The following is a 56,350-nucleotide window of genomic DNA, read 5'->3' as shown; positions in this document are numbered from 1 at the left end:
CGACGTCCCGCCCGGCACCTACGACGTGCAGGTCCTGCTCGGCGGCGACGCCGCCTCCAGCGCCAGCATCAGCGGCGAGACACGGCGCTCCCTGCTCCCCGAGACGCCCGCCGCGGCCGGTGAGCGGGTGGCCCGCGGCTTCACCGTCGACGTCCGCACGCCGGAGGGCGAGCCGACGGGCCCGGACGGAACTCCCGGCCTGGACCTGACCCTTGGCGGTTCGGCCCCCGCCCTCGCCGGCATCCGCGTCACGCCGGCATCCCGGCACACCCGCCAGATCTTTCTGATCGGCGACTCCACGGTCTGCGACCAGCCCGCCGCCCCGTACTCCGGCTGGGGACAGCAGCTCCCGCAGTTCCTGCGCAGGGGCCTGTCCGTCGCCAACTACGCCGATTCCGGCGAGAGTACGGTCAGCTACCTGGGGAACCCGCAGCTCTGGGGCACCCTCCATCCGCTCATCCGCCCCGGCGACCTGGTGCTGATCCAGTTGGCGCACAACGACAAGACCACCGACGAGGCGACCTACCGGGCCAACCTGGAGACCCTGGTCGACGGGGTCCGGGAGAAGGGCGGACGGCCCGTCCTGGTGACGCCGATCGTGCGGCGGTGGTTCAATGCCGACGGCACCTTGAACAACAGCACAGCGCTCCTCGTCAATGGTCTCGGCGTGGACCTTCCCGCGGTCATGCGGTCGGTGGCGGCCGCGGAGCGGGTTCCGTTGATCGATCTGACGGCCACGACGAAGGCGCTGGTGGAGTCCCTGGGCATCGAGGGCTCCAAGGCGATCTACCTCTACAACGAGAAGAAGGACGACACCCACACCTCCGTGCACGGCGCCACGGTGTACGCGGGCCTTGTCCGTGACGGACTTCTCGCCCAGCACCTGGTGCCTCAAGGCCTGGTGCGGGCGGGATGAACGCCTGGGGCGTCTCGACCGGAACCGGGACGCCCCAGGTCTCACCTCCCGTGCGCCACGGAGCGCCTCGTTGTTCCACGAGCCCGGTCGTTCCTCGCGATACGGGACTCGAGATCACGACGGCAGACTGACGACTCCCCTCGGACCGGCCGCCTAACCCGCCACGACATCCGCGAGCCGTTCCGCGTAGGCGACGGGGTGCTGGACCACGCCGATGTGCCCGCCCGGGAATTCCAGGAACCGACTTCCCGTGCGGTCGGCGATGAACTCAGCTGTACGGAACAGGAGTTGCCCGCGCGATGCGGAGCCGGCGGCGAGGGTGAGCCGGGCCCCGGAGGCGGCAAGGGCATCGAGGTCGGGTGTGTACGAGGTGAACTGCCGTAGGACATGGGCGAGGAAGAGGGCCATGGGAGTCTTCAACTCCTCCTCCTGCGTGAGCGGTTGGCCTTCGACCGTCTCCTCCGCTTCCTGCTCCGCAAGGACCGCCCCCATCCGGACGGCGGCCGCCTGCAGCCCCGCGGCGCGATACGTTCCGTAAACCTCACCGAATTTGGCCTGCTGCGGCGCTCCGTCCGGCAGCACCGTCACGCACGGCGGCTCGTGTGCGACCACGTGCCGTAGCCGCTCCGGGTGCCGGGCGAGCAGGTCGAGCGCGGCGACACCGCCGGAGCTGGTCCCGAGGACGCACGCCGACTCCCCGTCGGGCAGGACCCGTTCGAGCACCCGGTGCGCCCCGTCGCTCCACTCCTCGACCCGCTGGTCGCCCACCGGCTCCCCGAGCCGACCGTGGGCAAGGCCGAGGGGGTCGTACGTCACGACCGTGAAGCGGCCGGTGAGCGCGTCGGCCAGCGGCTCGAAGCCCATCGGGTGCCCGGCGCCACCTGGGATGATCAGGAGCACGGGCCCCGCGCCTCGTACGTCGTAGTGGAGCTCGGTCATGGTTCTACCGCCCTTCTCGTGGTCAGCCGTTCACACCCGTGTAATGGTTCAGGCTCCAGCGCCACAGGAGGCGGGACGCGAGGTAGGCCAGGACGCCGATCAGAGGTGAGGCGGCTGCCAGCCAGTAGGGGACGCCTGCGTCGTGGCCGTGGCCGGTGAGGACCGCGGCCGGGAAGTAGGCGACGAAGGCGAGAGGGAGGCCGAAGGTGAGGAGGCCGCCGACCGCCCTGGGCAGGACGTTGAGCGGGTAGCTGCCGAAGGTGCCGAGCAGTTCCTCCAGCCAGCGGCCCCAGTAGTCGGCGGCAGGGAAGCGCAGGGACGCGCAGGCCACCGCCGTGAACAGGGCGGCCTCCAGGAGCATCCCGCCGATCAGACAGACGACCAGGTAGGTGATCCGCCCCGCGTTCCAGTCGAGGTGGCTGCGGGAGAGGGCGCCCACCATCAGGCCCAAGGCCACGGTCAGGTCGCCGATCGCGTTGGTGGGGAAGTACTGCAACTGCACCTGGCGGTGCACCGGCATGGGCCGCAGCAGGTAGACGTCGATCAGGCCCTCCTGGATGAACCTGCCGATGCCGTGCATCCGGCCCAGGACCAGGACGAACAGGCCGTGCGCGAGCATCCGTGTCGCCGGGATCAGCAGGACGTCGGAGCTGTCCCAGCCGCCCATCCCGGCGAACCGGGTCAGCAGCACGGTCGCGAACACGATCACCGACACCTGCCAGATCGCGCCGATCGCGATCATCAGCAGGAACTCGGTGCGGTACTCCAGTTGGGAACGGAAGTTGAGACGCGTGACGCGCCAGGCGATCCGGACGGCGTTCATGGGCCTCAGCCTCCCTGGGAGATGACACGGCGGGCCGCTCGCCGCCACAGGAGCCGGGTGAACAGGTGGAGCAGCACGACCCAGGCGGCCTGGATCGCCAACTGAAGGCCTGCGTCGGAGAGTTGGATCCGGCCCACGTACAGCGACAATGGGACGTTGAGCGTCGCCTGGAAGGGCAGGACGGTGCTCAGGGTCCTGAACCAGGCGGGGAAGAACCACAGCGGGGCGTAGACCCCGGACATCAGGTTCTGCGCGAAGATGAGGATGAGCATCGCCGCGGTGTTGCGCACGGTCCAGAAGCACATCTGATCCAGCAGCAGCATGACGTGGTACAGGACCAACTGCCCCAGCAGCAGGCTGAGCACGAACACCCCTGCCACGGCGGCCGACGACGGTGGCTCCACCACGCCGGCCGCGAGGCACACCGCGTAGCCGGCGAGTGCCCAGGCGGCGCCGTAGACCTGCTCGCCGAGGGCGCGCAGGGCGTGGTAGCGGGCGGGCGGCAGCGGGCGCAGGTACCAGTAGACGATGGTGCCGAAGTGCATGTGCTGGATGACCGTGTCGCGGCCCGCGTACTGGTCCAACTCCCGCAGCCGGGAGGCGAGTACGGCCATGACCGCGTACGTGACGGCCTGTTCGCGGCTCATCCCGGCCGAGGTGCCGGCGTGGTCGTACAGGCCGCTCCACAGCGACGCGACCAGCACCACCTGGACGGTCAGCCGGACCAGCACGGCCGTCATCCGGGGCGGGGCGTGCAGCTCCCCGAGCGGGGTGACGCGGGCGGCGCGCCAGGCGTGCAGGACGGCCATCTCAGGCCTCCTCGGCAGCCGGGCCCGCGTGGACGTACGCGGCCCGCATCACGTCCTCCAGGTCCGCCTCGTCGATGGCGATGCCCGTGACCTCGTAGCGCTCGATGACGGCCTTGAGCGCCTGGTGGACGGTGGGGGCGTCGGGTCCGTCCGGTCCGAACACGACCTGCGGGCCCTCCTGCCGCAGCAGCGCGATGCCCGGCGGCGGCACGACCTCGGTGTGCGCGTCGGCGAGGGTGGCCCGCACCTGCCAGGTCGAGCCGTACTTGCGGCGGATCTCGTCGAGCGTGCCGTCGAGGACCAGCCGCCCGTGGTTGATCAGCACCACCCGCTCGGCGAGCCGCTCGACCTCCGTCATGTCGTGCGTGGTCAGCAGGACGGTACGGCCGCGTTCCTCCACCTGGTGCCGCAGGAACTCGCGGACCTGCTCCTTGACCACCACGTCCATGCCGATGGTCGGCTCGTCGAGGAAGACCACCGGCGGGTCGTGCAGCAGCGCGGCGGCCAGGTCGCAGCGCACCCGCTGGCCGAGGGAGAGATGGCGCACCCGGGTGTCCCAGAACGCCGACAGTTCGAGGATGTCGTCGAACTCCTTGAGCCGCGCCGCGTGTTCGGCCTTGGGCACCTCGTAGATGTCCCGCAGGATCGCGAACGACTCCTTCACCGGCAGGTCCCACCACAGCTGGGTGCGCTGTCCGAACACCGCGCCGATGTTACGGGCGTTGCGCTCCCGGTCCTCGTACGGCACCACGCCCGCCACCCGGGCCTCGCCGGAGGTGGGGGTGAGGATGCCGGTGAGCATCTTGATGGTGGTGGACTTGCCGGCGCCGTTCGGGCCGAGCAGGGCGAGGAGTTCGCCCGGCGCCACGTCGAAGGAGATGTCGCAGACGGCGTGCTTGACGGTCTTCTCCGGGTTGACGAGCGATCTGATGGCGCCGGCGAGACCCGGCCGGCGGACGGTGGTGTGGAACGAGCGGGTCAGGGAGCGGACCTCGATGCTGCCGATCACTCGACGTACCTCCTGGGAACCGGATGGCCATGCGGTCGCCACGAGTGAGGGGCGGGCGCGATCACCAAGCCAACACCGAGGGCTCCAGCCGCGCACTCCCTTTTTGCGGATGCGGCGACGGCCCCCGCGGCCGGCTGAACACCGGTCGCGGGGGCCCTGGGGAGTCGAGTCCATCATGTCCGCCGGGCGTACACCATCTTGTTGTCGAGCCCGTCGGGGATGTCCGGGAGCCGCTCCTGCTCCACGGTGAAGCCCTTCCCCTCAAGTACGTCCAGAATGCTGGAGAGTTGGTTTCTGGCCATGTGCACTTCCATGACGATCTGCCGGATGCGTGACCAGTCGTTGTCCTTGATGCCGTGCAGTGCCCGTACCTCGTCGCCCTCGATGTCCATTTTCAGCAGGTCGATTTCGCCGGACACCGAGAGTTCCGCGAGGATCTCCGAGAGGCCCGCCACCGGCGCCTGTACCACCTCGTGCCGGAACACCTCCTCGGCGACGCCGCGCTCCGCGTACGTCGTCATCGTCTCCCTGTCCCTGAGTTTCTCGGCGAGCTGGGTGGTGGAGTTACCGGGCATCGAAGGGAAGTAGTAGAACTGGCGCAGGCCGGTCTCGTCGGACAGGCCCTTCGGGCAGACGGTGACATCTCTCGCGCCGTGCAGTTCCAGGTTCGCGTGCAGGGCACGCAGGGTGTCCGGGATGGGTTCGATCGCCACTACCCGGGCATCGGGGAACTTCTGCTTGGCGAACAGCGTGAAGAGCCCGATGTTGGCGCCGGCGTCGACGATGAGTCCCTTCGGCCGGACCGGTGCCATGTGGCGCAGATACGTGTTGTGCCGGAACAGCTCACGGTAAATGATCTCGGCCTCGACGAACACGGGGTTGGCGACGGCCGGCGTGTAGCAGCGGAATCCGTCCTCGAAATCGACGACGTTCAAGGCACGCATGGTCTCATCCACTCCTTCTTCTCGTTTTCTGGTTTCACTTGGCCGCCTTCTCATGCGGTTCCTCGGCCGCCCTGTCCCCATGAGGCGCGGGATACCGCAGGTTTCTCGCCAGCAGTGCCCCGACCACTCCGCACAGGATCAGCAGGACCAGCGCGACGCGAAGGCTGGTCGCGCCTGCCAGCAGGCCGATCACGGGAGAGGCGAGCAGGAAGCCCGGCCACTGGCCCAGCGTCACCATGGATGTGCCCTCGTCCGCGGCGAGCCCGGGCTGCCGTGCGGCAAGGCGGATCACCGACGGCACCACGCACCCGACCCCGAGTCCCGCGAGGGCGAACCCGACCACCACGGTCGCGCTGACGGGAAACACGACGGCCGTTGCCACACCCACCGCCACGAGCAGCAGTGAGCACTGCAGGAACGTCCGCATGGTCAGGTGTTTCAACACCGTGTCGGACGCTAGGCGGGCGGCGAGAACAGCGACCGTGAAACCGGTGTAGATGCCCGCGGCGACGGCCGCGCCGACTCCCGTGGCGTCCGTCGCGTAGATGGCGGACCACTGCCCGACCGTGCCCTCGATGAAGGAACCGACGAACGCGAGGAGGGCGAGCAGACGCAACTGGGGTGCCCAGCGCCTCCCCAGCCGCTGCCGCAAGGGAACGCCGGCGTCCTCGGCCTGCGGCGCCGGATTCGGCAGCCACGTCGCCGTCACCAGCAACAGAAAACCGAACAAGGCGGTACTGGCGGCGAGTTGTACACCCGGCGAAATCCCGGCACCGGCCGACACCGCGCCGTACACACCGCCGACCAGGACGCCGACGCTGAAGCAGGCGTGGAACAGCGGAACCACCCGTCTGCCGCAGGCCTCCTCGACGTCGACGCCCTGGGCGTTGATCGCCGGGGCGAGGAGGGTCGCGCCGAAGCCCCATGTCACCAGTCCGGCGACCAGCTGGACGACGGCGGCAGCCCCGGCCAGCAACGGGCCGCTGATCAGCATCAGAGCGGCACCGATTCGGGTGAAGGATCGCGTCCGCACCCGGCCGACCAGGATCATCGTCGCGAGGATCGCGACCAGGTCGCCCACGGCCGAGGCGGTGCCGAGCGTTCCCCATGCCGCGTTGTCGACGCCGACGTTCGCCCGTATGTCGGGGATGCGTGACGACCAGGCCGAGTTGGTCAGTCCGAGAGCGGCGAAGACCAGACAGACGGCGATCCGGGGCCGTAGCCCGTCCCGGCCGGTGTCGCGGGTCACAGCATCGCCTCGGGGCGCCTGCGCTCCAGGAGGTGGAGAAGGTCCTTCGTCTGCCGGTTCCACAGCAGGGAGTAGATCTCCCGGTGGTCCTGGTCGAGTTCGCGCAGAACGTCGCCGGACGCCCTGGCGGAGAACTCCTGGGCGAACGAAAGGATCCTGCCCCTGTGTACCGGCGCGAGGTGAGGCACTGTCATGAGGAGGATGAGGACGTCGTGCTGCAGCGCGGCGAGGTCGTAAGCGTCCTTGAGATTCGTGTCCCGGTCCCGCAGGAAGGCGGAGACGGTGCGGACCTGCTTCATCCGGCCGTCCAGATTGCCCAGGTCGAGGGTTCGCTGGGTGATCGACAGCGGGCCCTTGTCGCGTTGACGCCAGAAGTAGACCGTGCCGCTCAGCAGGTCGACGGCGTCGGCGAGAACATGGGAGGAGACCGCGACGAGGCCGTCCTCGTACGGGTGCTCGGGGTAGGCGAGACCGCGGCGCCGCCAGAAGGAGTGGCGGTACACCTTGTTCCAGACGGTCCGGTCCTTGAGCAGAGCGGTCCGGCGCGTGATGTGGGTGCCCCGCAGCGGCTCGTCGAAGACGCCTTCGTGCAGGGGGGACGGCCAGCGGCGGACGCTGTCGAATCGCTGGACGCCGCCGCAGGCGATGTCGGATCCGCTCTCCTCGAGTGCGCCGACGAGCCGGACATAGGCGTCCGCGGTCACCATGTCGTCGGCGTCCACGAAGGCGATGTACTGCCCCCGAGCCTGTTCCGCGCCGCGATTGCGGGCCGCTCCGGGGCCGCGGTTGTCCTGCCGGACCAGTTGGAACCTGGCGTCCTTTCCGGCGTAGTCCTCGGCGATCTCCCGACTCCCGTCGGTCGAACCGTCGTCGATCAACAGTACTTCACAGTCCTCGAACTCCTGCGAGGCCACCGAATTCAGGCAATCGGCCAAGAAGAGTTCCACGTCGTGGAAAGGGATTATCAGGCTTAATTTCGGGTCCACCCGTTCGTCACTCCATCTTTGAAACGGTGGAAATCGCTGCCCGCCAGGACATGGCGGAGCGGACAGGCATTCCGGTTGGTCAGGCTGACACGACCGCTGCGGCTCAGTCAAGGGCGCCTTGCGAGCCTCAGCGCACCGGCCGACGTGCTGGTTCAGGCCACTCGAAAGTCTTTCGAAATTTTCCGTCCCCCACGTAGGGATAGTCGCCCTTGTGTTCCGGTAGGGCTTTTCAATGGCGCCTTGACGGGCTGTCCTGCGTATGTCAGGGTCGATTTTCTGAATCGTTGCAGGCGCACTGATGTGCACTATTACCTGCCCTCCTTCTCTCATCTCGTGCCACAACCCGAGTCGTGACGAAAGGCAGTTGCATGACCGGTTCACCCTCTTTACCCTTCTCTGCTGGTCCCGCGGGCGGCGATGCCGGCCTCACCGTCGCCGTCTGTTCCGTCGGCCGGCCGGTACTGACCAGAGCCCTGTCGGAGCTGGTCGCCGGTGACACCAGTGAGATCACGGAAGTGCTCGTCGTCGACAACACCCCGGAGGGGTCGCTCGAACGGGAGCCGCTGGCGGATCTCCTCGCCCCGCTGCCGCTCCGGATCCTGCGGGGGCCGGGCGGGACCTCGGGAGGCCGCAACCTCGCCATCGAGCAGGCCGCCACGGATGTCGTGCTGTTCTTCGACGACGACTGCCTGCCGTCCCGGTCGTGGGCCCGGGAGATGGCGCGGTACATGGCCTCGGAGCCGGATGTCGCCGCGGCCTTCGGCCGGGTGGAGCCGGTGCCGAGGCCGGGCGGCCGTGTGTGCACCGACAAGGTTCCGCTGCTCGGGTCGTCGGCCTGGGGCGAGGCGGACGGCCCGAACGGGGAGAAGCTCTGGTGCCCCGCGGTGTCGTCGCCGTACTGGCAGGACGGGATCATCACCGCTGATCCGACCGTGCCGTGGGCCGTTGTCGGCTCCTCCAACAACATGGCGCTGCGACGCAGTCTGATGCTGCCGGAGCGTCCAGTCTTCCTTCCGGGCCTCGGACCCGGCACCGGTGCCGGGTCCGGCGAGGACACCGAGTTCGGCTATGCGCTCATGGCGGCCGGACGCACTCTCGCGCACGTGCCGCGGGCCGGGATGCTGCACGACTCGTGGTTGCGGCCCGCGCAGGCCGAATGGACGCACCGGTGCTACCTGCGCGGCACCCTCGAGGCGCTCGGCCACCACGTCATGCTCGGAGACGAACGGGCCTCGGCGTTGCTGGTCGCCTATCTCAGGTACTTCAGGGACGACAACGGCTACGGCTTGGGGGACCTCGGCGAAATCCTGGAATGGGGCTACGGCGACCACGTGGCGGGCCGGCCCAGACAACAGCGACGCAAGTCGGACCTGACGCTGTGAGCCGCTACGTCACCAGGAGGAGAACGACATGAGGTCGGACGACCGTCTGCTGGACGTGCCCGTCGCGCCGTTCGAACTGACAGAACTGCGCGCCGAGAACCAGCGCCTGAACATCAGCGAGTACAGCACCGGGCGGACCGTTCTGAAGAGCCGCCCGCTGGCTTTGTTCGTCGAGCTGACGCAGAACTGCAATCTGCGCTGCCCCATGTGCAGGTTCGGTGAGAAGTACGACCCGGCCCTCAACATGGAGGAGGAGGTCTTCACCCGGCTGACGGAGGAACTGTTCCCGTACGCGCACCTCGTGGACGTCCGGGGCTGGGGCGAGAGCACCATGCTGCCGAGGTTCGGCGAGTTCGTCGCCCGGGCCCTCGCCCACCGAGTGCAGCTCAGGCTGGTCACCAACGCCATGGTGAACAGGCGACCGGTGTGGGACATGATGATGCGGGCGCACGGCATCGTGATGGTCTCCTGCGATGCCGCCACACCGGAACTGTTCGCCAAACTGCGGGCCGGGGGAACCCTCGACCGCCTCACCGGCACGGTCCGGTCCCTCGTCGAGGCCCGGAACCGTCATGACGCGCCTCGCGGCAGCGTGTCCCTCAACACCATCGCCAGCATCGACAACCTCGAAGAACTCCCCGACATCGTGCGGCTCGCCGCGCGCCTGGACGTGGCGTCCGTGGTCGTCCACCCGATCGTCACGGGCCTCGACGACCCGGCTCATCTGCGCAACGATCTCGCACGCACCCAGCAGGCGTACGAGGAAACGGCGGAGGCCGGCCGGGCGGAAGGCGTCCTGGTGCAGATCGGCGCCGCACCGGATCCGTCTCTGGCCCTTCCCGATATGGTCCGTCGCCCCGCGTGCATGCATCCGTGGAGCTATGCCTATGTGCGCTACGACGGCGGCGTCGGGTTCTGCGACCACCTGATCGGCGGGGACGGAGAGTTCACCCTCGGCTCGCTGCGGGACAGCAGCTTCGAGGAGATCTGGAACGGGGAGAAGTGGCAGGCGCTGCGTGCGGCGCACCTGAGCGGTGACATTCCCGACGAGTACCTGCCCTGCCGCTACACCTACGCACACCGGTACATCGACTTCGAGCATCTGGTCCATCCCGATCGGAAGTCGGGGCTGGTGACCAGCGAGACGCACGGGAAGGTCACCCACCGCCGCGATCCCGAGCTCGTACCCTGGGCGCCCTGGAAGATCGAGGAGCTGGGCACTGGGGGGACGGGCGGCGTGCTGATCCCCACCAGCGCGCTCACAGAGGGGCTCCGGGCGGAACGGGGGGCTTGAGCCTCACGGCAGCAGGCCGGGGCCCGGCCTGCTGCCTCAACGCCCCGTTCGGTCAGTCGATCTCCGAGAACACGAAGGAGAACTCGGCCGGTTCGGCGCCCAGTCGGTATTGCGGCAGTACGCCCGGGCCGCAGGAGCCGGTGCCGATGCCGTGCAGGCCGTGGTCGAGGTTGACCCACACCGTGGCGCCCGGAGTGAGATCGGTCAGGTGCGTGGCCGCGTCCAGCTGCTCGGTCGTCCAGCGGCGGGCGGTGAAGAAGAACTCCGGGTCGCCTTCGACGCGCAGCCCGCCGATATCCGCCCAACGCACGTTGGCGCGCGCTCCGTTCTCCTGCGGACGGAGGTACGGCGTCTGCAGCCCGTCCACGGTCGACTCCCAACGAGCGACCAACGAAGCCGACTTGGTGTCCGGATAGCCCTCACCGGGGCCACCGCCGTACCACTTCACCCTGTCGGCCTCACGCAGCCCGAACCGTACGCCGAGGCGGGGCAGCGGGACCGGCCACTCGCCCTCCGGTCCCACGGACACCGTCAGCCTCAGGCGGTTGCCGTCCGAGGTCCACCGGTACGCCGCGGTGAGGCCGAACTCCCAGGCGGCGGGCGCCACGCGGGTCCGTACGGTCAGCGCGTCGTCGCCGATCTCCACGCCGTCGAGCCGGTGCCGCATGCGGTGCAGGCCGTACTTGCGCCACAGCTCGGCGTAGCGCGTGTCGGTCTGCCACTCGGCGCCCTCGTCGTTGTCGGTGGTCGCCCGCCACACGTCCAGGCGCAGACCGTCCACCGTGACCCCGCCGATGGTCTTGAGCGCGCCGGTGCGGACGTCGAAGGAGGCCGGGCCCAGGGTGATGCCACGCTCGCCGAGGACGGGACCGTGGGTCGCCGCAACCACCGGCACGGGTCGCGGGGCCACCGCGAACTGCCCCCATGCCACCGGGTGGCCCTTGGGGGCCCAAGCCGTGTCGGCCGCGAGTGAGGCCCGCACCGTCCAGTGCGTCTCGCTGCCGCCGCTGTCGGCGGGCGGCTCGGGCAGCTTCACATCGCCCGACTCGCCCGGGGCGAGCGCGGGCACCGGCAGGGAGCCCGACTCGACGGTCTCGCCGCCCACTTGGTAGGACCACTCGAACGCGAAGGCGGACAGGTCGGCGAAGTCCTGCTTGTTCGTCACCCGCACGGTGCCGTCGGAGCCGTCGCCCTCGAAGCCGACCGGCTCGACGACCTTCTTGAACTCCAGGAGCCCCGGCGACGGGGTCCGGTCCGGGAACAGGAGTCCGTCGCAGACGAAGTTCCCGTCGTGCAGTTCCTCACCGAAGTCGCCGCCGTAGGCGTAGCCCAGCTCGGGATGGGTGATGCCGTGGTCGATCCACTCCCACACGAAGGCGCCCTGAAGACGCTCGTACCTCTCGAACAGCCGCTGGTAGTCGGCGAGTCCGCCGGGGCCGTTGCCCATGGCGTGCGCGTACTCGCAGAGGATGAAGGGGAGCCGGCGCCGCTTGTGCGTGCCCCCGTCCAGCTGCTGGCCGATCTGCTCGACCTCGGAGTGGGAGGCGTACATCCGTGAGTACACGTCCGTGTCACGGCAGTCGATGTCGCCCTCGTAGTGCACGAGGCGCGAGGTGTCGCGGCGGTGGATCCACTCGGCCATGGCGGTGAGGCCGCGTCCGGTGCCGGCCTCGTTGCCCAGCGACCAGATGACCACCGACGGGTGGTTCTTGTCCCGCTCGACCATGCGGGCGGCGCGGTCGAGCAGGGCCGGGGTCCAGCCGTCGTCGTCGACCGGGTTGTCCCGCCAGGCCTGCTCGGTGAAGCCGTGGGTCTCCAGGTCGCACTCGTCGATGACCCACAGGCCGTACTCGTCGCACAGGTCGAGGAAGGCCGGGTGCGGCGGGTAGTGGGAGGTACGGACGGCGTTGACGTTGTGCCGCTTCATCAGCAGCACGTCCTCACGCATGGTCTCGAGGTCGAGTGCACGGCCCTTCTCGGGGTGCCACTCGTGGCGGTTGACGCCCTTGAAGAGGACCGCCTTTCCGTTGACCTTGATCAGGCCGTCCTCCAGGACGACCGTACGGAAGCCGATGCGCAGCGGTACCCGCTCGCCCTCGGTCACCAGCTCGCCGTCGTACAGCTTCGGTACCTCGGCGGACCATGGCTGGACCGGTGCTGTGACCGCTTCCCCGGTCGCGGCGTCGATGCCCAGGGCGGGTACGGTCACCCGTCCGTCGACGTCGGAGTCCACGCGCAGGGTGCCCTCGCCCGTGACGTGGTCGTAGGAGGCGTGCACGAAGAAGTCGAGGGCGCTGCCCGCCGGGCGGTGCAGCAGCGTCACGTCACGGAAGATGCCGGGCAGCCACCACTGGTCCTGGTCCTCCAGGTAGGAGCCCGCGGACCACTGGTGCACGCGTACGGCGAGCACGTTGCCCCTCGGCTTCAGCAGGTGCCCGACCGCGAACTCGTGCGGGAGCCGGGAGCCCTTGAACTGGCCGATGTCCGTGCCGTTCAGCCAGACGCGGGCGCAGGACTCGACGCCGTCGAACCGGATCACCGCTCCGCCGTCGGCGGGCCAGTCCTCGGGCAGGTCGAAGACGCGCAGGTGGTCCCCGGTCGGGTTCTCCGTCGGGACGTGCGGCGGGTCTACCGGGAAGGGGTAGAGGTGGTTGGTGTAGATGGGCAGGCCGAAGGCGCCGTCGCCCTGGAGGACCCAGTGGCCGGGGACCGTGACCTCGGGCCAGCCGCCGGCGTCGAATCCGGGCTCGGCGAACGACTCGTCCTCGGCGTCGACGGTCGGCGATACGCGCAGCCGCCAACTTCCGTTCAGCGACAGGGACGTGGCGTCCGAGGACGCGTACCAGGCGCGGGGCGGGAGGGCCCCGCTGCCGGGAGAGACGTCCTCGACGTAATCGATGGATGGGGGTCCCCCCGCCCGAGCGGAGCCGAGGGTGGGGGAGGTGCGGGAAGTCATCGGTCTCCAGGTCGTGATGGTGAGGCGGCCGTCAGCCCTTGATGCCGGTCTGTGCGATGCCCTGGACCAGCCAGCGCTGGAGGAACAGGAAGACGAGCACGAGGGGCAGGATGGAAATCGCGGTGGCCATGAAGATCAGGTGGTAGTTGACCGTCTGATTGGTCATGTACGAGGAGAGCGCGACCTGGACGGTCCAGGAACTGGGGTCCTGGCCGATGACCAGCGGCCACAGGAAGGCGTTCCAGCCGTTGATGAACGTGATCGTGGCCATCGCGGCGAAGAAGTTCAGCGAGTTGGGCACGACGATCCTCCAGTACGCCGTCCAGTACCCCAGCCCGTCCACCCGCGCCGCCTCCTCCAGTTCCTTCGGGAACCCGAGGAAGTACTGCCGAAAGAGGAAACAGGTGAAACCGCTGAACAGACCCGGAATGATCAGACCCCGGTAGGTGTCCACCCAGCCGAGGGACGAGACGAGTACGAAGCTGGGCACGAACGTGACGGCCGTGGGCACCATCAGGGTGGCGAGGACCGCGTAGAACACCTTGTTGGCGTGCCGGTAGGGGATACGGGCGAGACCGTATCCGGCCAGCGAACAGACCAGCAGGATGCCGACGGTCATCAGAACCGCGACGACCAGCGAGTTCCACATGGACTGGGCGAAGTCGACGGTCGGGTCGTCGAACAGTTCGGAGATGTTGCCCCACTGCAGGCTCGTGGGGAAGAACTGCCAGTTCTCGCCCGTGATCTCCTGGTCCGTGGACAGGGCGTTGCGGACGATCAGATAGAAGGGGATCAGGAAGAGCAGCGCGGCGACGCCCACGCCGACGTAGAGACCGGTGTTGCCGAGGAGGCCCCCGCGCTTGGTCCGGCGTTCCTCGCCGACCTGCGGTGCTGTGGTGGTCACTTGGACTCCTCCCTCCTTCCGAAGCCCATGAACTTGCCCTGGAGCAGGGTGACGGCGCAGATCAGTACCGTCAGGATGACGGCGCCCGCACTGCCGGAACCGTAGTCCTGGTTCGCGCCGAGAGCCGTCTTGTAGAGGACCATCAGGGGCGTTTGGCCCCAGGTCGCCTTGGACCCGATGATGTTGTAGAACTCGTCGAAGGCCTGGTAGGCGGCGACGAGCAGGAGCAGGATCACCGCGGTCGAGGTGGCCCGCAACTGGGGCAGCGTGATGTAACGGAACGTCTGCCAGCCCGGCTTGGCCCCGTCGATCGCGGCGGCCTCGTACAGCTCTCCCGGGATGTTCTGCAGCGCCGCCAGGAAGAGAATCATGTAGAAACCGGCCTGCAGCCAAAGGCGGACGGTCAGGATGACCAGCCAGTACCACGGCGGGCTCGGGTTGGAGACCCAGGCGACGTTGTCGGCGCCGAACCAGCCGATGACCGTGTTGGCCAGGCCGAAGCGGACGCCGTTGAAGATGGACATCTTCCAGATCAGCGCGGCGGCGACATAGCTGCACGCGGTGGGGAGGAAGAACACCGAGCGGAAGAACGCGCGCATGAACCGCAGCCGGTGCACCATCAGGGCCAGGCCCAGCGAGAGCGCCCAGGTGGTGGGCACGATGAACACGGCGAAGACGGTGAACGTCAGCAGCGAGCCGGTGAAGTCGCTGTTCGTCAGCATCTGCCGGTAGTTGTCGAAGCCGACGAAGTGGCTGGGCGTGACCGTGAAACGGGCGTCGAAGAAGCTGAGCCAGATGCTCCAGCCGATGGGAACGAAGACGAAGATCACCAGGCCGATGAGGAACGGGCCGGTGAAGAGCCAGAAGTTGAGGGTGTTGTTCGCCGTGAGCCCCCGCCGCGGCCGGGCCTTGGAAGGCTTGGCCGCGGCAGGGCGGGCGACCCCCCGGGTGGTGGTGGTCGACATGTCCTTTGTCCGTCCGCCGGTCTATCCGAAGAGCTTCTTGAGCTCGCGGGTGACCGTCTGGTCGGCCTGCGCGAGCGCGGCCTTCGGGTCCCCGCCCTTGCGGACGCTGTTGGCGATGACCGTGTCCAGGGCGCTCCACATCGCCTGGGTCCAGCCTATGTTGTCGAAGTGCCCGTAGGTGTTGAAGAGCTTCACGCCTTCAGCCGGCAGCCCCGACTGGAGCTTCGTGGCCTGCTGGGCGATGGAGGTGCGCGGCGGAATGTGGAAGCCGTAGGAGGTCGCGAAGTCCTCCTGGTACTTCTTCTGGTCGATCCACAGCCACTTCACGTACTCCTTGGCCGCCTCGACGTTCTTGCCCTTGGCGTTGACGAACATCGACCAGCCACCGTTGTAGACGGACAGCTTGCCGGCGCTGCCGACCTTCGGGAAGGGGAAGATGCCGAGGTCGTCGCCGAGCGCCTTCTGCATCGCGGGCATCGCCCACATGCCGCAGAACTGGATCGCGCACAGGCCCTGGTTGAGGGCGGAGGGGTCCCAGAAGTCGGCCGGGGCGTCCAGCAGCAGGCTGCCACTGGTGAACAGCTTGCGCAGCTGGCCGAGGCCGCCGGCGACCGCGTCGGTGTTGAAGCCGACCTCGTTCTTGGCGGTGAGGGTCTCGGCGCCGGCCGACCAGATCAGCGGCGCCTCGATGGCGTGCAGGTCGTTGCCGAGGAAGAGCCCCTTGACCTTGGAGGTGGTGAGCTTGTGGGCGGCCTCGATCAGCTCGTCGAGCGTGGTCGGGACCGCGACGTTCGCCTTCTCCAGCATCGACTTGCGGTAGAAGAAGAACTGCGGGTCGTCGATCATCCGGACGCCGTAGATCTTGCCGTCGACCGTGTGCGAGGCTATGTCCGCGGCGTTGAAGTCGTCCTTGACGGGGGCGATGATGTCCGTCAGGTCCGCCACCTGGCCGCTCTTGACGAGCTGGATCTGCGGGTGGAACTCGAAGACGTCCGGCGCCTGCTTGGTGAGCAGGGCGGCGAAGAGCTTGGTCTCGTAGTCCGAGCCGGTGATCCACTGCGTGCCCACATTGGCCTTGGTGTAGGCCTTCGCGTACCGCTTGACGGCCTGCTCCACGCCGGCCTCGCCGTAGGCGTGGAAGTACTGGGTGAGCTGAGTGCCCGACCCGGACCCGCCGCCACGCCCGTTGTTGCTGCCGCACGCGGCCAGGGTGCCCGCGGCGGCCATGCCCGCGGCGGCCCGGAAGATCGACCGGCGGGAGAAGTTGTTGTTGCTCGTTGCCGACATGCTGACGTCCTTGTCTCGAGTGCGGCTGCGGCTCCACGGCTTCAGCGCTACGTGGCTCAAATTGGCTTGCGGTGCGGGACGTTAACCTTCGGCTAAGCCTTCGGCAAGGGGTTGGACGAAGTCTGCACGAAGCGTTGTACACGGTTCGGGATGCCGAACGGTGGGGTGGAGCAAGGGGGTTGAGGGCCGCCGGGTCAGGGATGCCGGCGGCCCTCGGTCGGCGGGTGGCTAGACCTTGTCCCAGGCCTCGTTGGAGCCACCGTTGCAGCTGTACAGGATCACGTTGCTGCCGTCGGCGGTGGCCTGTCCGCTGACGTCCAGGCATTTGCCCGACGCCTCGCTGAGGATCTGCCCGTTGGCGTTGAGCAGCCAGCGCTGGCTCGGGTCACCGGTGAAGGCGGACGAGGTGGTCAGCCCCGAGGTCCCGGCCGTCAGATAGCCGTTCACGCCCTTCAGCGCGCCCCTGGCGTCGTACGACCAGGACTGCTCCGGGCCGCCCGTGCAGGTGCTGATGGCGGCCCCCGAAGTGCCCGCCGTCAGGCACTTGCCGGACTGCCGACCCGCCAGGGCGCCCGTCACGGCCGTGGCGCCGTGGCCCTTCTGGTCGAAGACGTACGTCGTGATGGAACGGGCCGCGAGCGTGGCCGTGGCCGTTCCCGCGCTCACCGACGGCCTCGCGACCTTCGCCCAGTTCTCCGTGGCCGACGTCCGCACGGCCTGCGCGGCACGCACCGGCGTCCTGCTGTTGAAGTGCAGACTCAGCGGTGTGTCGGTGGAGTTGTGGTTGTTGACCACGATCACCCACTTGCCGTCATGGTCGTAGGAGGACACCTCGACCCCGGCCGGCGCCCCGGTCACGTCGTGGGCCACCGAGCCGGGCCGGACGAACTTGCTGTACTGGCCGAGAGCGTAGTACCGCTTGGTGAAGTACAGGCTCTGGTTGCCGTTGGTCGCGTAGTCCGGGTCGTAGTAGACCAGGCCGTCGTTCCAGCCCACGTCGTTCTTCTCGGTGGGGGAGGTGCCGTATCCGCTGGCGAGCGCCACCCACCACTGGAAGGCCGAGTCGTGGGCGCTCGCGAAGTCCTTGTAGATGATCCTCGACAGCAGCAGGGCGTTGTCGATGGTCGGGTCGTACTCCTGGTTCCAGCCGGTCGTGCCCTTGCCGAAGCAGCAGATCTCGGTGGCCCAGGACTTCTTGCCGACCGTCCGCGCCGTCTCGTAGACGTTGCCCAACTGACCGTCGTCGGGGTTGTTGTAGGTGTGGTGGGCGAGCGCGGACACGTACTGCGCGGTGCCCGGCTGCGAGATCCACTGCGGGAGTTCGGACACGAACTGCGTCGTCTTGCTGGACTCGTCGGCGATGATCGACGTCTTCTGGTTCCGGGCCCGCTGCTCGGCGCCCAACGCCCTTACGATGTCGTCGCGTTGGTCGGGGGTGACCTGCATGCCCTCCTGGCCGCAGTCCCCGAAGTCGTTGTCCGGCTCGTTGAACGGGCTGATGTAGTCCAGCTTCACGCCCTGCCGGGCGAAGTGATGGGTGACGTCGGCGATGTACTTGGCGTAGTCGCCCTCGTTCTGCGGCTTCAACTGGCCGCCGCAGCTCTGCCCGTTGGTCGTCCACTGTGCGGGCGCGCTGTTGACGAAGCCGATCAGGTCCTTGACGCCGTATGTCGCGGCGTACTTGAGGAACGTACGGCCGCCCTTGTCGCGGCTCCAGTCGTAGGAGCCGTCGGCGTTGAGGAAGTCCTCGGCGGCGCGGGCCGGGGTGGTGACCGCGGCGCCGCCACCGCCGATGTTGTAGCGGTAGGAGGACAGGGCCAGGCCCTGCTGCGAGAACAGCAGCCGGGCGACCCGCGCCTGCACCTTCGGGCTGAAGTGCTGCAGGTCGTTGACCCACCAGGCACCGGACGCGCCGATGTCGTCGATGGTCTGGGCGGCGTGGGGGGAGACCTCGGCCACCGTGGGGGTGGCGGCCGAGGCGGTCGGGGCGGATATCAGGGGTCCGGTGACGGCCAGCGCGGCCGCGGCCGTCATCAGGACCGATCTCCTGCGGTGGGGGTGAGACACGTGCATCCCTTCCGTCGTCATGAAGGTGGTGCGGTACGGCTCCTTGCGGGGGTGGTGCGTTTTCCCGCAGTCCTCTGACTCACCGTCTGCAACGCGCCCTCCAGGGCGAACGTCGCGGCGCCCAGGCACACCGGGTCGGTGGGGATCGGGGAGAGGACGATCTCGGTGGCGGCCATCGGACGCGGCAGCGCGTGCCGGACCACGGCCTCGCGCACCTCCGCGACCAGCGGCTCGCCGAGGGCGGTCGCGACCCAGCTGCTGAGCACGACCACCTCGGGGTTGAACAGGTTGACCAGGTCGGCGATGCCGGCGCCGAGGTACTTGACGGTGTCGCGGACCACCTTGACCGCCACCGGGTCGTTGCGCCGCAGCCCGTCGGCCAGGGCCCAGATGGTGGCCGTCTGGTCCTCCGGGCGCAGCAGCGGACTGTCGGCGCTCAGCTCGCGCAGGCTCAGCATGATGCCGGAGGCACCGACGTACGCCTCCACGCAGCCGTGCTTGCCGCAGCGGCACAGCCGGCCGTCAAGGACGATCGTGGTGTGGCCCCACTCGCCGGCGCTGTTGCTCACGCCCCGGTGCAGCCCGCCGCCGAGGATCAGCCCGGCGCCCACGCCGGTGCCGAGGTTGACCACCACGGCGTCCCCGCGCCCGCGCGCCGCCCCGAACCACAACTCGGCGACCGCGGAGGCGCGCAGCGGGTTGTCCAGGTACAGCGGGTAGGCGATGTACTCGGTGAGCAGGTCAAGGAGCGGCACCTCGTGCCAGTCCCAGTTGGGCGCGTACTCCGAGATGCCGGTGGCGCGGTCGACCTGCCCCGGCACGCTGACGCCGACGCCCAGCACCCGCGCGCCCTCGATCCCGGCCTGCGCCACCACCGAGCCGACGGCGGCGGCGACATGGCTGACCACCTGCTCCGGAAGGCTCTCGCCGGGCCGTACGTCCTCCTCGGCCCGGGCCAGCACGTTCAGCGCCAGGTCGAACAGCTCGACGTGGACGTACGTCTCCGCGATGTCGACGCCGATCAACGCGCCCCCCGACGCGTTGACGGCGACGAGGCCCCGGGGGCGGCCGCCCGCCGAGTCCTCGAAACCGACCTCCGTGATCATCCTCAGGTCGAGCAGTTCACCCACCAGGGTGGCGACCGTGGCCAGGCTGAGCCCGGTGGCGGCCGCCAGCTCCTGGCGGGAGGTGGGGGACGCCGCGATGATCTGGCGCAACACCTCGTAGCGGTTCGCGGTGCGGATGTCGCGTGATGTGCGCTTCACCGGGCTGATCCCATTCCCTTCAGCTCATGCCGGGACGACAGCGGCACCGGCGCGGCGCAAGGCTATGGGCTGCGGGGGACTTTCGACAAGGGGTTAGGAAAGGGGGTTTATAAAGTCCTGGCGAAGTCAGTCGCCCAGCACATCCCGCACGAAGGCGTTGGCGAATTTTCCGTCAGGGTCCAGCTCCCGCGCCAGTGCCCGGAAGTCGTCCAGCCGCGGATACCGGTTACGCAACTCCGCCGCCGGTACGGTGAAGACCTTCCCCCAGTGCGGCCGCGCGTCGAAGCCCTCCAGGGCCTCCTCCACCCGCCGCACGACCGGCAGCACGGCCGCCGTGTCCTCGATCCAGGTGAAGTGGAACGCCACCGTGTCCCGTCCGTACGACGGGCTCAGCCACTGCGCGTCCGCGGCCACCGTGCGCACCTCGCAGATCTGCAGCACGGGCGCGACTTCCGCACGGACCGCGTCCAGTGCCCGCAGCGCGTCCAGGGCGTACGGCCGCGGCAGCAGGTACTCCGACTGCAGTTCGGCACCGCTGCTCGGCGTGAACTCGGCCCGGAAGTGCGGCAGTCGCTCGTGCCAGGGACCGGCCACGCCGAACTGCTCGGTGCAGTTGACCGCCGGCATGCCCGGCACCGGGTGCAGTTTCTCGGTCGCGGGCGCCGCCCACGGGAAGTCCGGCAGCGGCTGGTCGGTGCGCCGCTTGCGCCACACCTGTCTGAAACCGGGCTCCCGCCAGTCGGTGAACAGACTCACGCTGTACGCCGACCCGGCCACCGCCTCGAAGTCCAGCCCCGCGAGCGGTAGTTCGGTGAACAGGTGCTGCTCCACCTCGAAGGACGGCTCCAGGTCCAGGGTGAGGGCGGTGACGACACCCAGGGCGCCCAACGAGGTCACGGCCCCGTCGAACCGGTCGTCGCCGCGCCCGATGGTCACCAGCGACCCGTCGGCCGTGACGATCTCCACCGCGCGCACGGGCGCCGCCAGAGACCCGTTGCCGACCCCCGAGCCGTGGGTGCCGGTGGCGACCGAACCGGCCACCGAGATGTGCGGCAGGGACGCCATGTTGGGCAGGGCGAGCCCGTGGGCGTGGACGATGCGGGCCAGCTCCGCGTACCGGACGCCGCCCGAGACGCGTACCGTCCGGGCCGCGGTGTCGACGTCGATCACCGGAGGCAGGTCGGCGACCGTCAGCAGGACGCCCTCGGGGCCCGGCTCCGCGATCTCGTTGAAGGAGTGCCCGCTGCCCAGCACCCGCACCCCGGCGCTCTGGCCCACCAGGGCCCTGATCCCGTCCAGCGAGTAGGGGCGGTGCAGTTCCTTGGCGGTGTAGGTGATGTTGCCCGCCCAGTTGGTGACCGTGTTCGTCATCCCTGTCGTTCCTCCCGGAGAGTGCGCGTGCGTTGACCCTCTCATTTGCCGCCGCCTAGCGTGGATACCGGTTTCCCCGCCGATTTCCGTCATCCATGCCGCCGAGCCGGAGGGCCCTTCCTTGCCCGAGCGTCCCCAGGCGCTGTTCGCCATGACCGCCGAAAACGTTCCCCGGGTGTTTCCGGCTCAGGTGCTGGCCCGGCTGCGGGCGGCCAGGACCTCGATCCAGCGCTGGTCGCCCAGGACCTCACCGATCCCGCGCTCCGCGAGGTCCTCGCCCGCACGGAGATCCTCGTGACCGGCTGGGGCTGCCCCCGCCTGGACACCGCCGCCCTCGACGCGGCCCCGAAACTGCGCGCCGTCCTGCACTCCGCCGGGTCGGTCAAGGGCTTCGTCACGCCCGAGGTCTGGCGGCGCGGCATCGAGGTCTCCTCCGCGGCGGCCGCCAACGCGGTCCCGGTCGCCGAGTTCACCCTCGCGGCGATCCTGCTCGCCGGGAAGGACGCCTTCGCCGCCCGGGAGCGCCTGCGGACCGAACGCGCCTTTCCCGGCTGGGAGTTCGTCCCCGGCATCGGCAACAACGGCCGCCGGGTCGGCGTGGTCGGCGCCTCCCGCACCGGCCGCCGCCTGCTGGACCTGCTGCGCCCCTTCGACCTGCGGGTGAGCCTCACCGACCCCTACGTCGACGAAGCCGGCGCCGCCGCGCTCGGCGTACCGCTGCTGGCGCTCGACGACCTGCTGCGCGGCTCGGACATCGTGACGCTGCACGCCCCCGAGACCGCCGAGACCCGGCACCTGATCGGCCGGCGCGAACTGGCGCTGATGCCCGACGGGGCGGTGCTGATCAACACGGCGCGCGGCGGCCTGGTCGACCACGACGCCCTCGTCGCCGAACTGCGTGCCGGGCGCATGACGGCGGTCCTCGACGTGACCGACCCCGAGCCCCTGCCGGCCGACTCCCCGCTCCACGACCTCCCGGACGCCTTCGTGACCCCGCACCTGGCCGGCTCCCAGGGCAACGAGGTGGCCCGCCTGGGGCTGGCGGTGGCGGAGGAGGCGCAACGGTTCGTGGCGGGGGAGGGGCTGGCGTACCGGGTGGATCCGGAGGCCTTGGAGAGAGAGGCGTAGCCTGCGGCCTCATGGCTCACGACCCGTTGCCCGCCGCCCTGCCCCTGACCGACCTCACCCGGCACCGCCGGCTCCGCGAGCAGGGAAGCCCGGACCGGGCCGACCTCGACGCGATCCTCGACGCCGGGTTCGTCTGCCATCTCGGAGTGGTGGTCGAAGGGCGGCCACTGGTCGTGCCCACCGTCTACGGCCGCGACGAGCGGCAGCTGTACCTGCACGGCTCGGTGGCCAGCCGCAGCCTCGCCGGTGGTACGCCCGTCTGCGTCACCGTCACCCATGTCGACGGCCTGGTCCTGGCCCGCTCGGTCTTCGAGCACGGCGTCAACTACCGCAGCGCGATGATCCACGGCGAGGCCCGCACGGTCACCGACCCGGCGGAGAAGCTGGAGGCCCTGCGCCTGCTCACCGAACACGCGGCGCCGGGCCAGTGGTCGTACGCCCGCCGGCCGAACCGCAAGGAGCTGGCCGCCACCACCCTGCTCGCCCTCTCGCTGGAGGAGGCCTCGGTCAAGATCCGCACGGGCGCGCCGGACGACGGTGACGGACCCGACGCCGAGCTGGGTCTGTGGGCCGGGACCCTGCCGCTGGCCTCGGCCTGGGGCGCGCCCGTACCCGACCCTGTGCTCCCGGCGGAAGCCCCCGTACCAGAACATGTCGCCCGCCGTGCGGGGACCCGGTACGGCTGACGCGCGGGCGAGGGCATACCGTGAGGAGTCGAACGCCTGAGCCGGGAGGAGAGATCGGGATGGGCAGCCGTACCGCGCTGGTCGAGGATCTGATGGAACGGTTCCCGCAGGTACCGCGGGAAGCCGTCTTCAAGGAGGACCTGCTGCGAGGGGGCGTCGCCTTCGACCCGTCCGCTCTCAGCGACAACGAGAGCGGCGAGGTCAAGCCGAAGTCGTACTTCATCTTCTCCTTCGACCACGGCACCCTGCCGGAACTGGGCGAGGCCGCGCTGCGGCGGCCCCCGGAGGAGATCATCCTCACCGGCGGACCGTACGACCTGCGGCGGACCGTGGTGTCGGTGCGGGTCAACCCGTCCTCGCCGTACCGCGTCGCCGCGGACGAGGAAGGCGTTCTCGGGCTCTACCTCGACGGAAAACGCGTCTCCGACGTCGGTGTGCCGCCCATGCCGGAGTACTACCGGCACACCCTCTCCAACGGGAAGTCGGTCATGGAGGTCGCCCCGACCATCCAGTGGGGCTACCTCATCTACCTCACCGTCTTCCGCGTCTGCCAGTACTTCGGCGCCAAGGAGGAGTGCCAGTACTGCGACATCAACCACAACTGGCGCCAGCACAAGGCGGCCGGGCGGCCCTACACCGGGGTGAAGGACGTCGAGGAGGTCCTCGAGGCCCTCGAGATCATCGACCGGTACGACACCCAGAAGACCTCCACCGCGTACACGCTGACCGGTGGAGCCATCACCAAAACGGTTTCCGGGCGCGACGAGGCCGACTTCTACGGTCACTACGCCAAGGCCATCGAGGAGCGTTTCCCGGGCCGCTGGATCGGCAAGGTCGTCGCCCAGGCGCTGCCGCGCGACGACGTGCAGCGGTTCAAGGACTACGGCGTGCAGATCTACCACCCCAACTACGAGGTGTGGGACGAGTATCTGTTCAAGATGTACTGCCCGGGCAAGGAGCGCTACGTCGGCCGTGACGAGTGGCACCGGCGCATCCTCGACTCGGCGGAGGTCTTCGGCGCGCGCAACGTCATCCCCAACTTCGTGGCCGGCGTGGAGATGGCCGAGCCCTTCGGCTTCACCACGGTCGACGAGGCCATCGCCTCCACCACCGAGGGCCTGCGGTTCTTCATGTCGCACGGCATCACGCCCCGCTTCACCACCTGGTGCCCCGAGCCGACCACACCGCTCGGCAAGGCCAACCCCCAGGGCGCGCCGCTGGAGTACCACATCCGGCTGCTGCAGGCCTACCGCCAGACGATGGAGGACTTCGGCCTGTCCTCGCCTCCCGGTTACGGCCCGCCCGGACCGGGTCGCGCGGTCTTCTCGGTGAGTTCGTTCATGGACAGCCTTCCGGCGCAGGAGCCGGCGGACGTGTGACGCGCGGTCAGAGCGACGGTTTCAACAAATCCCCGCCACCATCGATACTTCTCCGCGTTCCTTCCGTATAACTCTCGTAGCAACGAGGAGTGCGCGGGGAGGCGGAACCGGTGTGCGCTGCGAGCGGCTGTACGGCGTCCGCCGGCGGTCGGCGTTGCATGACTGCCGGTAACAGGATTTGAATAGGGCGCTTGTCAGTTGTGGTGACGTTGTGAAAGGCTCGGGCCCCCGCGAGGTTCCCCACAACTCCGTTGCCAATAAGGTGAGTTGACCTCGCTCGTGGATGCAGGAGACCCATGCCCGACCTGCCGACCCCGAAGGACGCCGCGGAGGCCGCGCTGTTCTCCGAGTGCTGGGACGCGGTTCTTTCCTACGCCGATCTGTGCACCGCCGGCGCCGAAGCGGCGACCCAACTGGCCACGGAGGCGTTCGCGCTCGGCATGCGTGAGGCCCGCGTCACCGACGCCGCCACCGCCAGAAGCGCCGGGCGCCGCTCCCGACTCCCCATGATCCCGCTGCTGTTGACCGCCGTACGCACCACCGCGGCAGCCTGGGAGGAGGGCGGTCAGGGGCACGACCTCGATCCCGACCTGCGCTTGTGGCTCAACTCGGACAAGGCCGCCCGTTACACCGGGCCCCCGTTGCAGCGCCCGCTCGCCCTGCGCGGTCTGCGTGACCTCCAGGAGGCGGACGCGGCACTGCTGTGGCTGGCCGAGGTGGAGGCGCTGCCGCTGTCCGTGGTGGCCCGGCGCCTCGGACTCGACCCGGCCCTCGTCGGTGACGAACTCGCCCAGGTGCGCAGCCTGTTCCGCGACCGCTGCCACCGCGCGCACCTGGACACGCCGATGGGTGCCGACTGCCGCAGCTACGCCCGGCTGCTGGACGCGGTCACCCGCTCGCCCGCCGCCGACGTCCCCGCCGACCTCTCGCGCCACCTCGCCACCTGCGTGGACTGCGCCGAGGCCGCCGCCTGTCTGCGCCCGCACGGCGGCGGACTGCCCGCGGCCCTCGCCGGCGGCGTGATCGGCTGGGGCGGCCTCGCCTACCTGGAGCGCCGCAGAAGGGCCGCCGAGGTCCGTCTCGGCGCCGGGCGCCCGGAACCCGCCGACGCCGACCGCGGCGAGCCGGGGGCCGGCGCCCAGCGCGCCCGGGCGGTCCGCAACGGCCTGCTCGTCGCCGCCGTGGTGGTCTCGCTGCTGGCGCTGGCCGTGTCGCTGATGCCCTTCGGCGGCTCCGCCAACGAGGCCGTCTCCAGCGGCGATCCGACCGACAGCAGCCCGGTCGCGGCCCCCGGCCCGTCCCTGCCGGGCCTCACCGGCCGGCCTACGACGGCCTCCCCGACCCTCACCCATGCCCCCACCGCCTCCGCGACGCGGACCGGCGGCGACAAGAACCCCGGCCCCGAACCCCAGGGCACGTCCTCCTCCACGGCCGCCACCGGCTCGCCCGACCCTTCCCCGGCCGCCTGCACCTACTCCTACGACCTGGTCAACCAGTGGCCCGACGGCTTCCAGGCCACCGTCTCCGTCACCACCGTCGAGGCCCTCGGCAACTGGCGCGTCGGCTGGTCCTTCCGGGACGGCCAGAAGGTGACCCAGATGTGGGACGCGAGCTTCGCGCAGAACGACTCCCGGGTCACCGCCACCGCCGCCGACTACAACAAGTCCGTCCGCGCCGACGGCACCCTCACCTTCGGCTTCCTGGCCTCCTGGAGCGGCAGGAACTCCCCGGCGTACGGCATCACGCTCAACGGCCACGCCTGCACGAGAAACAGCTGACGTGCGTCCGCCGCGACGGGCTGCTGTTGCGGCGGCTTCACACGAAGCGAGAAGAGACGAGGAGGTGTCGACCGATGGCTGTCCTTGCGCAGGGTGCTGCCCGCATCCGGTTCGTCAAGTCCACCTCCGTGGCCGTCGGCTGACTCGCTGATCTCACAGATCCCTTGCCGGGGGCCGCCCTTGTGAAGGGTCACCCTTGACTTCCAGCTCTGCCTCTTCCGACTTCTCCGCGCTCACCCCCCACGGCTGGGACGACGCAGGGGCGGACGCGTTCGCCCCGTACGACACCGAAGGACTGCTGCCCGGACGTGTGATCCGGGTCGACCGCGGCCAGTGCGACGTGGTCAGCGCAGGCGGTGTGCTGCGGGCCGACACCGCGTTCCGTCGCGTGAAGCTCGAAGGTGCGATGAACGCGGTCATCGCCGGTGAGGTCAAGGCGCTGGCGGTGTGGAAGACCGACCGCTTCGACCGACGAGGTATGGCCGCCATCGGCAGCGCCCGGGACGAATTCGACCGGCGCAGGGCTGCGAGGGGACAATGACCGGCAGCGGCGGTAACCGAGGCCGCAGGTAAAGGTGCCGCACGCGCGCTGTGCACGGTAAGGGCCTTGGCGACATCGGCCAGGCGCTGTCGCTGCTGGGAGAGGCTCTGCTCCTCGTCGCGGAACTCCTCCTTGGGCGGCAGATCGGCCTCGGAGACGACACCGATCACGCGTCCCTCGCCTTCCAGCACGCGTCCCGTCCGACGGCCACGACCGTCTGCGTCATCACATCGCTCACGTTGTACTGAGTCCGGGTCATGTGGCCAGTCCGGCGTGGCGTGACGCCCCTGGCTCCCCAGCGGTGGAGGTGTCGTCCACCCGGTGCTGCAGCTCCGCGGAGACGTCGACGACCCCGTCCACACCCTGGCACAGGCGTATGACGACCGGGACGAGCGACTTGCGCTCGACGGTGCCCTTCAGCGACACCCGTCCGTCGACGACCCGCACGGTGACCGCGCCGGGCGGGATTCCGAGGGTGCGCAGGAGTACCTCTCCCGAGATCTCCTCCCGGATGGCGCTGTCACTCCGCAGGAAGACCCGGAGCAGATCGGCCCTGCTGATCAGACCGACCAGCCTGTCGGCCTCGTCGACGACCGGCAGCCGTTTGACGTGGTGGCGCTCCATGACCTGGGCGGCCTCCACCACTGTCCACTGCGGCATGGCTGTCACGGCCGGGCTGTTCATCAGTCCCTCTGCGGTGGTGGCCTCGGCCTTCGCACGGTCCGCGGGCTCGGGACGCAGGACCGGCAGCAGGCCCGCCGGATCCAGCTGGGCGGCCTCCTTGCGCAGCAGGTCCGCCTCGGAGACCACACCCACGGCGTGTTCCTCGTCGTCCAGGACCGGTACGGCGGTGATGTCGTGCTCGGCCAGCAGCTTGGCGACTTCCTTGAAGCCGGTGTCCCGGCGCACCTTGATCACCGACGTGGTCATGAGGTCGCTCACCGTCCGGTGCCACATGGCTCCCGCCTCCTCGTGTCGCGTGCGTTCCTCCTTCCACTCTCCGCCCGGCACGGGTGAGCCGCACGGGCCGGACGGTCTCGACGGCACGGCCCAAGCCGGAAGGAGCCCGGGAGCCCGCGGCGTGCGGCACTCGGCGGAACGGGTGAGGCTGGATGGAGAGCGGACAGACGGCGGCGCGGAGATCACCTGGAGGCGCCATGGGCGGTGCGGACGGACGTCGGCCGATCGTCGTGGGTGTCGACCCCGACCCCTCGAAGCGGCTGGCTCTCGCCTGGGCCGCCGACGAGGCGGATCGGCGAGCGCTGCCGCTGCGGCTCGTACACGTCCGGGGAGTGCTCTTCGGTGGATACCGGTCGGGGGAGGCACGGCCGGCCTGGGAGCAGTGGAGCCAGGCGCTGCAGTCCGTCGGGGAACGGGTGCTCAACGAGGCGGTCGCCTTCGTGGAGTCCCGGCGGCCGGCGGTGGAGGTGTCGGCGTCACTGGCGGACGGGGAGCCCGCGTGGGTCCTGCGCGAGGAGGCGCAGAGCGCCTCGATGATCGTGGTGGGCTCCTGGCACCTGAGCACCCGGCGCGAACTGTTCGGCTCCGCCTCGGTGGCGCTCCCGCTCACTGCCCACGCTCCCTGCCCTGTCGCGGTCGTCCCGGAACCGGAGCACGTCATGCAGCAGCCCGCGTACTTCGTGGTCGGCGTCGACGGCAGCCCGCATTCCACGGCGGCGGTGAATGTCGCGTTCGAGGAGGCGGCCCTGCGCGGCGCGGCCCTCAGGGCCATGTATGTGTGGCACCCTCCGCTCCTCGGCGTCCTGGACGAGGGCGCCGCGCTGCGGGAGTGCCGCCGGGTGCTGTCCGAGACGGTCGCGGGCCGCACGGCGACGTACCCGGAAGTGGAGCTGCACCACGAAGTCATCCGCGGCCACCCGGTACGGGTCCTGACCGAAGCCTCGGAACACGCTCTCGGTCTGGTCGTGGGCACTCGCGGGCACGGCGGGTTCACGGGCATGCTGCTCGGCTCGGTGAGCCAGGGAGTGCTCCACCACGCCCGCTGCCCCGTCATCACCGTCCCGGTGTGAGGGCCCGGACGACACCTCACCTGCCCCGGACGGCCCTGGTTTCATCCGCCGGGCCTGCACACGATGACAAGGCACCGCCGATTCCGTGGTGGCGAACCGGCGAGCCCGCCCCCGAAACCCTGGAGCCCGTGATGGAAGCCCCACCCAAGGCCCTCCGGGCGATCCGGTGAGTGACACCGGCGACGAGGATCCGGTCACCTCACAGGTTCGCGTGATGCGCACCGGTGCGGACGCGTCGACCGGCACGCAGAAGAGCGCGGCGGTCGGTGACGCTTCTGCTTCCGATCCGGCTGCTCCGTTTGCGGCGGCCCGATCCGGACGTGGTGATGGGTGCCTGGCTCGACGCGATGGACGAGGACGAGCTCGACGCGCTGCTCGCGGAACCGTCCGATCTGCTGCTGTGCCGGGTCAGCCCGGAGCACAAGGTGAGGGGGGTCATCGCGTTCCAGCGGCGGGGCGAGGTGGCGGCGGTCACCGGGGACGGTGCCGACGACGCCCACACGCCGACGTCGGTGTGGCGATGGGGGCCGGGGGCGCCGACGTGGCCGGCCGTCCGGCTCGGCGGGGCCGTCTACCAGAACATCCGCAAGTTCCTCGTCCATCTCTTCAGCCACAACATCGGCGAGCTGGTCCCTCAGGACGGCGGCCGGGCCCTGGGAGACGTCCTCCTGCCCGAGGGCACGGTCGTCGCCACCATCGTCCGCGACGGACAGCCGACCGTACCGGGCCCGGCGGAGCGGCTGTGCCCGGCGACGAGCTCCTTCTGGTCTCGCACTCGGCGACCGAACAGGAGATCCACGCCGCCTTCCGGTGAGCGCTCACCGTTCTGTCGTCCGAGCCGCCCACCGCCGCCGTACGCCGTCCTCGTGCTCGGCCTGTTCCAACGCAAGGTCGGCGTGGTCGAGCGCCTGCCGCAGGCGGGGGATCCAGTGGCGCCGCAGGGCGCGGACCCGGTGCCGGGTGCTCAGCACCTCCGCGCCCACGAGCTCGGCGGCAGTGCGGGCGGCGGCGTACTCGGCGGCGGCCCGCACGGCACGCGCGTAAGCGGCTTCGGCGTGCACCAGAGCCGTGTTGGCAGGGGCGGCCGCGGTGGACGGACGGGCGGGGACGGACACGGAGGCCGTCGCCGGGTGGCGTACGCCCATGGAGGTGGTCCACTGGACCGTGACCTCGGCGGGAGCGATCCCTGCGGCAGCCGCGTCCAGGGCCTGTTCCCCGCTCAGGAGGAGCCCCCGCAGCAGGTGGCGCTCGGCCTCGGCCAGCAGGTCGCGCCAGGCGCGGGCGGCCGTCGCCTCCGCGCTCACCAGCCGCTCGTGCTCGGAGCGCAGGACGCGGAGCTTCTGTTCCAGGAGGTCGGCTCCGCGCTCGGCGACGTCGAGACTGTGGCGCAGCCGAAGCCGACCCGCCCGACCGGGTGGCGTACGACGAGCCCTGGTCATCGTGACGCCTCCGTATCGGCGGCATCCTTCGCGGCGCGGGCGTCGAGGAGTCGGGCCGGAAGCATGGAGAGCTGACTGCGGGGCAGCGTGAGCAGGGTCCGCCAGCCGCGTTCCAGCGCGTCGTCCAGTGCGCGCGGCTCGTCGCTCCGCTGGTCGGCGAAGTCCCGCAGGAACGCCTCGTCGAAGTCCAGGTAACGGCGGTCGGTCGGGCTCAGCGCAGCCTCGCCGACCAGGTCCGCGAGGTCACGGACCTGCCGGGCGCGGGCCAGGGCGGCCAGCAGCTGGGCCGCGACGTCGAGGTGGTCCTCGCGCGTACGGCCGGGACCGGCGCCCTTGCGCATCAGCCGGGACAGGGAGGACAGCGCGTCCAGAGGCGGATACACGCCCCGCGCGTGCACCGAGGGCGAGAGCACGATCTGCCCCTCGGTGATGTACCCGGTCAGGTCGGGCACGGGATGGGTGATGTCACCCGCGGGCATGGTCAGCACGGGCAGCACGGTGACCGACCCGGGCCGTCCCCGGACACGGCCGCAGCGCTCGTACAGGGAGGCCAGGTCGCTGTAGAGATAGCCGGGGTAGGCGCGGCGGGCGGGGATCTCCCCGCGGGCGGCCGAGACCTCCCGCAGGGCTTCGGCGTACGTCGTCATGTCGGTCATCACCACCAGGACGTGCCGTCCCTCCGCGAAGGCGAGGTGCTCGGCGACGGTGAGCGCGATCCGCGGGGTGAGGATCCGTTCGATCACGGGGTCGTCGGCGGTGTTCAGCAACAGGACCAGCTCCCCGGCCGCGGACCGCTCCTCCAGGGCGTCCCGTACGAAGGAGGCGTCGGCGTGGGTGAGCCCCATGCCCGCGAAGACGACACTGAACGCCTCGCCCGCGACGGTGGCCTGAGCGGCGATCTGGGCCGCCAGCTCCAGGTGCGGCAGCCCGGCCACCGAGAACACCGGCAGCTTCTGACCCCGTACGAGCGTCGTCAGGGTGTCGACGGCACCGACGCCGGTGAGTACCGGCTCGGACGGCGGCTCGCGCCGTACGGGGTTGAGGGGAGCGCCGCCCACCCCGGCGGTGCCGGTGCCGAGGACGGGTGGGCCGCCGTCGAGGGGCTCGCCCCGGCCGTTGCAGACCCGGCCCAGCCAGTCCGTGCCGACCGGGACACGCAGCGGGCTGCCGGAGAAGGCCGCCCGGACGCCCTCCGGGTCCATGCCGGCGGTCCCCTCCAGCACCTGCACGACCGCCAGTTCGCGGTCGGCGTCCAGGACCACGCCGTGGCGGCGCTCACCCGAGGCGAGGGTGATCAGCGCGTACTCGTCCCAGCCGACCCCCGAGACCCCCTGGACGACCGCGAGCGGCCCCCGCAGCTCACGTACCGCCGTGTACTCGAGGCCGTCGGACGGACTCACGACCGCACCTCACGCAGTTTGGCGAGCATGGCGTCCCGCCGAGCCGCCACCCCGACCGCGTCGTGCGGGCCGGTGTCCTCGCGGGCGCGCAGCAGCGGACCGAAGTCGATCTCCTCGACCGAGGCCGCGGGGACCCCGGAGTCCACCAGCGCGCGGCAGCGGTCGGTGACCGCCAGCACGGCTTCCGCCAGGGCTACGGTCTTCTCCGGCCCGCAGTACGCGTCCCGCTCCGACAGCGCGCTCTGTTGCAGCAGGCCCTCCCTGACCAGCCGGCCTGCGAGCACGCCGATCCGTTCCCGCGAGGGCAGGGCGGCGATACCGATCAGGTCCACCAGATCGGCCAGCCGGTCGGCCTCCGCCAGTACCGCCCCCACCCGCTCGCGGCGCCGTTCCCACCCCGGATCCCCGGCCGCCCGGTGCCCGGTCGCCAGCACCGGTACGTCCCGGGAGAAGGACCCCGCCCAGGCAACCGCCGGGTAGTGGCGGGCGTACGCGAGATCGCGGTCGAGGGTCCACAGACAGCGCACGAAGCGCTCGGTGTGCGCGGTCACCGGCTCGGTCAGGTCCCCGCCGGGCGGCGACACCGCTCCGATCACCGTCACCGAACCCCGGTACCCGCCCAGTGTGGTGACGGCGGCGGCCCGCTCGTAGAAGGCCGCGATCGCCGAGGCCAGTCCGGCCGGGTAGCCCTCCTCGGCGGGCAGCGCGCCGGTACGGGAGGCGAACTCGCGCAGCGCCTCGGCCCACCGGGAGGTCGAGTCGGCGATGACCACCACGTCCAGGCCCATGTCACGGAAGTACTCGGCGACCGTGACCCCCGAGTACACGCTTGCCTCGCGGGCCATCATCGGCATGTTGGAGGTGTTGGCGATCGTCACCGTGCGGTCGGCGAGACGTCCGCCCGTCCGCGGATCCTGGAGCTCCGCCAGCTCGGTGATGACATCGGCCATCTCGTTTCCGCGCTCCCCGCAGCCGACGTAGACGATGACGTCCGCATCGCACCACTTGGCGATCTGCTGGAGCAGCATGGTCTTGCCCGTCCCGAACCCGCCCGGCACCGCCACCGTGCTGCCCCGGGCCACGGGGAAGAGCAGGTCGACCACCCGCTGCCCGGTGTTCAGGGCCTCGTGGCTGTCCACGCGTTCTCGCACGGGGCGGGGCCGGCGCACCGGCCACAGGGCACCGGCGGTCACCTCGGTGCCGCCCACGACGGCCGCCACCGCGTCCACCGTCAGCTTCCCGGCATCGGAGATCCGCTCCACTGCACCCCCGCAGCCGGGCGGTACCAGGACCTTCACCCCTGTCGGTCCGGCGTCGCGGATCTCTCCCAGGGCCTGCCCCTCGGAGACTTCCTCGCCCTGCGCCACCGAGGGGGTGAAGGTCCAGGTGTGTTCCCCGGCCGTGGCGGCCCGGGTGCCGGGCATCAGCCAGTCGCCGGCCCCGGACAGGGGACGCAGCAGCCCGTCGAAGATCCCGCCGAGCAGCTCCGGGCCGAGCCGCACCGACAGGGGCCGCCCCTGCGGCGTCGCCGTCTGTCCGGGAGCGAGCCCGCCGGTGTACTCGTACGCCTGTACGGTGACCACGTCGTCGTTGATGGCGACGACCTCCCCGGGCAGCCCGGTGGGGCCGATCGAGACCAGGTCGTACATCGCGGTGCCGCCCGTGTACTCCACCTCGACCAGCGGACCGGTGACGCGCAGGATCCGGCAGGCGGCCGGCCGACGCGTCCTCTCTGACTCCGTCACGGCTCCCACAGGCTCCGTACCTCCCCTCCCATGCGGTCCAGGGCGCGGTCTGCCAGCGCGGTCAGCGACAGGTCGACCCGTCGTCCCGGCGTACAGGCGACCACACCACCGCCGGGGTGCTCGGTCACCTCGGCGGTAGGCCCGAGGAGCACGCGGGCCCGCCGCTCCAGCCGCTTCCGCAGCTCCGCGTATTCGGCGGTCCGGCGCACTTTCCCGACCCGTACGGCGGTGTTGTGGCGCAGTGTCTCGTACGCCTCCCGGCGAGCGGCGAGCGTGCGGGACCTGGCCTCCCGGCGGGCCCTGACGAGGCGGTCGCGGGCCGCAGCCGCGCCGTCCGCCTCGCCCTGTTGGCGGGCCTCTTCGAGAATCGCACTGGCTTCGGCGCGGGCCCGGTCGAGCAGAGTGGCGGCCTCTTGCTCGGCCCGGTCCATGACCGCCTCCGCGTCGGCGTGGGCGGCTCGCAGCAGCTCCGCCCGGACCGGGTCGAGTGCTTCCGTCGCCCGGTCCGGGGCCGGGGGCGTCATGGCGGCATCACGACCATCAGCGGGCGGCCGCTCGTGGGCCCGCCCGGTTCCGGCCCCAACGCCTCGGCCGCGGCCGCGGTCAGGATCACCAGGTCCACGTCGTCAGGCAGGCTCCGCCAGCCCCGGCGTACCGCCTCGGGAGCCTCCGCGACCACGACGACCACCCCGGCGAGGGCCAGACCCGCCACCCCTGAGCGTTCGCCGAGGGCGGCGACGCGTCCCACGGTCACGCCTTCCCGATCAGAATGACCGCCACGACCAGCCCGTAGATGGCGATGCCCTCGGCCAGGCCGACGATGACCATGGCCCGGCCGAAGAGCTCGGGCCGTTCGCTGAGCGCCGCGAGGGCGGCCGCACCGGTGTAGGCGACGGCGACACCCGCCCCGATCGTCGCGCCCGCCACCGCGATCGCCGCGCCGATCAGGGCCGCGGAGCCCGACCCTGAGTCCTTGGCCGCCGTGGTGGCGGCCTGCGCGGATCCGCCGCCGAGCGCCAGCGTCAGCACCACGGTGGCGGCCACGAGGAGCACGGCGTCGGCGGCGACCGTCCACCACAGGGCCCTGCGGCCCGAACGCCGCAGCACGAGCCGCACGGCGACGAAACCCGCCAGGACCAGGGGCAGCGCCAAGAACCAGGTGATCACGACAGCTCCTTCCGCACCGGGCCGGGGCCGACACTCACCCCGGCCGGGACCGGCCCCGGAACCTGTTCGACGGGCAGCCGCCAGGGCCTGAACGGGCGCCCCTCTCCCTCGAAGAGCCGGGAGAACAGTTCGTAGAACTCCAGACGCAGCGCCTGAACACCCGCCACGAGAGCCTCCAGCGCGAAGGTCAGCGCGTTGCCCACGAGGAACACCAGCGACGCGGCGACGAAGCCGACCGGCCCCCGGCTCACCAGGGCCCTCGTACCGTCCCAGACGATCGCGCCGAGCGCGGCGTGGGTCAGGCCGAAGGCCGCGAGCCGTGCGAAGGACACCACGTTGGAGCCGATCCTGACGACCGCGTCGAAGAGCTGGATTCCGGTCTGCACCGTGCCGCCCGGACCACCCGCCGTGTCCGCGTACAGCTTGGCGCCGGCCAGCGTCAGACCGATGACGGCGATCACGGCCCCCACCACCGCGTAAGGCATCCGGCCCAGCCGCAGGGCACCGACGACGACGGCGAGGCCCAGATAGAGCGCGGCTCCCGCGATGCCGGTGGTCGCGTACAGGGCCCGCATCGGTCCGCCCTCCCGCCAGCGGTTCACGATCCCGGCGGCGTAGGCGGCGGCCAGCAGCACCGCACCGAGCCCGACGGCGGTGCCCAGCAGCCGCATCGGCTCCTCCAGTGGCTCGAGCCACAGCACGGGCAGCACCCCGGTCGGACCGAAGAACTCGCCGTACGCCACCCCGGCCAGGATGGCGGCCAGCCCGGCCCCGGCCACGAACGGCCACAGCGGGCGCAGTGCCGCCGCCCGGCGCGGCCGGCCCGCACGCAGCAGGAAGGCGACGACGACCAGCAGCAGCCCGTGCCCGACATCGCCGAACATCAGACCGAACATCACCACGTAGACGATTCCCGCCGGGAGCGTCGGGTCCACGTCCGCGTAGGGCACAGTCCCGTAGGTACTGACCAGCGGCGTGAAGGAGCGGCGCACGGGCCTGCCCGGAGGTGCGGGGCGGGCGCCCGTCAGCAGGGTCGGCGGATCGACGCCGCGCGGAGCCCGCAACGGCACCAGCGCTCCTCCGGCACCCGCGACGCGCGCCGCCGTGGTCCCCACCGCCGTGTCGGGGCACCACCCGGCCAGTGCGGCGACCTCGCCGTGCCGGACGGCGCTGAGGAGGCGTTCCTCCAGTTGCGCCTCACCTGCCAGCAGGTCCGTTCTGCCCTCCCGTTCCAAGACGTCCAGATCGGGCGGAATCCCGCTGAGGACCGGTCGTGTGGGTTCGGCACGCAACCGCTGCAGACGCGTGGCCGCGGGCCCGCGGACTTCCGGACCGCCGTCCCCGGCGAGGTCGATCTCCACGCAGCCAGCCTCGGCGATCCGCACCAGGCTCTCCCGCAGCACCCGCTCGGGGGCCACGAGGGCCACCCGGCGCATCCGGACCGGGATCGCCGCCTCAGCCCGGACCATCGGGCGCCTCCGCCGCCGTCCAGTCACCGGGGCCACCACCCCGGGCGGCCAGTTCCAGCGCGCCGCGCGTGCGCCACGCGTCGGCCGACAGCAGGGCCACGGCCCCTACCACCGGCCCCAGACCGAAGGAGGACGTGCGCAGCAGTTCCCGGCCATCCCGCTCGACCGCGTCCCACCACCGTGCCTCCGCCCGCCACAGGTCGGCCGCCTGGTCCACGTCGTCCAGTACCCGGCGCGTGTCGGCGGGCAGTGCCTGCCGGAAGTCCGCGTACGACCCCGCGCTCACCGCTCGCGGGCCGAGCAGGCGGGAGGCGCGCCGGACGGAGACGTCCGGCAACCGGCGCCCGACGACGAACACCTCGCGGCCGAACAGCAGGACGAGCCGGGCCGCCGCCCAGGGCGCCGCGTCGGGAACGGCGGTGGCGAGGCGTACGGCGGCGGAGACCCGCATGCCGGTGGCGAGTGCGGCGGGGGAGTCGCCCCCGGGGTCGCCCCAGTCGGAGGCCGCCAGCGCGGTGCGCAGCTCCGACGGTGTGCGGGTGCGGGCGAGCCGGGTCCAGGCGATCGCCAGTGCGCCCAGGCGGTAGGGCGGGGGATGGGGCCGTTCCGGGCCAACCACCATCTCGCTCAGGTGATGTTCGGTGTTGGAGATCTCGAAGCCCGCGGCGAGTGCCCGGACGGCCTGGGCGCCGGTGGCGGGCTGCCAGCCCGCGAGGACCCGTAGATGCCACAGCAGCGCCGCCGAGACCGCCCGCTGCGCCTCCGCCGGTGTCGCACCGGGGTTGATGTCGTGCCGGTACGGGGTGGCCGCCAGATAGCGCAGAGCATCGTCGAGGGTGCGGGACGCGGCCACCTTCCCGATACTCTCGGGCCCCAGGCGTCTGGTGCGCAGAGCCCGCGCCCGGGTTACTCCGGCCACCCAGCCGGCGCCCATCAGGAACCCGCCTCCGGTGACGGGGAGGGCTCCGGCTCCGCCGTGATGTCCGCCCTCACCAGCGTGAGCGCCCGCTCGGTCAACGCGGGCATCCGGACCCTGGCCCGGTCGAGCACCGCGGCCGCCTCACGTTCCGCACCGGCACGCAGTTCCGTGGCCTCGGCCTCGGCGGCACGCAGCGACCGCTCGGCGGCCCGCTCCCGCGTCCGGCGGGCTTCCTCACGTGCCTCGGACACGATTTCCTCGGCGAGGACCTGGGCTTCGTGCAGGCGTGCTGCGGCGGCGGCGTCGGCGCGCTCGCGCACGCTCCGGGCCTCCGCTTCCGTCTGTTCGAGCAGGGCCAGCGGCCGTGCGAGTTCCGCGCGCAGTTCGGCGGAATGGTCCGCGGGGACACCACCGGGTGCCGCCCGGCCGGGTGATGCCACCGGTCGGAACCGTGTCAGAAAGTCCCGGAATCCCGTCATGAAGTCACCTCAAGGGGCCCAGTCCCCGCTTCCCAGTGTCCTTGGTAGGCGATGACGTGTCGCGTCGCGCCGGGCCGAACGGCCCGCAGGCGGGGCCGTTCGGCCCGGAGGCCGCGTCTGTCGATCGATGCGAAACTGACCTCGTAGGTGTACGGCATCCCCGGGAGGCAGCCGTGAGCGACTCCGAGCACCGCTCCGCGGAGAAGGAAGCCCGCCGTACCATGCCGGGCCGCCCCTGGACACCGCAGGAGGAACCGCGCCAGGACGCGCTGCGCCGGTATCTCGCGGCCGTCGCCGGCGCCGCGTCGGCACGGGGCACCGAAGCGCCCGATTCCGCCGTGGAGGGGTCGACGCCCAAGCCTTCGGCCCCGGCCTCCCGGACACTGGCCGTGCCCCGCGTTCGCGACGTCATGCACGTGCCCGCGGTCTCCGTCCCCGGCGACATGCCTTTCCTCGACGTGGCGCACACACTCGCCCGTGAGCAGGTGAACGCCGTGCCGGTGGTCGACGCCGACGACCACGTGATCGGTGTCGTCTCGGAGTCGGACCTGCTGGCCAAGGCCGCCGTCATGGCGGAGCCGCGGCGGCACGGCCGCGTCGGCAGACTGTGGCAGCACCGCCTGTACGACAAGAGCCACGGGGACACGGCGGCCACGCTGATGACCTTCCCACCGGTCACCGTCCACCCGTCGGAGCGCGTGTCGGACGCGGCGTGGACCGCCGCCCACGCGCGGTTGAAGCGGCTCCCCGTGACCGACCTTCACGGCCGGCTCGTCGGCGTGGTCAGCCGACAGGACCTGCTGCGCGCCCTGATCCGCGACGACACCGAGATCCAGGCCGAGGTCGAGTCCCTGGTCGTACGGTATCTGGTGGATCCGCGTGCCGTCGAAGTGACCGTGAGGAACGGCGTGGTGACCTTGAAGGGTCGACTGGACAAGGACCTCGTACCCGAACTGCTCGCCCCGGTACGGGACATCGACGACGTGGTCGAGGTCGTCGACGCCATCGTGGCGGTGTGAGCCGCCGGCGTCCGCCCCGTCGGTCCGTCGTCGCAGGCACCGGAGCCTTCGTGGGGCGCCCTCACGGGGCGAGGGAGAAGTGGTTCTCCTCCTGGGTGAAGTGCAGCCGCAGGACGGTGTTTCGGCCGTAGAGACAGGAACGCAGGTCGTCGAGTTGTTCGGGGGCCAGGCCGCCGTCGGCGCGGGCCGGTTCGAGGTGGGTGGCGATGCGCCGCGAGAGGCGTTCGATCTCGGTGTGGCGCGGCTCATGGTGGCGCTGGCCTCGGGGAACGCCGGTCGACCGCAAGAGCCGAGCAGGTCGCCGACGACGACCTGTGCCAGCGGCACGGTGGCCCGTGCCGGTGGGCCGAGCGCGGCGCGTGTGCGAGCAAGGCCCGCAGGTCGTGGGAGGCGCGCCGCTGCGCCGCGGCCTCCAGAGTGCGCCCGGTCGCGAGCATCAGCGCGATCAGGGCACCGGCCAGGTGCTTCACCCACGGTCAGGGTCCCGCCGAGCGCGAGTACGGCCTCAGGTCCACGCGCGCCTGCCCGCGCCGCAACGCGACCGGAACCCACCACACCGCGGGGACAACGACGGCCACGGTACCCAGGGCCCAGAGCAGGTCAGCGAGGTTGGGGCCGTCCACGAGCCAGGCGATGCCGCCGCCGGCGAGGGCGGCCGTCGTGACGATCAGGAGGACGGGTTCCAGCCGTCGGGACACTCCTGTGGCGGTCAGGCGGTGCAGTCGCGCTGCGAGTGCGGAGTGGTTCATGGCACACCTCGGGGGATCCGGCACGGTGACCGCCGGATCGGTCTTCTTCCATCCCACCGCGGCACCCGGGTTCCGCTCAGCGCGGAGGCCGGGAGTGGGCGAGGAGGAAGTCGGCACCGGCGGACAGCGTGGTCAGACGGGTCGTGTCCTCGTCCTCGATCCGGACGCCGGACCGTTCGCTGAGGACCTCGACGAAACTCAGGAAGTCGAGGGAGTCCATCTCCAGCACGTCGCGGAACGCGTCGTCGGGCCCTAGGGCGGCCACGTCCGCGCCGGGGACGACACGGGAGATCGACTCCCTGACCATGTCGAGTGCTTCGGTTCGGTTAATGTTCACAGCTGCTCCGGGTTCTGCAGGAGTCGGGTGACGGCCGTGAGGTAGCGGGCGCCGACGGCGCCGTCCGTCGCGCGGTGGTCGGCGGAGAGGGTCGCCGTGACCACGGGACGTACGCCGAGCAGGCCGTCGACGGCCCATGGCCGGTCGACGACCCGGCCGAAACCGACCAGGGCCACCTGCGGCGGGTAGATCACGCCGAAGACGCTTTCGACGCCCTGGTCGCCGAGATTGGTGACCGTGATCGTGGCGTCGGACACCTCGGAGCCGCGCAGCCTGCCCGTCCGGGCCCGGGTGACCATGTCCTTCAGCGCGGCCATCAACTGAGGGAGCGCGAGAGCGTCGGCGTCGCGCAGTGTGGGGGCGACGAGCCCTCCTCCGCGCAGGGACACAGCCACCCCGAGGTGCACCCCTTCACCGGCCGTGAAGTGGTTGTCGGTCCAGGAACCGTTGAGTTCGGGGACCTCCCGAGCGGCCAGTGCCGCCGCTTTGAGCAACAGGGCCGCCGGCAGGAGTCGTTCGCCGACCGGGCTATGCCGGTTGTGCTCGCGCAGCCAGTTCATCGAGGCGGCCATGTCCACGGTGGTGGACAGGTAGTAGTGGGGGATGTCCCGGTTGGCGCGGCTCATCAGGGCGGCGATCGCTCGGCGCATGGTCGCTGCCCGGTCATCGGACGGCGGCACCGTGGCGTGGCGTTCAACGGCAGGACGCGCGTCCGCGCGCGGTGGCGCGACCGGTGTGGCCGGACCGGGCGCGGCTTGCCGCACGTCCGCGGCACGGACAGCCGAGTCCGTTCCCGTCCCCGCCACCGTGGTCAGGTCGACCCCGAGCTCTGCGGCGAGCCGCCGGGCGAGCGGGGTGGCCCGCGCGCGCGGCGGCCGAGCGGCGGACCTGGCAGCCGCCGCCTTCTCTACGTCAGCCCGGGTGACGCGTCCTCCCGGTCCGGTGCCGCGCAGCGCCTCCAGATCGACGCCACTGTGCTCCGCGAGGTGGCGGAGCAGGGGACCCGCTTCGAGGTGGCCGGGGTGCAGCACCGTGGCGGGTGTGGCGGCCGGGACGGGCGTTGCGGGCATGGGCTCTGGTTCGGCTGCGGGTGATGGAGGAGGGGCAGACGGTGGAGGCGAAGGGCGCGGCGAAGCCGGCGCCGGCTCGGTGGGCTCGCTCTTCTTCCGTGCGTGGCGAGCCGTCCGCTTCCTGGGCTTCCTCGCTCCGTCCTCCCCCGACGTCCCGATCACCGCGAGTGGTGTGCCCACCGGCACCGTCGCACCGGGATCGACCAGCAGCTCCGCCATGGTCCCGGTCTCGAAGCACTCCACCTCGATTGTCGACTTCGCGGTCTCGACGACCGCGACCGGATCGCCCTTGTGGACGGGGTCACCCGGCTGCACCAGCCATTCCAGCAGGGTGCCCTCGTCCATGTCGGCGCCGAGGGACGGCATGGTGAACTCGGCCATAGTCAGTCCACCGCCCGGTGGGCTGCCGCGACGATGTCGGCGGTCTGCGGCAGGGCGGCCTCCTCCAGTTGCCGGGCGTACGGTATCGGGACCTCGGCGCTGCACACCCGCTCGACGGGAGCGTCCAGTTCGTAGAACGCGTCCTCCGCGATCCGGGCGGACACCTCGGCGGCCAGGCTTCCCGTACGCCATGCCTCGTCGACGACCACGGCGCGGTGGGTACGGGTGACGGAGGTGGTGATGGCAGCGACATCGAGGGGGCGGAGCGTGCGCAGGTCGAGCACTTCCGCGTCGATGTTCTCGGCGGCCAGCTCGTCCGCCGCCGCGAGGGCCTTGGACAGCGAACCCCCGTAGGTGATCAGGGTGATGTCGGTACCGGGACGGCGGATCGCGGCGTGGTCCAGGTCCACCGGTCCGGCGGACGGCGGAAGTTCACCGGAGACGTTGTAGAGGCTGCCGTGCTCGAAGATCAGTACGGGGTCGGGGTCGGCGAGCGCCGGTGCGAGCATGTGGCGGGCGTCCTCCAGGGTGGCGGGTGCGAGGACGCGGATGCCGGGGATGTGCGCGTACCAGCCCTCCAGGCTGTGCGAGTGCTGCGCGGCGAGCTGCCGTCCGGCGCCCGTGGTCGTGCGGATGACCAGCGGTACCGGAAGCTGCCCGCCCGACATGTGCAGCAAAGTGGCGGCGTTGTTGAGGATCTGGTCGAGGGCAAGCAGGCTGAAGTTGACGGTCATGATCTCGACGATCGGTCGCATCCCGGCCAGGGCGGCGCCGATCCCGGCGCCCACGAACGCGGACTCGGACAGAGGGCTGTCGCGGACGCGTTCCGGGCCGAACTCCTCCAGCAGACCGAGGCTGACGCCGAAGCAGCCGCCGTAGCGGCCCACGTCCTCCCCCATGAGGAAGACGCGGTCGTCGGAGCTCAGCGCCTCCCGCAGGGCCTCGCGCATGGCCTCCCGGTACGTCGTCGTCCCAGCCGCCGTCTTGGTGCCCATGGTCAGCTCACCGTCTCCGCGGGGGCGCTGGTGACATGCCGGAGCAGGCTCTCGACCGGTTCCTCCGGCGCCTGTTCGGCGGCTTCGACGGCGTGGTCGATCTCGGCGGTGATCCGCTGCTCGACCCGGGCGACGTCCTTGTCGACCGGCGCGCCGCTCGCGCGCATGCGGTCCATGAGCAGGGTGATCGGGTCGCGGGACTTCCACCGCTCGATCTCCGCCTTGTCACGGTAGCGGTCGGGGTCGTACATCGAGTGGGCGCGGAAGCGGTAGGTGCGCAGTTCCAGGAAGTGCGGGCCGGTGCCGGTCCGGATGCCCTCGACGGCCCGCCGGGCGGCCTGTTCCACGGCCTCGACGTCCATGCCGTCCACGGACCAGGCGACCATGCCGTAGGAGGTGGCGCGCATCGCCAGGTCGGTCTGCGCCTGGTGCCGTTCCAGAGCCGTGCCCATGGCGTAGAGATTGTTCTCGCACACGAACAGCAGGGGCAGGTTCCACAGGGCCGCGAGGTTCGCCGTCTCGTGGAACTCGCCCTCGGCGAACGCCCCGTCGCCGAAGAAGCAGCAGGTGACGCGGTTCTGTTCGCGCATACGGTCGGCGAGCGCGAGGCCGGCGGCCAGGGGAAGCCCGCCGGCGACGATGGCGTTGCCGCCGTAGAAACGCCGGCTCGCGTCGAACAGGTGCATGGACCCGCCCCGGCCCCCGCTGCACCCGGTCGTCCTGCCGTACATCTCGGCCATGACCGCCTCCGCGCTGATGCCGCGAGCCAGGGCGTGGCCGTGCTCGCGGTACGTGGCCACGACCGCGTCCTCAGGGGTCAGCGCCTCGTTGACGCCGACGGCGACGGCCTCCTCACCGATGTAGAGGTGGACGAAGCCGCGGATCTTCGTGGCGCTGTACAGCTCGACGCACCGCTCCTCGAAACGCCGGATGCGCAGCATCGCCTCGAGCAGGTCGCTGCGGTGCCCGGTGTCCGCGCCGGGCCCGGCCTTCGCGGTCTTCGTGGACTTCCTGACGGCTTTCCGGGGCGTCGGGGTACGGGTACGGCTGGGGCGGGCCAGGCTCATGTGGATCCCTCCAACGTGGACAGGTCGCCGGTGGGCAGGCCGAGTTCGCGTGCGCGCAGCAGTCGGCGCATCACCTTGCCGCTGCGGGTCTTGGGCAGGTTCTGGTCGAATGTGATCTCCCGGGGAGCGACGGCGGGACCCAGCTTGCGGCGCCCGAAGCCGAGCAGCTCCCGCTCCAGGTCCGGGGTCGGCTCCACCCCCGGGCGCAGGGACACGAACGCCTTGACGACGTTCCCGGCGACAGGGTCCGGTCGTCCGATCACCCCCGCCTCGGCCACCAGAGGGTGTTCCATCAGCGCGCTCTCCACCTCGAACGGGCCGATGAGATGCCCCGCCGACTTGATCACGTCGTCGGCGCGTCCCACGAACCAGTACCAGCCGTCGGTGTCCCGGCGCACCAGATCGCCGGTCAGGTACCAGGCGTCCGCGAACGCCGCGTCGTATCGCTCCTTGTCGTGCAGATACCCGCGGAACATCGACGGCCAGCCCGGTCGCAGCGCGAGCTCGCCCTCGACGCCGGGGGCGCTCACCTGCGTCACCCTGCCGTCGATGACCAGGGCCCGGCCGTCCTCGCCCTGCTCCAGCACGGTCGCCTCGACGCCCGGCAGCGGCCGTCCCATCGAGCCCGGCCGGATCTCGCACGCCGCGAAGTTCGCGATCATGATGCAGCCGGTCTCCGTCTGCCACCAGTTGTCGTGCACCGGCAGGCCCAGCACGTCCCGGCCCCACACGACGGCCTCCGGGTTGAGGGGCTCGCCGACGGAGGCGATGAAGCGGAGGGCGGAGAGGTCGTGTGAGCGCGGCAGGTCGTAGGGGCCCTGGCGCGGTGTGGCGCGCATCAGCATGCGCAGGGCCGTCGGGGCGGTGTACCAGACGGTGACGCGTTCGTCCCCGAGGATCCGGTACCAGCGCCGAGCGTCGTAGTCGCCTTCGTCGACGACCACCGTCACGCCGTGGACGAGAGGGGCGATGACGCCGTACGACATGCCGGTGACCCAGCCGGGGTCGGCGGTGCACCAGTACACGTCCTCGGGATGCAGGTCGAGTGCGTAGGCGGCGGTGGCGTAGTGGGCCACGACTGCCTCGTGGACGTGGACCGCGCCCTTGGGCGTGCCGGTGGTGCCGCTGGTGAAGTGCAGCAGGGCCATGTCGTCGGGGGACGTCGGCGGAATGGCGAAGGCGTCGGGGGCGGTGGACAACAGGTCGTCGAAGGAGGCGGTGCCGGGCAGCTCCGCGGCGCCGGTGCCGACTATCAGGACGTGGTCGAGGCCGGGCAGCGAAGCCCGGCGCTCGGCGACCTTGCGCCGGTAGAGGTCCGCGGTGGTGACCAGGACCCGCGCGTCGCCGAGACGCAGCCTCTGCTGGACCGGGTCGGGGCCGAACGCGGAGAAGAGCGGACACAGGACACTGGTGTTCTTCAGCGTGCCCAGCACCGTCGTGTACAGCTCGGGGCAGCGCCCGAGCAGCGTGAAAACCCGGTCCCCGTGGCCGACGCCGAGCGACCTCAGGACGTTCGCGAAGCGGGCGGTACGGCGGGCCAGTTCGGCGTACGTGACGGTGGAGACGGAGTCGTCCCGGGCCACGCAGCTCAACGCGACCTTGTCCGCCTTGCCCGAAGCCACGTGCCGGTCGACCGCCTCGTGGGCCATGTTCAGGCCGCCGCCGGGAAGCCCGGCCAGCTCGTTACGCGCCTGCGACCACGTGAACGCCGAGCGGGTCAGGTCGTAGTCGCCGAGAAGCGGCGGCACCGCGGGCTCGGTGTCCTTGAGGATGGTTTCCCAGTGCATCGGTGCTCCTCCCGGCACTGCCCCGATCTCTCGTCAGCGGTGCAGTACGACCTTCAGGGCGCCCGTGGTGGTGCCGTGGGTGAACGCCTCGTAGGCGTCCTCCATCCGGTCCAGGGGGAAGGTGTGGGTGACCAGCCCGGCGACGGGCAGGTCGCCGTACCTCATGAGCCCCAGCAGCCATGGTGTGGAGGACGTGTCGACCTGGCCGGTGCTGATGGTCACGTTCTTGCGCCAGAGGGATTCGAGATGCAGCGTGACCGGCTTGCCGTGCACGCCGATGTTGGCGATGTGCCCTCCGGTGCGGACGGCGCGGGTACTCAAGCCGAAGCCGTCCGGTTCTCCGGACGCCTCGATGACGACGTCGGCTCCAGGCCCCTCGGACAGGTCGGCGATCACCTTCCCCGGCAGCTCCGCGGCGTCGACGCCCACACGCGCGGCCGCCTCGAGCCGCGCGGCGGACAGGTCCACCACCACGACCCGGCGGGGCGAGTAGAGCCGCGCGATGATCACCGACGCGAGTCCGACCGGCCCCGCACCCACCACGACGACGGTGTCGCCGGGGCTCACATGCCCGTTGCGTACCCCGACCTCGTAGGCGGTCGGCAGGACATCGCAGAGCAGGACCGCCTCGTCGAGCGGGACGTTCTGCGGCCTGCGGTGGGTGGAGTGGTCGGCGAACGGCACCCGCACCAGTTCGGACTGCGTTCCGTGGATCTCGTTGCCCAGGATCCACCCGCCGCCGGCGCTGCACTGTCCGAGCGTGGTGTTGCGGCATTCCCGGCAGCGGCCGCAGGCCGAGACGGCCGACACGATCACCTGGTCGCCGGGGCGCAGTTGATGGACGCCGCCTCCCACATCCACGACCTCGCCGACGGCCTCGTGGCCGAGGACCGTGCCCGGTTTCACCTCGGGGAGGTCGCCCCGCAGAATGCGCAGGTCGCTGCCGCAGATGGTGGTGACGTCGACACGGACGATCGCGTCGGTCGCGTCTTCGATCGCGGGGTCGGGGACGGTGTCCCAGGAGATCTGTCCCGGGCCGTGGTAGACGAGTGCTCGCACGGTAGTCACTCCCTCGCTCCCCCCACTCAACGGTCGCTCCGGCCGGGCACCCGGGCAACCCGGGCCTTGGGCCCGTCGGACTGCTCAGGCGGTTGCCACAACGCCGACCAGGGAGAGCCAGTCGGTCAGCGCGGGCCGGGTCGGCGGCCCCGCAGCGGAAGCCGACGTGGCCGTCCGGCCGGACGGACAGCAGACCGCGCCCGGGGCTGTTCGTCAGCCGGAGGAAGGTGACCTGAGGGCCGGTCACCACCTCGGGCTGCGGGTCCGCGTCGCGTTGGAGCAGCAGGTGGACTCCGGGGCGGGCCAGCAGCGCGTGCAGCCGTTGAGGAGGTCCTCCGACGCTCACGGTCGCGTCCGGCAGCCGGTCCCCCGGGCGAGGAGCACCCCGAAGGCGCGGGCTCCGCTGCCGAGCCGGGTTTCCCGGTACACCCGGGCCGAGGTGCCGTCCGTGAAGCGCAGCCGCGTCCCGAGCCGGTCCTGGGCCAGGTGGCTGTGGTGGCGTGCGAGCAGCTGAAGGTCGAGGCGAAGCACGCGGCCACGGCTCGCCATGCCTCGCCCGGGGGGGAAGCGGTCTCTGTTCGCCCATGGTGGCCTCCGGTTTTCCGCCTAGTCCGGTTCCATGTAGGGGCGGCGGAAGACCGGCGCCTGGCCGGTACCCCATGGTCTTACGGCGGCCAGTGCCCGGGAGACGGCGTGTTCCAGCGGTCCGCTGGTGTCGACGGTGACGGCCTCGGGCCACGCGGGCTCCCTCGCCGCCATGGCGGCGGCGACGTCGAGGTCGGCGTCGGACGGCCCGGGGGCACGGGTGCTCAGGCGGGCCGCGGCGACCTCGCCCGGTACCTGACAGTGGAGGGCCGTCAGGTCGGCACTGGTGAGCTCGGCCACGTGCTGTGCAGCCGTACGCTGCTCCGCCGTGGACCAGCTGGCGTCCAGTACGACGGACTCACCGGCCGACAGCAGTATGGCGGCGCGGTCCAGCAGCGCCGCGTAGGTCCGTGCCGTCCACTCGGCGGTGTACAGCCCCTCGCCGTAGCCGGCCGCCGCCGACCGCTCCGGGGAAATGCCCGCCAGTTCCTTGCGGAGCCGGTCGCTGCTGAGGAGGGTGGCCTCCAGCCGGTCGGCGAGCGCACCGGAGAGGGTGGACTTCCCGCTGCCGGGCATCCCGCCGACGAGGGTGAGTCCGACGGCGGCGGTGCGCAGGTGGCGCAGGGCCGTCGCGACCAGCCGCCGTGCCGCCGACTCCGCGCCCGGCGCTCCCTGACCCGCCTGGATGAGCGACACCTTGGCGCGGACGAACGCGCGGTAGGCGACGTAGTGGTGCCACAGCGACGGGGGCGCCGGGTCGCCGGAGTACTCGCCGTAACGGGCGAGGAAGAAAGCCGCCGCCTCCGGAGCGCCCAGCTGTTCGAGGTCCATGGCGAGGAAGGCGGCGTCGTCAAGACCGTCGACGTACCGGAGGCGGTCGTCGAACTCCAGGCAGTCCAGGACACGGGGTCCGTCGTCGAGGCAGAAGACGTCCTCGGCGAGCAGGTCGCCGTGGCCGTCGACCACCCTCCCCTGCTCGATGCGGGAGTCGAACAGCCCCTCGCGGCCCGCGAGATAGCGGCGCACCAGCCGTTCGATCTCGCGGACCCCGTCGGGCACGGAGCCTGCGCCGGTCAGTGCGCGGATCTGCGCGAAGCTCGCCTCCCAGCGAGAGGACAGCGCGTCCCGCGTGCCCTGTTCGTCCACCTCCCGGCCGCGGGGCGCCTCGGCGTGCCACGTGGCGAGCCGCCGCGCCACGGTCCGCAGCACGTCGTCGAGCGGGGCACCCGTGCGCACCAGCCGTGACAGTCGTCGTTCCGCAGGCATCCTGCGCATCACCACGATTGGTTCCGGCGCCTCGGATTCAGGGGCCGAGACCTCGCCCAGGCCCAGGTAGACGTCTGGCGCGAAGCGGCGGTTGATGGCGACCTCGCGTTCGCATGCCGCCCTGCGGGCTGTCCGCTCGGTGTAGTCGAGGAAACCCAGGTTCACGGGCTTCTTGACCTTGTAGGCGCGGTCGCCGGCGAAGAAGAGGATCGCGCTGTGGGTCTCGCACACCTCCGCCCGCGGCGGCCGGTGGCAGGGACGGCCGGGCTCAGTCATGGGGGACGACGGCGACGGGGCAGCGTCCGTGGTGGAGGGCGGCGTGGGCGACGGGGCCCAGGTGGGGCGCCACACCGTGCCGGTGTGCGCGACGGCCGACGACCAGCAGCGCGGCGCCCCCGGCGGACTGGACGACGGCCTTGGCGGGGCTCGTCAGACGGATGCTGTAGTCCACCTCCACCTGCGGGTACTTCTCGTGCCAGGGTCGGAGCGCCCTGCTGAGCTCTTTCTGCGCCTCCTTCTTCATCTCCTCGGTGATCTCGTGGTCCGCACCCCAGGGCGTGCGCGCGTGGAGCGGCACGCTGCGGCCGTGCACGGCCAGCAGGGGGACGTTCCGGGCCGCCGCGGTGTGGAAGGCGAAGTCGAGCAACTCCTCACCGGAGTCGCGCAGTTTCAACGCAACCACCACGCCACTCGCCGGTGCGGGGGACGGCCCCTCCTGCGTCGGCTCCGCGCGGACCAGGACGACCGGCCGCTCGGCACGCGCCACGACCGGCATGCTGACGTCGCCCATGAAGTAGCTCTCGACGGCCTCCAGCCCCCGGGAGCCGAGCACGAGCATCTCGGAATCCGAGGCCGCTCGGAGCAGTGCCTCCCGGGCGTCCTCGGGGACCAGGCTCCCGACGACGGTCAGGCCCGGATGGCGGGTCTGCAGCTCCGCCTGTGCGGTGTGGACGAGACGCTTCGCCCAGTAGTTCTGGTCGACTTCGCCAGGCATCAGGGCCGGTTCCGGCGCCAGCAGCGGCCACGCGTGCAGCAGCCGCAGGGTGAGCTTGCGCTTCTCGGCCTCGTCGGCGGCCCAGCGGGCGGCGGAGAGGCTCTCGGGTGAGCCGTCCAGGCCCACGGTGACGACTGGCTGCATGGCGGCGGCCTCCGACTCGTACGAAGCTGGAGATGACGGTGGATGACGGTGACCGAGTCCGGTGGCGCCTCAGGTCCGAACGTCGACATGCCGGGCGTGGTGCGTTCTCTCCCTTCGAGAAGTACCCCAATCCCGTCCGGCGCGCATGTGGACCAGAGAGGACGAGGAGCCCGGAGAACGCGCACCCGGTACGAGAGGGGACCGGAGCGGTGACCATTCCCCCGGTCGTCGGCGTCGACGGGTCCGAGGCGAGCCTGGAGGCCGTGGACCGGGCCTCCGACGAGGCGGGCCGGCACGGGGTGCCGCTGGACCTCCTGCATGCCGCCGCCGGGGAGTCCGAGGCGTCCGACGCGATCGCGACGGCCGCGCTCCGCGCCGGACAACGTGCTTCCCCAGTGCGGCTGTCGAGCGAGGTGGTGCAGGAGGAGCCTGCTTCCGCCCTGGTCGACCAGGGGCGCAACGCCTTCGCACGGGTGCTCGGGTCCAGGAGGCTGGGTGACCTCGCCGGGATGCTGCTGGGCGGGGTCAGCCTGGCCGTGGCGGCGCGGGCGGACTGTCCGGTCGTGGTGGTGCGCGGCGCGGCGGAGCACCGACAGGGCCGGTTCGGAAGGGTCGTCGTCGGTGTCGAGGAGGGCGAAGGCAGTGGTACGGCCGTGCGGTTCGCGTGCCGGGAGGCGCGGGTGCGGCGTTGCCCCCTGGTGCCGGTGCACACCTGGAGCCGTCGGCCCGGCCGTCACACGGTGCCTCCGCCGCCGAACTGGTACGTCCCGGAGGTCCCCCGGCGCCCTCCGGCCCAGATACCCGACGACGCGCTGCTTGAGGCGGCGGAGTCGCCCGGCGAGCCCGTGGTGACCCGTCGGGTGATCGAGGGCCCGGCCCGCCGGGCGTTGCTGGACGCGGCGTCGGAGGCGGACCTGCTGGTCGTCGGCGCGCCCAGGGACAGGGCCACATGGGCCTGCAACTGGGGCTGATCAACCACGCGCTGCTGCACTACGCGCCCTGTCCCGTCGCGGTCGTGCCCCAGCCATGAGGGACGGCTCCCCGGGGCCAGGGGGCCGGTCCACCAGGGACCTTCGACTCATGCCCCGGACCCATCGGTGTCCGAAACTGGACCAGAGGCGGGGGAGCGACCAGCGACCCGCTGGAGGCCGACCCATGAACGCGCAAGGATCGCCGTACGCATCCGGTTCACCCTCGCCGCGCAGCGAGCACCTGCCACCACGCTCGAACCCGTTGAGGCGTCCGTCCGACAGGTTCGAGTGGTGGTTCCGTCGTCTTCTGATCATCCTCCTTGTCGCGGGGCTGCCGGTGGCCGCCTACGGCGCGGGGATGACGGCGTACGAGGCGTCGATGCGCACCGTGCGGGCCCAGACGGCCGAACGGCACGAGGTCACCGCCCGCCTGACCGGGGACGTCAGGCGTGAGAAGAACAGCGTGGCGAAGCAGCCGGCACAGGTCCGCTGGACCGACGCAGGCGGCGTCGTGCGGACCGGAGCCGCCCTGGTGATGCCGGGAACGTCCGAGGGCACCGCCGTGCGCGTGTGGGTGGACCGGAACGGAACCGTCACCAGTCCGCCTACGAGCACGCTCAACGCGAAGGCCACCGGCTGGTTCATGGGCGGTGCGGCGGCGTTCGGCATGGCCTTCGGGTCCTACGGCCTCTGGGCGGGCACGCGTCTGCTGCTGGACCGCCGAAGGTACGCGCAGTGGGACGCCGAGTGGGAGTGGGCGGAGCCGCTGTGGTCCGCGCGTTTCCGCCGGCGATGAGCCCGCGACCGGACGCAGACCGCGCAAGCAGAGGAGGTGACACCCATGTCGGACGCGACGACCACCGATCTGTACGAAGTCACGATGGCGATGTCCTACCTGCGGGAGGGGATGACCCTCCCGGCGACGTTCAGCTTGTTCGTCCGTGGTCTGCCTCCCGAGCGCGGCTTCCTGATCGCAGCCGGGTTGGAGTCCGCCCTGGACCACCTGGCCGGACGTGCGGATCGACGCGAGTGGCGGCCTCGACGGGTACGCCGTGGACGACCTGGTGCGCGCCGGGGCACCGATCGACACCTACGCCGTCGGCACGCGCGTCGGGGTGTCGGCCGACGCACCGTATCTGGACTCCGCGCACAAGATGGTGGCGTTCGACGGCCGCCCCGTGATGAAGCTGTCGTCGGCGAAGGTCACGGCACCCGGCCCCAAACAGGTTTTCCGCAGTCCCGGCCACGCGGACGTGATCGCTCTCGCCGACGAGCGGCCACCGGACGACGGCGTCGGCTGCCGGAGACGGTGATGGAGAACGGTCGGTGCACCGCCGCGCGGCCCCCGCTCGCCGAGTGCCGGGCGAGGTGCGCCGCAGACCGGCACGGCATCGAGGAGCAGCTCGCGTCACAGCGGTCGGTACCGACATGAGGAGGAAAGCGATGCCGCATACCTTGGAATGGAAGGTCCGTCTCCACCTCTTCGAGGACGACGACGGAACGACGAAGGCTCATCTGGTGCTGGACACCGGCACCACGGAGCTCACCGGTCACGGCGCCGCGCACTGCCATCCGGCGGACGCCGATGTCCCGGAGATCGGTGACAAGTTAGCGGCCGGCCGGGCGCTGAACGACCTGGCCGGGCAACTGCTGCAAGTCGCCGAGCGCGACATCGAGGGAGTGGGCGCACCCCGGCCGAGCACGCGGGAGACCGCCCCGTGGTCCCTGTGAACCGCATACAAGGCCCCATCCGGGGCCGAAGTCCGTGAAACCGAGGAGGGAACACCCATGACACACCCCGCACGACACACCAGCGGCGCGCTTCCGGCTGCCATGCGTGAGCTGGACGACCTCCGCACCAGGGTGGACCAGCTGATGCACGCTGCCTTCACCAGCGGCGGATGGCCCGCGTTCGGCGGGACCGAGCCCTGGGCGCCCATGGCCGACATCGAGGACGCCGAGGACGCCTACCTGGTGGAGCTGGAGCTGCCCGGTATGGACAAGGACCAGATCACCGTGGAGGTCTCCGAGGGCGAGCTCGACGTCCACGGTGAGGTCAAGCAGCGGGAGCACTCCGGGGCGGTGCGCCGGCACACCCGGCGTATCGGCCACTTCGACTACCGCGCGACGCTGCCGCCGAACGCCGACACCGAGCACATCAGCGCGGATCTGAGCAACGGCGTCCTCACGGTCAGAGTCCCCAAGACCGAAAAGGGGCAGACCCAGCGCATCGAGATCACCGGCTGAGCCCGCATTCCCACGCGAGGCACAGCACCATCCGGGAAGAAGGGGCGGTCACCATGCGAGCTCACCTCGGCGACCAGCTCGTCATCGAAAGCACGAAGTCCGGCGCCGCCCGGCGCGATGGGGAAATCGTGGGACTCCATCACACGGACGGCACACCGCCGTACGACGTGCGCTGGTCGGACACGGACGAGGTGACGCTCGTGTTCCCCGGGCCCGACGCGCACATCCACCATCTGGAGCACGGAGGGCCTGGGACGGCTCACGTGCCTGCCGCACCGGACGCTGCCGAGGCGGAGGCAACCTCCCGGCCAGTCCCGTCGACGGGTGCGGCCGCCCCCGGTGACATCGGCCGGCGCGTGGCCGCCGAGCGCCGCAGACAGGGACTCGACCGCGAGGAGACGGCCCGCCGCGCGCGGATGTCGCCCGGCTACCTCGCTTACCTGGAGGAACACCCCGCCGACCCGAGCATGGCGGCCCTCATCAGACTGGCCGACGCACTGGGTACGACGGCCGCCGCTCTGCGCGGAGGAGGCATCGACCTGCCACCGGGCCAAGGACACGCGCTGCTGCATCCACGGCTTCGGGACCTCGGCCCGGACGAGTGCCGCGCCCTGCTGTCCACCCACGGCGTGGGGCGCGTCGCGGTGTCGTCGCCCGACGGCCGTCCGGCGGTCGTCCCGGTCAACTACGAGGTCGTCGGGGAGACCATCGCCTTCCGGACAGCCCCCCACTCGCTGCCCGCAGCGGCCGTCGGGACGGAGGTCGCCTTCGAGGTCGACCACGTGGACGACGCCCTGAGCCGCGGCTGGAGCGTGCTCGCCGTCGGACCCGCGAGCGTCGTCACGGAACCCGACGCCGTGCGCGGGCTGGCCGAGCGGGCCCACACCACACCCTGGCCGGGCGGCGAACGCGAGATGTGGGTGTCGATCCGCCCCACTGGCCTCACCGGCCGCAGGATCACAGCAGCAGACCAGTAGGCCGCTCCGGACGGGGACGCGCGACGACTCACGAGGGAGTCCCTTGAATCCACGAGCACCGTCCGACGAGCAGGTGGCGGCGCTGGTCCCCGACGCCACCGCGGCCCCGTCGATGCACAACGCACAGCCCTGGCGCTTCCGCCACGAAGGGTGTTGATCACGTCGTGCGCGGACACGTGGATCGTGTGACTGAGCGCGGGGAAAAGGTAGGACACCCGCCCCTCGTCGTCGACCACCGGCAGACGCTTGACGTGCTCCACGGCCATGATCCGGGCCGCGTGTGCCAGGGTGACGTCCTGGCGCACCATGCTGGCGGGGACGCTCATGACCTCCTCGGCGGTCACCGCTCCCACCCTGGCGATGCCGGACGAGCGCCGCAGTTGCTCGGCCCGGGTGAGGTCTCCCGGAACTCCTCCTTGGGCAGCAGATCGGCCTCGGAGACCACACCGACGACCCGCCCGTCGGCCTCCACGACCGGCACGGCGCTGACAGTCCCCTCGGCCAGGGCCAGCACGATGTCCCTGAACCGCGTGTCGCGCCGGACGCCAACCACCTGTGTCGCGGTGGCTCGCGGGCGGTGCGACGGTATTCACAGGAGTCTCTCAGCAGCCGGACGGGAAGGCGGTGGCGGCGATGGAACTCCCGTTGGTCGTGGGCGTCGACGGATCGGACTCCAGCGTGTTGGCGGTGGACTGGGCGGTGGACGAGGCGGCGCGGCACGGACTGCCGCTGCGGCTGGTCCACGCCTTCCGATGGGAGCGTTACGAGCGTGCCCTGCCGCAGTTCACCACCGGTCGTCGCGCCGGGGAGGTGATGGCGCAGAACATCGTCGCTTCCTGCGCGCAACGCGCCGGGCTCCGGGATCCGGAGGTGAAGGTGTCCGAGGAGGTCCTGCCCGACGACGCCGTGTCCGCCCTGCTGCGCGCTGCGCCCGACGCGTTCGCCCTGGTCGTGGGGGAACGCGGGCGGGGTGAGGTGTCCGGGCTGCTCCTGGGATCGGTCAGCCTGGCCGTGGCCGCGCGCGCGGTGTGCCCGGTCGTCGTGGTCCGGGGTGCGCCCCCCAACATCCGGGGGTCCCTCGGCCGGATCGTGGTCGGCGTCGGCGACGCGGCCGAGCGCACCGGCGCCGTACGGTTCGCCGCCCGCGAGGCGCAGGCTCGCGGCTGCGCCCTGACGGCCGTCCGGGCATGGCGCCGCCCGGCCCACGAGCACCGCGACCATCCTCTCGTCGCGGACGACGCCGCCCAGGCTCTCGACGAGCGGGCCTCCACCGAGTTGGAGGACGCACTGCGCGAGGCTGTGCGGGACCACCCCGACCTGTCCGTCCACCGCCACACCGCCGAGGGCCCGGCCCACCGCATTCTGCTCGACGCGGCGACCGACGCCGACCTGGTTGTCGTCGGAGCCGAACGCAGGCACGGTCACTTCGGTCTGCAACTCGGCAGGGCCGCCCACACCCTGCTGCACCACTCCGCGTGCCCGGTGGCCGTCGTCCCCCAGCGGGTCTGAGCCCCACCGCGCGGTCCGGTCCCGCCGAGCCGAGAAGGGCCACCCGGAATCCCGCGTCCCCGCAGCCCGGACGCGGCCACCTCCAGCAGGACCTCCTCCGGAGTGCCGGCCGTGACCACCTGTGGCCAGACCAGCTAGGGGACCGGCAAACGATGCCAGAACCCGGCGATGATCGGCTGCTCCCGTTGCCAGTTGCACCGAGGCGACTGGACCCCGCCGCAAAAGAAGAAGACCAGGAAGCGCTGATCCTTCGGGCCGCCGAGAGGGGAAGGCATGTGGGCAGGCTGGACCTCGCCGCGGTCCGCATCCGGTTCGTCGCCGGCCGTTCCCTGGTCTCGTGCCGGCAGTCGGTGCCGGCAAGCCCGCGGCGTCCCTGCGGTTCGCGGAGAACAGCAAGTCGCTTGATGGCCATGCGTGATTCCCCTCTGCCGTCCCGGCGCCTCGTGGCCGGGCCCGCGAGAAGACTTGCGGGTCCGCACCATGCACGTATTGCACGAATGCGACACGGCACGAGCACTTCCAGCGCCGCCGACCCTCCCCTGTTGCGGACTCTGGGTTCCGCCAACGCCCCGCACATGGCGGCGTAATGTTCCCCGATGGTTGACATGCGCCCATCACTCAAACATGGAGGAATCGTGAGCCACCCGGAGGTCTCCCGCCTCGAGGACCTCGGACCCGAGCTGGCCTGCCGTCCCGCCGCCCCCGCCCTTCGCGGGCAGGTGCTCGGTTACCGCGGCTTCCGGTTCGGTCCCCGCAGTCAGCGACGCCGGCTCATGGTGCCGGACGGCGTCGTGAAGATCATGCTGGGGTTCGGTGCCTCTCTGCGGATCGTCGACGCGCTGAGACCGACGCGCGCCACGTTGGTGGCCTCCCTTGCCAGCGGGGTACGCACTACGTCGGTCGTCGGTGAGCACTACGGGCTCCTGTACGGCGTGACGGTCATGCTGACGCCGCTCGCGGCATACCGCGTCTTCGCCGTCCCCATGACCGAGTGGGCGGAGCTCGACCTGGATCCTGAGGACCTCGTCGGACGTGAACTCCGGCAGCTCACCGAGCAACTGGCCGACCGCCCCGACTGGGAGTCGCGATTCGCCTTACTCGACCGCGTACTGACGCACCGGCTCCAGAAAGGTCCACGCTGCGCGCCGGAGGTGGCCTGGGCCTGGGACGAGGTCCACCGCACCGGCGGACGCATCCGGGTGGACGCCCTGGCAGCCGGTACCGGCTGGAGCCGCCGCCAGCTCGAACGCAGGTTCCGCCAGCAGATCGGCCCCACCCCGAAGGCGCTCGCCCAGGTACTGCGACTTCAGGAGGCCCTGCGGCACCGGGAGACCGGGCTGCCCTGGGCGCTGGCCGCGGCACAGGCCGGCTACCACGACCAACCGCACTTCGACCGGACCTTCAAGAACATGGTCGGCTGTACGCCGAGCCAGTTCCGCGCCGACCGCGCCACCGGCGCGCACACCGGACCACTCGACTTCCTGCCCAACCAGATCACCAGCGTCCTGATCTCGGGGTGAGCCGGCGCCGTGTCCGAGGTCGTCGGAGATGCCGGCCTGCCGCACCGGATGCCGACGTCTTCCGCGACAAGCGTCCCACCTACCGCATCGCCGAGCCACTGATCGGCTTCCCATCACGCCATCATGCGACCGGTCTGGGGCCACGGAACGGCCCGGCAACGCATCCCGGGTCTGGCGGCCAGTCGTCGCCGCTTCACCAGCTACCTACTGACCTTTTCGGGTTGCGTTCGGGTGGTGACGTTGGGTGATCCATGCGGTATGCCGGTGTTATGCGGTACGCGGATGGTGGGGGCCTGACTGCTGAGCGGCGGGCTGCGCGTGAAGGGATCCGGCTGGAGGCCGGGCGG

General features: G+C 71.1%; 51 protein-coding genes and 6 pseudogenes (1 of these 57 cut by a window edge). 21 read left to right on the top strand and 36 right to left on the bottom strand.

Annotation, left to right across the window (positions count from 1 at the left end):
• On the top strand, nt 1–916 hold the 3' portion of the coding sequence (locus tag ACIRVK_RS04940; protein ID WP_404243984.1) for a rhamnogalacturonan acetylesterase. It extends 131 nt beyond the left edge of the window; only the last 916 of its 1,047 coding nucleotides appear in the window; its start codon lies off the left edge, out of view; it ends in the stop codon at nt 914–916.
• 153 nt (nt 917–1,069) lie between these two features.
• Here the strand turns inward: ACIRVK_RS04940 and ACIRVK_RS04935 are convergent, their stop codons facing one another.
• The 7 genes from ACIRVK_RS04935 to ACIRVK_RS04905 form a co-directional block, all read right to left on the bottom strand.
• Entirely contained in the window at nt 1,070–1,855 is a 786-nt protein-coding gene (locus tag ACIRVK_RS04935; protein ID WP_404243983.1) for an alpha/beta fold hydrolase, read from the bottom strand.
• 22 nt (nt 1,856–1,877) lie between these two features.
• The gene (locus ACIRVK_RS04930; RefSeq protein ID WP_404243982.1) at nt 1,878–2,678 is read right to left on the bottom strand and encodes an ABC transporter permease; all 801 of its coding nucleotides are present in this window, start codon (nt 2,676–2,678) and stop codon (nt 1,878–1,880) included.
• Nucleotides 2,679–2,683: 5 nt separating this feature from the next.
• Nucleotides 2,684–3,487 carry an ABC-2 family transporter protein gene (locus tag ACIRVK_RS04925; protein ID WP_404243981.1) on the bottom strand — a complete coding sequence of 268 codons (804 nt, stop codon included), beginning with the start codon at nt 3,485–3,487 and terminating at the stop codon, nt 2,684–2,686.
• A 1-nt stretch (nt 3,488) separates the two neighbouring features.
• Nucleotides 3,489–4,496: an ATP-binding cassette domain-containing protein gene (locus ACIRVK_RS04920; RefSeq protein WP_404243980.1), complete on the bottom strand. Its 1,008-nt coding sequence runs from the start codon at nt 4,494–4,496 to the stop codon at nt 3,489–3,491.
• A gap of 173 nt (nt 4,497–4,669) precedes the next feature.
• Complete coding sequence (locus tag ACIRVK_RS04915; RefSeq protein WP_404243979.1) at nt 4,670–5,440, bottom strand: FkbM family methyltransferase; 771 nt, start codon at nt 5,438–5,440, stop codon at nt 4,670–4,672.
• Nucleotides 5,441–5,474: 34 nt separating this feature from the next.
• Entirely contained in the window at nt 5,475–6,689 is a 1,215-nt protein-coding gene (locus ACIRVK_RS04910) for an MFS transporter (protein ID WP_404243978.1), read from the bottom strand.
• Complete coding sequence (locus tag ACIRVK_RS04905) at nt 6,686–8,005, bottom strand: glycosyltransferase family 2 protein (RefSeq protein WP_404243977.1); 1,320 nt, start codon at nt 8,003–8,005, stop codon at nt 6,686–6,688. Before ACIRVK_RS04905 ends, ACIRVK_RS04910 begins: the two co-directional genes overlap by 4 nt.
• A 38-nt stretch (nt 8,006–8,043) precedes the next feature.
• Between ACIRVK_RS04905 and ACIRVK_RS04900 the strand changes: the two genes are divergently transcribed.
• Nucleotides 8,044–9,057 (top strand): glycosyltransferase, encoded by a 1,014-nt coding sequence (locus tag ACIRVK_RS04900; RefSeq protein WP_404243976.1) that lies wholly within the window; start codon nt 8,044–8,046, stop codon nt 9,055–9,057.
• Between the two features lie 28 nt (nt 9,058–9,085).
• Nucleotides 9,086–10,351 (top strand): SPASM domain-containing protein, encoded by a 1,266-nt coding sequence (locus ACIRVK_RS04895; protein WP_404243975.1) that lies wholly within the window; start codon nt 9,086–9,088, stop codon nt 10,349–10,351.
• Nucleotides 10,352–10,403: 52 nt separating this feature from the next.
• Here ACIRVK_RS04895 and ACIRVK_RS04890 read toward each other — a convergent pair whose 3' ends face one another.
• The 7 genes from ACIRVK_RS04890 to ACIRVK_RS04860 form a co-directional block, all read right to left on the bottom strand.
• Complete coding sequence (locus tag ACIRVK_RS04890; RefSeq protein ID WP_404243974.1) at nt 10,404–13,307, bottom strand: glycoside hydrolase family 2 TIM barrel-domain containing protein; 2,904 nt, start codon at nt 13,305–13,307, stop codon at nt 10,404–10,406.
• A gap of 31 nt (nt 13,308–13,338) precedes the next feature.
• Nucleotides 13,339–14,211, bottom strand: coding sequence for a carbohydrate ABC transporter permease (locus ACIRVK_RS04885; protein ID WP_404243973.1), 873 nt, complete (start codon nt 14,209–14,211; stop codon nt 13,339–13,341).
• Nucleotides 14,208–15,176 (bottom strand): carbohydrate ABC transporter permease, encoded by a 969-nt coding sequence (locus tag ACIRVK_RS04880; RefSeq protein ID WP_404243972.1) that lies wholly within the window; start codon nt 15,174–15,176, stop codon nt 14,208–14,210. The genes ACIRVK_RS04885 and ACIRVK_RS04880 overlap by 4 nt, the downstream gene beginning before the upstream one ends.
• 21 nt (nt 15,177–15,197) lie before the next feature.
• Entirely contained in the window at nt 15,198–16,463 is a 1,266-nt protein-coding gene (locus ACIRVK_RS04875; protein WP_404243971.1) for an ABC transporter substrate-binding protein, read from the bottom strand.
• A gap of 228 nt (nt 16,464–16,691) precedes the next feature.
• On the bottom strand, nt 16,692–18,536 hold the full coding sequence (locus ACIRVK_RS04870) for a glycoside hydrolase (protein ID WP_404243970.1): 1,845 nt from the start codon (nt 18,534–18,536) through the stop codon (nt 16,692–16,694).
• A gap of 11 nt (nt 18,537–18,547) precedes the next feature.
• Nucleotides 18,548–19,795, bottom strand: coding sequence for an ROK family protein (locus tag ACIRVK_RS04865; RefSeq protein ID WP_404243969.1), 1,248 nt, complete (start codon nt 19,793–19,795; stop codon nt 18,548–18,550).
• A 126-nt stretch (nt 19,796–19,921) separates the two neighbouring features.
• Complete coding sequence (locus ACIRVK_RS04860; RefSeq protein WP_404243968.1) at nt 19,922–21,166, bottom strand: D-arabinono-1,4-lactone oxidase; 1,245 nt, start codon at nt 21,164–21,166, stop codon at nt 19,922–19,924.
• A gap of 121 nt (nt 21,167–21,287) precedes the next feature.
• Between ACIRVK_RS04860 and ACIRVK_RS04855 the strand changes: the two are divergent.
• The 6 genes and pseudogenes from ACIRVK_RS04855 (at nt 21,288) to ACIRVK_RS04830 (ending at nt 26,926) form a co-directional block, all read left to right on the top strand.
• A pseudogene (locus ACIRVK_RS04855) lies at nt 21,288–22,294 on the top strand (hydroxyacid dehydrogenase).
• A gap of 11 nt (nt 22,295–22,305) precedes the next feature.
• Entirely contained in the window at nt 22,306–22,980 is a 675-nt protein-coding gene (locus ACIRVK_RS04850) for a pyridoxamine 5'-phosphate oxidase family protein (RefSeq protein ID WP_404243967.1), read from the top strand.
• Nucleotides 22,981–23,039: 59 nt separating this feature from the next.
• A complete protein-coding gene (locus ACIRVK_RS04845) occupies nt 23,040–24,359 on the top strand; it encodes a radical SAM protein (protein ID WP_404243966.1) in 1,320 nt (439 codons plus the stop codon).
• A gap of 296 nt (nt 24,360–24,655) precedes the next feature.
• Nucleotides 24,656–26,137 carry a cellulose binding domain-containing protein gene (locus tag ACIRVK_RS04840; protein ID WP_404243965.1) on the top strand — a complete coding sequence of 494 codons (1,482 nt, stop codon included), beginning with the start codon at nt 24,656–24,658 and terminating at the stop codon, nt 26,135–26,137.
• A gap of 196 nt (nt 26,138–26,333) precedes the next feature.
• Nucleotides 26,334–26,519, top strand: a pseudogene (locus ACIRVK_RS04835) (GTPase RsgA); the annotation flags it as partial.
• A 209-nt stretch (nt 26,520–26,728) separates the two neighbouring features.
• The gene (locus ACIRVK_RS04830) at nt 26,729–26,926 is read left to right on the top strand and encodes a hypothetical protein (RefSeq protein WP_404243964.1); all 198 of its coding nucleotides are present in this window, start codon (nt 26,729–26,731) and stop codon (nt 26,924–26,926) included.
• 7 nt (nt 26,927–26,933) lie between these two features.
• On the opposite strand, the gene ACIRVK_RS04825 is transcribed toward ACIRVK_RS04830, so the two are convergent.
• Nucleotides 26,934–27,635: a CBS domain-containing protein gene (locus tag ACIRVK_RS04825; protein WP_404243963.1), complete on the bottom strand. Its 702-nt coding sequence runs from the start codon at nt 27,633–27,635 to the stop codon at nt 26,934–26,936.
• A 200-nt stretch (nt 27,636–27,835) separates the two neighbouring features.
• Between ACIRVK_RS04825 and ACIRVK_RS04820 the strand changes: the two genes are divergently transcribed.
• Nucleotides 27,836–28,708 carry a universal stress protein gene (locus ACIRVK_RS04820; protein ID WP_404243962.1) on the top strand — a complete coding sequence of 291 codons (873 nt, stop codon included), beginning with the start codon at nt 27,836–27,838 and terminating at the stop codon, nt 28,706–28,708.
• An 818-nt stretch (nt 28,709–29,526) separates the two neighbouring features.
• On the opposite strand, the gene ACIRVK_RS04815 is transcribed toward ACIRVK_RS04820, so the two are convergent.
• The 9 genes from ACIRVK_RS04815 to ACIRVK_RS04775 are packed head-to-tail and all read right to left on the bottom strand — an operon-like array spanning nt 29,527 to nt 37,287.
• A complete protein-coding gene (locus ACIRVK_RS04815) occupies nt 29,527–30,147 on the bottom strand; it encodes a V-type ATP synthase subunit D (RefSeq protein ID WP_404243961.1) in 621 nt (206 codons plus the stop codon).
• Nucleotides 30,144–31,547: a V-type ATP synthase subunit B gene (locus tag ACIRVK_RS04810; protein WP_404243960.1), complete on the bottom strand. Its 1,404-nt coding sequence runs from the start codon at nt 31,545–31,547 to the stop codon at nt 30,144–30,146. The genes ACIRVK_RS04815 and ACIRVK_RS04810 overlap by 4 nt, the downstream gene beginning before the upstream one ends.
• Entirely contained in the window at nt 31,544–33,292 is a 1,749-nt protein-coding gene (locus tag ACIRVK_RS04805; protein ID WP_404243959.1) for a V-type ATP synthase subunit A, read from the bottom strand. Before ACIRVK_RS04805 ends, ACIRVK_RS04810 begins: the two co-directional genes overlap by 4 nt.
• Nucleotides 33,289–33,816, bottom strand: coding sequence for a hypothetical protein (locus ACIRVK_RS04800; RefSeq protein WP_404243958.1), 528 nt, complete (start codon nt 33,814–33,816; stop codon nt 33,289–33,291). Before ACIRVK_RS04800 ends, ACIRVK_RS04805 begins: the two co-directional genes overlap by 4 nt.
• A complete protein-coding gene (locus ACIRVK_RS04795) occupies nt 33,813–34,040 on the bottom strand; it encodes a hypothetical protein (RefSeq protein ID WP_404243957.1) in 228 nt (75 codons plus the stop codon). Before ACIRVK_RS04795 ends, ACIRVK_RS04800 begins: the two co-directional genes overlap by 4 nt.
• Nucleotides 34,041–34,042: 2 nt before the next feature.
• Complete coding sequence (locus ACIRVK_RS04790) at nt 34,043–34,459, bottom strand: ATP synthase subunit C (protein ID WP_404243956.1); 417 nt, start codon at nt 34,457–34,459, stop codon at nt 34,043–34,045.
• Nucleotides 34,456–35,928, bottom strand: coding sequence for a V-type ATPase 116kDa subunit family protein (locus tag ACIRVK_RS04785; protein ID WP_404243955.1), 1,473 nt, complete (start codon nt 35,926–35,928; stop codon nt 34,456–34,458). The genes ACIRVK_RS04790 and ACIRVK_RS04785 overlap by 4 nt, the downstream gene beginning before the upstream one ends.
• Nucleotides 35,915–36,862 carry a V-type ATPase subunit gene (locus tag ACIRVK_RS04780; protein WP_404243954.1) on the bottom strand — a complete coding sequence of 316 codons (948 nt, stop codon included), beginning with the start codon at nt 36,860–36,862 and terminating at the stop codon, nt 35,915–35,917. The genes ACIRVK_RS04785 and ACIRVK_RS04780 overlap by 14 nt, the downstream gene beginning before the upstream one ends.
• Nucleotides 36,862–37,287 (bottom strand): hypothetical protein, encoded by a 426-nt coding sequence (locus tag ACIRVK_RS04775; protein WP_404243953.1) that lies wholly within the window; start codon nt 37,285–37,287, stop codon nt 36,862–36,864. Before ACIRVK_RS04775 ends, ACIRVK_RS04780 begins: the two co-directional genes overlap by 1 nt.
• Before the next feature lie 212 nt (nt 37,288–37,499).
• Here ACIRVK_RS04775 and ACIRVK_RS04770 point away from each other — a divergent pair, with 212 nt between their 5' ends.
• Nucleotides 37,500–38,345: a CBS domain-containing protein gene (locus ACIRVK_RS04770; protein ID WP_404243952.1), complete on the top strand. Its 846-nt coding sequence runs from the start codon at nt 37,500–37,502 to the stop codon at nt 38,343–38,345.
• A gap of 61 nt (nt 38,346–38,406) precedes the next feature.
• Here ACIRVK_RS04770 and ACIRVK_RS04765 read toward each other — a convergent pair whose 3' ends face one another.
• From ACIRVK_RS04765 to ACIRVK_RS04715, 11 genes and pseudogenes are all read right to left on the bottom strand, one after another.
• Nucleotides 38,407–38,631: a hypothetical protein gene (locus ACIRVK_RS04765; RefSeq protein ID WP_404243951.1), complete on the bottom strand. Its 225-nt coding sequence runs from the start codon at nt 38,629–38,631 to the stop codon at nt 38,407–38,409.
• 5 nt (nt 38,632–38,636) lie between these two features.
• Nucleotides 38,637–39,094: pseudogene (locus ACIRVK_RS04760) on the bottom strand (heavy metal translocating P-type ATPase); the annotation flags it as partial.
• A 76-nt stretch (nt 39,095–39,170) separates the two neighbouring features.
• Entirely contained in the window at nt 39,171–39,431 is a 261-nt protein-coding gene (locus ACIRVK_RS04755; protein WP_404243950.1) for an acyl carrier protein, read from the bottom strand.
• Entirely contained in the window at nt 39,428–40,882 is a 1,455-nt protein-coding gene (locus ACIRVK_RS04750) for a 2-oxo acid dehydrogenase subunit E2 (protein WP_404243949.1), read from the bottom strand. The genes ACIRVK_RS04755 and ACIRVK_RS04750 overlap by 4 nt, the downstream gene beginning before the upstream one ends.
• Before the next feature lie 2 nt (nt 40,883–40,884).
• Entirely contained in the window at nt 40,885–41,877 is a 993-nt protein-coding gene (locus ACIRVK_RS04745) for an alpha-ketoacid dehydrogenase subunit beta (protein WP_404243947.1), read from the bottom strand.
• 2 nt (nt 41,878–41,879) lie between these two features.
• Nucleotides 41,880–42,944: a pyruvate dehydrogenase (acetyl-transferring) E1 component subunit alpha gene (gene pdhA, locus ACIRVK_RS04740; protein ID WP_404243945.1), complete on the bottom strand. Its 1,065-nt coding sequence runs from the start codon at nt 42,942–42,944 to the stop codon at nt 41,880–41,882.
• Nucleotides 42,941–44,731, bottom strand: coding sequence for an acetate--CoA ligase (acsA, locus tag ACIRVK_RS04735; protein WP_404243944.1), 1,791 nt, complete (start codon nt 44,729–44,731; stop codon nt 42,941–42,943). Before acsA ends, pdhA begins: the two co-directional genes overlap by 4 nt.
• A 33-nt stretch (nt 44,732–44,764) precedes the next feature.
• On the bottom strand, nt 44,765–45,790 hold the full coding sequence (locus tag ACIRVK_RS04730) for an alcohol dehydrogenase catalytic domain-containing protein (protein ID WP_404244254.1): 1,026 nt from the start codon (nt 45,788–45,790) through the stop codon (nt 44,765–44,767).
• Between the two features lie 342 nt (nt 45,791–46,132).
• Nucleotides 46,133–46,321, bottom strand: a complete 189-nt coding sequence (locus tag ACIRVK_RS04725; protein WP_404243942.1) for a hypothetical protein — start codon at nt 46,319–46,321, stop codon at nt 46,133–46,135.
• Between the two features lie 75 nt (nt 46,322–46,396).
• Nucleotides 46,397–47,917, bottom strand: coding sequence for an AAA family ATPase (locus ACIRVK_RS04720; RefSeq protein ID WP_404243940.1), 1,521 nt, complete (start codon nt 47,915–47,917; stop codon nt 46,397–46,399).
• Nucleotides 47,910–48,779 carry a universal stress protein gene (locus tag ACIRVK_RS04715; RefSeq protein WP_404243938.1) on the bottom strand — a complete coding sequence of 290 codons (870 nt, stop codon included), beginning with the start codon at nt 48,777–48,779 and terminating at the stop codon, nt 47,910–47,912. Before ACIRVK_RS04715 ends, ACIRVK_RS04720 begins: the two co-directional genes overlap by 8 nt.
• Before the next feature lie 209 nt (nt 48,780–48,988).
• Here ACIRVK_RS04715 and ACIRVK_RS04710 point away from each other — a divergent pair.
• The 8 genes and pseudogenes from ACIRVK_RS04710 to ACIRVK_RS04675 all read left to right on the top strand — a co-directional run bounded on the left by ACIRVK_RS04710 (nt 48,989) and on the right by ACIRVK_RS04675 (nt 53,131).
• Nucleotides 48,989–49,809, top strand: a pseudogene (locus ACIRVK_RS04710) (universal stress protein).
• A 125-nt stretch (nt 49,810–49,934) separates the two neighbouring features.
• On the top strand, nt 49,935–50,546 hold the full coding sequence (locus ACIRVK_RS04705; protein ID WP_404243936.1) for a hypothetical protein: 612 nt from the start codon (nt 49,935–49,937) through the stop codon (nt 50,544–50,546).
• A gap of 45 nt (nt 50,547–50,591) precedes the next feature.
• A pseudogene (locus ACIRVK_RS04700) lies at nt 50,592–50,699 on the top strand (hypothetical protein); the annotation flags it as partial.
• A 58-nt stretch (nt 50,700–50,757) separates the two neighbouring features.
• A pseudogene (locus ACIRVK_RS04695) lies at nt 50,758–51,131 on the top strand (nicotinate phosphoribosyltransferase); the annotation flags it as partial.
• A 62-nt stretch (nt 51,132–51,193) separates the two neighbouring features.
• Nucleotides 51,194–51,481, top strand: a complete 288-nt coding sequence (locus ACIRVK_RS04690; RefSeq protein ID WP_404244253.1) for a DUF1876 domain-containing protein — start codon at nt 51,194–51,196, stop codon at nt 51,479–51,481.
• A 57-nt stretch (nt 51,482–51,538) separates the two neighbouring features.
• Nucleotides 51,539–51,997, top strand: coding sequence for an Hsp20/alpha crystallin family protein (locus ACIRVK_RS04685; RefSeq protein ID WP_404243934.1), 459 nt, complete (start codon nt 51,539–51,541; stop codon nt 51,995–51,997).
• Nucleotides 51,998–52,050: 53 nt separating this feature from the next.
• Nucleotides 52,051–52,974, top strand: coding sequence for a DUF1918 domain-containing protein (locus tag ACIRVK_RS04680; RefSeq protein WP_404243932.1), 924 nt, complete (start codon nt 52,051–52,053; stop codon nt 52,972–52,974).
• A gap of 43 nt (nt 52,975–53,017) precedes the next feature.
• Nucleotides 53,018–53,131: a nitroreductase family protein gene (locus ACIRVK_RS04675; protein WP_404243930.1), complete on the top strand. Its 114-nt coding sequence runs from the start codon at nt 53,018–53,020 to the stop codon at nt 53,129–53,131.
• Between the two features lie 183 nt (nt 53,132–53,314).
• On the opposite strand, the gene ACIRVK_RS04670 is transcribed toward ACIRVK_RS04675, so the two are convergent.
• The gene (locus ACIRVK_RS04670; protein WP_404243929.1) at nt 53,315–53,527 is read right to left on the bottom strand and encodes a CBS domain-containing protein; all 213 of its coding nucleotides are present in this window, start codon (nt 53,525–53,527) and stop codon (nt 53,315–53,317) included.
• Between the two features lie 80 nt (nt 53,528–53,607).
• On the opposite strand from ACIRVK_RS04670, the gene ACIRVK_RS04665 reads away from it, so the two are divergent.
• A complete protein-coding gene (locus tag ACIRVK_RS04665) occupies nt 53,608–54,483 on the top strand; it encodes a universal stress protein (RefSeq protein WP_404243926.1) in 876 nt (291 codons plus the stop codon).
• A gap of 635 nt (nt 54,484–55,118) precedes the next feature.
• Complete coding sequence (locus ACIRVK_RS04660; protein ID WP_404243924.1) at nt 55,119–56,003, top strand: helix-turn-helix domain-containing protein; 885 nt, start codon at nt 55,119–55,121, stop codon at nt 56,001–56,003.
• Nucleotides 56,004–56,350 lie beyond the last annotated feature (347 nt).

Source organism: Streptomyces sp. NPDC101152 (genome assembly GCF_044768275.1).
Taxonomy (GTDB): Bacteria; Actinomycetota; Actinomycetes; order Streptomycetales; family Streptomycetaceae; genus Streptomyces.
This window is presented reverse-complemented; position numbering and strand designations above follow the sequence as displayed.

Excerpts from the sequence above, each read along its gene's own strand:
- ACIRVK_RS04935 (WP_404243983.1), bottom strand. The coding sequence starts at position 1,855 with ATGACCGAGCTCCACTACGACGTACGAGGCGCGGGGCCCGTGCTCCTG.
- ACIRVK_RS04930 (WP_404243982.1), bottom strand. The coding sequence starts at position 2,678 with ATGAACGCCGTCCGGATCGCCTGGCGCGTCACGCGTCTCAACTTCCGT.
- ACIRVK_RS04925 (WP_404243981.1), bottom strand. The coding sequence starts at position 3,487 with ATGGCCGTCCTGCACGCCTGGCGCGCCGCCCGCGTCACCCCGCTCGGG.
- ACIRVK_RS04915 (WP_404243979.1), bottom strand. The coding sequence starts at position 5,440 with ATGCGTGCCTTGAACGTCGTCGATTTCGAGGACGGATTCCGCTGCTAC.
- ACIRVK_RS04905 (WP_404243977.1), bottom strand. The coding sequence starts at position 8,005 with ATGAGAGAAGGAGGGCAGGTAATAGTGCACATCAGTGCGCCTGCAACG.
- ACIRVK_RS04900 (WP_404243976.1), top strand. The coding sequence starts at position 8,044 with ATGACCGGTTCACCCTCTTTACCCTTCTCTGCTGGTCCCGCGGGCGGC.
- ACIRVK_RS04895 (WP_404243975.1), top strand. The coding sequence starts at position 9,086 with ATGAGGTCGGACGACCGTCTGCTGGACGTGCCCGTCGCGCCGTTCGAA.
- ACIRVK_RS04890 (WP_404243974.1), bottom strand. The coding sequence starts at position 13,307 with ATGACTTCCCGCACCTCCCCCACCCTCGGCTCCGCTCGGGCGGGGGGA.
- ACIRVK_RS04880 (WP_404243972.1), bottom strand. The coding sequence starts at position 15,176 with ATGTCGACCACCACCACCCGGGGGGTCGCCCGCCCTGCCGCGGCCAAG.
- ACIRVK_RS04875 (WP_404243971.1), bottom strand. The coding sequence starts at position 16,463 with ATGTCGGCAACGAGCAACAACAACTTCTCCCGCCGGTCGATCTTCCGG.
- ACIRVK_RS04870 (WP_404243970.1), bottom strand. The coding sequence starts at position 18,536 with ATGCACGTGTCTCACCCCCACCGCAGGAGATCGGTCCTGATGACGGCC.
- ACIRVK_RS04860 (WP_404243968.1), bottom strand. The coding sequence starts at position 21,166 with ATGACGAACACGGTCACCAACTGGGCGGGCAACATCACCTACACCGCC.
- ACIRVK_RS04850 (WP_404243967.1), top strand. The coding sequence starts at position 22,306 with ATGGCTCACGACCCGTTGCCCGCCGCCCTGCCCCTGACCGACCTCACC.
- ACIRVK_RS04845 (WP_404243966.1), top strand. The coding sequence starts at position 23,040 with ATGGGCAGCCGTACCGCGCTGGTCGAGGATCTGATGGAACGGTTCCCG.
- ACIRVK_RS04840 (WP_404243965.1), top strand. The coding sequence starts at position 24,656 with ATGCCCGACCTGCCGACCCCGAAGGACGCCGCGGAGGCCGCGCTGTTC.
- ACIRVK_RS04825 (WP_404243963.1), bottom strand. The coding sequence starts at position 27,635 with ATGTGGCACCGGACGGTGAGCGACCTCATGACCACGTCGGTGATCAAG.
- ACIRVK_RS04820 (WP_404243962.1), top strand. The coding sequence starts at position 27,836 with ATGGGCGGTGCGGACGGACGTCGGCCGATCGTCGTGGGTGTCGACCCC.
- ACIRVK_RS04815 (WP_404243961.1), bottom strand. The coding sequence starts at position 30,147 with ATGACCAGGGCTCGTCGTACGCCACCCGGTCGGGCGGGTCGGCTTCGG.
- ACIRVK_RS04800 (WP_404243958.1), bottom strand. The coding sequence starts at position 33,816 with ATGACGCCCCCGGCCCCGGACCGGGCGACGGAAGCACTCGACCCGGTC.
- ACIRVK_RS04785 (WP_404243955.1), bottom strand. The coding sequence starts at position 35,928 with ATGGTCCGGGCTGAGGCGGCGATCCCGGTCCGGATGCGCCGGGTGGCC.
- ACIRVK_RS04780 (WP_404243954.1), bottom strand. The coding sequence starts at position 36,862 with ATGGGCGCCGGCTGGGTGGCCGGAGTAACCCGGGCGCGGGCTCTGCGC.
- ACIRVK_RS04750 (WP_404243949.1), bottom strand. The coding sequence starts at position 40,882 with ATGGCCGAGTTCACCATGCCGTCCCTCGGCGCCGACATGGACGAGGGC.
- ACIRVK_RS04745 (WP_404243947.1), bottom strand. The coding sequence starts at position 41,877 with ATGGGCACCAAGACGGCGGCTGGGACGACGACGTACCGGGAGGCCATG.
- pdhA (WP_404243945.1), bottom strand. The coding sequence starts at position 42,944 with ATGAGCCTGGCCCGCCCCAGCCGTACCCGTACCCCGACGCCCCGGAAA.
- acsA (WP_404243944.1), bottom strand. The coding sequence starts at position 44,731 with ATGCACTGGGAAACCATCCTCAAGGACACCGAGCCCGCGGTGCCGCCG.
- ACIRVK_RS04720 (WP_404243940.1), bottom strand. The coding sequence starts at position 47,917 with ATGACTGAGCCCGGCCGTCCCTGCCACCGGCCGCCGCGGGCGGAGGTG.
- ACIRVK_RS04715 (WP_404243938.1), bottom strand. The coding sequence starts at position 48,779 with ATGCAGCCAGTCGTCACCGTGGGCCTGGACGGCTCACCCGAGAGCCTC.
- ACIRVK_RS04705 (WP_404243936.1), top strand. The coding sequence starts at position 49,935 with ATGAACGCGCAAGGATCGCCGTACGCATCCGGTTCACCCTCGCCGCGC.
- ACIRVK_RS04690 (WP_404244253.1), top strand. The coding sequence starts at position 51,194 with ATGCCGCATACCTTGGAATGGAAGGTCCGTCTCCACCTCTTCGAGGAC.
- ACIRVK_RS04685 (WP_404243934.1), top strand. The coding sequence starts at position 51,539 with ATGACACACCCCGCACGACACACCAGCGGCGCGCTTCCGGCTGCCATG.
- ACIRVK_RS04680 (WP_404243932.1), top strand. The coding sequence starts at position 52,051 with ATGCGAGCTCACCTCGGCGACCAGCTCGTCATCGAAAGCACGAAGTCC.
- ACIRVK_RS04665 (WP_404243926.1), top strand. The coding sequence starts at position 53,608 with ATGGAACTCCCGTTGGTCGTGGGCGTCGACGGATCGGACTCCAGCGTG.